Source organism: Vibrio barjaei, assembly GCF_001639065.2.
GTDB lineage: Bacteria > Pseudomonadota > Gammaproteobacteria > Enterobacterales > Vibrionaceae > Vibrio > Vibrio barjaei.
Genome location: NZ_LQXO02000006.1, coordinates 1 through 57,466, shown reverse-complemented (window position 1 = coordinate 57,466; position 57,466 = coordinate 1). Strand labels below are relative to the sequence as shown.

Sequence of the window (57,466 nt, the reverse complement as noted above, 5' to 3'; positions counted from 1 at the left end):
CCCATCAATGGGTACTGATAATCTTGTTAGAGCAATAACGATGCCAATCAAAAAAAATCTATAATTACAACAAGTTATAATAGATCTTTATTATCAAGTGTAGAACGAGCCTTTGAAATGGGTGGAAAGTGACACATTTATTAAACGAAAAAGGGTAGAAACAAGCCCATTTCTACCCATGGCAATCTCCGCTTTTCTAACGGTAAAGCCGTTACTAGATAGCCGCTTTAACCGCTTTCGCTAATTTGTGAGCAGCTTTCTTCGGGTCAGCTTTTGGATCGTTAAAAAAGTTGGAGACTACATCCGTAATCGCACCCAGTACATAACTCGTTGTCGCCATATTTTGCGACATACTAGGTACTAAACCGCCATTTTCGATGCTTTGCTCAAATGTTTTTCTGGAATCCAGAGCGCACTTATCAAAACCGTGCATATCCATATCGGTTCGAACTGGGAAAGAGCCCTTATTCAAGTTAAACACTTCTTGGAACTGCTTATCCATGATGGTTCTGGCGAGCGCTTTCTGGGCGTTCACTTCTGCTTCGTCTTTGATATCAAAGAAGGCGAAACTGTCGACGTTCTGGATGAATTGTCCTTTAGTACCCGGCGCGGGAACACAAAGGTAATCTTTACCCGGAATTTTTCCTGCGGCGGTAAATTCACCCTTGGCCCAATCTCCCATGATCTGCATAGCTGCCTGACCATTAAGTACTCGGTTGGTTGCCACGTTCCACTCTCGACCTTGGACGTCCTCATCCATGTATTCACGCATTCGGCCGAACGTCTCAAACACCTTCGCCATTTTGTTGCTCGACAAAGTATCCATATCTAGATTGACAAACGCTTGTCGAAAATCGTCAGGCCCTAGTACCGCAAGGGCGATGGTTTCAAATAGTGTTGTGTCTTGCCAAGGGCCACTGCCATTGGCAAGCGGTGTGAAACCCGCAGCTTTGATTTTTTCTGCGGCAGCAAAGAACTGTTCTAGAGTCTCTGGAACCGCATCCACTCCCGATTTTTTTAGTACTTGTGGATTGACCCAGAGCCAGTTAACTCGGTGGATATTGACTGGAACAGCAACATATTTGCCATCGTACTTCATGCCTTCTGCTACAACAGGTGGCAATACCTCATCCCAGCCATCAGCTTTGGCTACATCATCAAGATTGGTCAGAAAACCTAAACCTCCCCACTCTTGAATATCCTCACCTTTAATCTGAGCAGCTGATGGAGGATTACCCGATACCGCTCGAGTTTTCAGTACTGTCATAGCGCTCTCACCACCGCCACCAGCAATGGCAAAGTCCTTCCAAGTATAACCTCGCTGCTCCAATTTCTGTTTTAGGATTTGAACCGATTTAGCTTCACCGCCAGATGTCCACCAGTGCAACACCTCGACTTCACTCGCTTGCAGAAAAGTAGGAAAGATTGTGGAAGTAAGCAGTAAAGCTAGTAGTGATTTACGCATATTTGTTGCCGTTATCTGTGCATCGATATCACCATGGTGATATCGAGTTATTGGGTTCAGTGACTTTAACGCTCAGTCTGACGTTAATTCAATAGCTAGCTCGCTTAGGCCTCTAGGTTGGGCGGAATAAACACCTGTACTTCTAACCCACCAAAATCTGCATTGCGAATGATCAAATCGCCGCCAAGACCGTGCAAAATACTGCGACAGATCCCCAAACCTAAACCATGTCCTTCTTTATCCGTCGCAATGCGAACATATGGCTCGAACACTTCTTCGATGCGAGCTTCCGGAATACCTGGACCTTTATCCAAAATGGTAATGATGATCCATTTGGGATTCTCTTCAATGCTGACAAATGCTCGGTTGCCATATTTAACCGCATTATCGATTAGGTTAGTCAGCACTCGTTTAATGGCTAGTGGCTTAACAACCACAGGCTCCATGGGAAACGCGGTGAAACTAACCAAAGTATGAACTTGGTTATGCGTCTCTGAAACACTGCGAATCATCTCATTGAGGTCAATGTAGGCATTGTTCTCATGTAAATCCGTATCACGCACACACTGCAGCGCGCCTTTCACCATCATTTCAAGGTCATCAAGGTCTTGGTTAAACTTGTCTCGCCTGACATCATCATCCAGAAGCTCTGCTCTCAGCCTTAAACGTGTAATAGGCGTTTTCAAATCGTGAGAGATAGAGGAAAACAGGTGTTCACGGTCAGATACATACTGGCGAATTCGTGTCTGCATACGGTTAAATGCACGCGTTGCCGTCACGAGTTCAGAAGCGCCAGCTTCTCTTAAAGGTGGCTGGTCGATATCCATACTCATTTCATTCGCAGCTTTAGCCAACCTTCTCAAAGGTTTAACTTGAGCACGAACCAAAAGGAAAGTCAGAATCAGCAGCAAGGTTGTAGAAGTAAATAAGAACACCATTTGATCTTGAGTCAGCATGGTGTCTTCGAGCTGAATATATGGCGAAGGCAATAAAGCCGCGATATAGATCCACTCATCTTGATTAAGCTTCAATTGGACTACCAGAATCGGCGGGTCTAGTGGACCTAGCGTTAACGTATGGTGCGCCCAAGACTTAGGCAGATCCTTAATAAAAATATCGTTTTTAAGCAGTCGTAAATTCTCTGCTTTCGAGAAATTCACCTTTACAGCTTCTATGGTCGGTAGCTTCTCTTCCAGCACTTTAGTCACCGAATCCATAGACGCCAGTTTAAGCGGTGTGTCTGGAATCGGGTCAACGATAAGCTCTTCTTTATTGAATGAAACGAAGAAACGAGTACCACCCATATTACGTATCTGGTCGAGAACAATATGGCGATATTTAATCGGGAGTTTTTGGAAAAAGGTCACCGTTGAGGCGAACATGGTCGCCATACTAGCAGAGGTATCACGAATACCAGATAGCTCATCTTGCTTGGTTTTTTGGTACCAAATTGCCGTGAGTACACCTTGAGAGCACACGACTGCCAACAGCGTCAGCAGCAGTGTTCTCGCGACTAAAGAGTTAGGGCTAAAACGCTTTAGCCAATGAGTTCGAGACATGTGTTATTGGCCATATTCCACTGGGACAGACAGAATATACCCATTACCACGCATGGTTTTAATGTAGTGAGGAAAGTTTTTACTGGTGCCTAATCGATTTCGAATTCGGCTTAACTGAACGTCAATACCACGTTCGTAAGGCAGCGCTTCACGGCCACGAGTTGCAAACGAAATAGTATCGCGGTCAAGAATTTCATTCGGGCGCGACAAAAACAGCATTAGCAACGCAAAGTCACTACCGGATAGATCATGCGTGCGGCCATTCACCTTATTGGTCATACGATGAGCAATGGTATCCAAATGCCAGTCGCCAAAATCGATCGTTCTTGGTGGCGTTTCTTCTGCCTTATCGCCATTGAGATGAGTCCGACGCAATAGCGCTTTAATTCGAGCCATCAACTGACGCGGACTAAATGGTTTCGCAATGTAATCGTCAGCACCGATTTCTAAACCAATAATTTGATCGGTTTCATCGGATACTGCGGTCAGCATAATAATTGGCACTTGCGAATCTCGTCGAACACGCTGACAAAGAGTAAAGCCATCGTCTCCCGGTAGCATGACGTCAAGCAGGATAAGATCCGGGTAGCCTTTAGCCTTAATGAACAGCTCCATTTCTACCCCATCTTCAGCAGTAGAAACTTGAAAGCCAGATTTCGTCAAATACTCATCGAGTAAGAGACGGATCTCTTCATCGTCATCTACAACCAAAATGTGCGTCTTAGCCTGCATTTTATTTCCTTAAGTCTGCACTTACTCCCTATAGTGTAAGGCTTTAGGGGAAATTTTATTATTGATTCGTTTATAAAATTTGCAGCTCGAATTTGCGCAAGGTCACAAAAATGACATGATGATACTTTTTAGCCATAAAGGGTTAACAAATTCATTCATCTTTATGATGAGCAACTGATTTCCATACGTTTACCCCATTCAGGTGGAAGTTTGGCAAATTCTTCATGTTCTGCTTGCTCCTCGTAAGGGAATTTAAGTAAATCCGCCAACTGATGAACCAGTGAAAAGTCGCCTTTCTCGGCAAGTTCTATGGCCTGTTGGGCTAAATAATTTCTGAGAATATACTTTGGATTCGCTAAACGCATTTTTCGGCAGCGCTCGGCTTCGGAATCATTTTCTAACATACAACGTAGCAGGTAGCTTTCTACCCACGCTTGCGCTTTAGCTCGATCAATAAACAGGTCAACAACAGGGGCAATACCGCTTCTATCGATATTCGATAGAGCTCTGAAGAATCGGGTGTAATCAACTTTTTCACTTTCCATGAGGTCAAAGCTTCGATTAAAGAAATCTCCATCCTCACTCTGCTTGGTCGACAACCCAAACTTGTCGCGCATTTGGCAACTGTACTCTGTCTGCAAGATTGGCGTAAAGGTTTCCAATCCATGATCTAAGTCTTCTCTATCGATAAGTGGAGACAAAGCATGAGCTAACGCGGTGAGATTCCACATCGCTATGGACGGTTGATTGTCGAACGCATAACGGCCTTGGTAGTCGGAGTGATTACAGATATAACCCGGTTCGTAGTCATCCATAAATCCAAACGGGCCATAGTCAAATGTCTGACCCAATATCGACATGTTATCGGTGTTCATCACCCCATGAGCAAACCCTTTGGCTTGCCAGTGAGCAATCATTTCTGCGGTTAATCGAACAACTTCAGCGAAGAACACAACATAGGGCTTGTCAGCGTCTAAACAATCAGGGAAGTACCACTCTATTACTTTATCAGCCAACAGACGAAGCTGCTCATGCTGACCGGTATAAAAGAAATGTTCAAAATGACCAAAGCGAATATGCGTGTCGGCAGCACGCACCAATAACGCCCCCTGCTCCACTTGTTCTCGATACACAGGCGTATCGCTGACCATCATTGCCAATGCTCTAGTGGTGGGAATACCTAACCCTGCCATGGCTTCGCTGCACAAATACTCTCGAATTGTCGAGCGTAGAACCGCCCGACCATCCCCCATACGCGAATACGGTGTTTGACCCGCGCCCTTGAGATGAAGATCGAAAATCTGCCCTGATTTTCCTGCGACTTCCCCCAGCAGCAAACCACGACCGTCACCTAAATCAGGGTTATAAATACCAAACTGATGACCCGCGTATTTCATTGCCAGCGGCTTGATATGCTCATTCGATACACTGCCCGAGAGCACATCAAGTAAGGCAGGTTCATCTTCAACCACCTCTGGAAACCCGAGTTCACCTGCCAGTTCTTGATTCCATGCAACCCAACGAGGATTGTCGAGAGGTGTCGGTTCAACTTGGGTGTAAAAGCTATTCGGCAGAGCTAAAAAGCGATGAGAAACGGATAATGAATCCAGCGAAAACATAGGCGGCTCTATACAAGTCTTAATAACAATTACTTAGAGTATAGCGAGTCACAGTGGATAGAAAACAAACGAAAAGTGTGGGTATTAACGAAAAGTATGGGTATTAGAAAAAAGAAGTTCTATAACAGGAAGAGAAAAGGATGAACGATTTACGTTGCCTAGAGGAACGCCCATCTACTAAACAAAGTGTCTGCGTTTGGGCTGTCCCCTAAGAAGTCTAAGTTATTAGAGCATAGCCAGAATGGCTACCACTGTACCGAGAGAGAACAGGCAAGTGCGACTAATAACGCCGAGGTTGGAAGGTTGAATCATTTCTTGATGCATAGGCAAACACTCCTTTTTATTACACTACCATTACAACTTAGGCCTAAATGGTTATTTTTGCAACGCTGTTGGCAAAAATCTTTGAAATAGTACCAAAAAATCACCAGAAAACGGTCAAAACAACGATGGTGCAACCAAGAAAAGTTGCAAAGCAGATTGGGATAACAAGGTGCTTATCTCTATCCAGTGAAATAAAGCCTGGCGGCTGATTGACGACAACGGTCACCAACAGGATATTGTACAGTGCGATCAAAACCCCAATAAGAAAAACATCAAAATATACTAAACTCGTTGCCAAATAGACGTAAAAACCAATTAATACATAATCTATAACCACTAACCAGGCTAAGCACTTTCGCATGTTCAGCACAGAGTGAATGAGTTCAGTCATAACGATTCATCACTTCAAATGATGTAACTGGCTGATTATATTCTGCTTGTTGCAGCGCCTTACGGTGCGATTCTCGTAAAACTGTGTCGAGTTCTTTTTCTGCCAGTGGCGAAGGTCTGGTCGCTTGTTCTAAGGCAAAGGCTTTGTAAACCTTGTTCAATTGCGCCAAAGTTTCAGCGGTTAAAATATACAACTCGATACGGCGGTTAATACCGGATTTGGCATTATTAAAGTCAATAGGTGCCGTATCACTCATTCCCGTTACTTGAAAAATATGGCGCTCTTGAAGACCACCCTTATCCAAATAGTAACGGGCACTATTAGCACGATTGCTAGAAAGCTCCCAGTTAGTCATTCGACTTCCTTTATAACGACTTGCATCCGTGTGTCCGGTGATAATCATTTTGTTTTCGATTTTTTCTAGTAATCCGGCTAAGTTCAGCAATAAGTCTTGATAGAAAGGCGTTACCTTGGCGCCACCTCGGAAAAACATCGGGCCTTTATCAGAGTCTGCGATGACTAACTTCACGCCTTGAGGTGTTACGAACACACTGACGCTACCGAGGGCATCAATACCGGATAACTCTTGTTTAACTCGCTGCGCCAAAACTTCCAGTTCTTGCTGGCTATTAAACTCACCCTCAAGTACAGAAGTGTCATTAATGCGATGCAGCTCAGCGTCGTAATGAGAGGTTGCTACATGAGGTAATGGCAGTGGGTTAATTGAGTTACCGCCACTTTCGTTAGTTCCTAAGTGCATGATGGGATCATTGCCATAAGCAAAGTAATTCAACAATTTCTTCTGGTCATCCACATCGACGACTTGCAATATCCACAACACGAGGAAAAGACACATTAGCGAGATCATCAAATCTGCCATGGCAACTTTCCATCCGCCGTGTTGCAACTCGCCACGCTTACGGCGCCCTTTTTTATTGATGATGACGTTTGGTTGTTCCATCATTCGCTCCTTAGCCTTATGAAGGCTGTTGTCTGAGCACTTCGACTGCTTTTTCTAGCTCAACAAATGACGGTTTATAACGAGTTTCGATGTTCTTGCGTCCAGCATTAGCACACATGTGTGCCGATTGACCTTGAGCGTAAGCAGACAGGATTGATTTCACACACAGTAGTGGCGCTAACTGATTCTCAGAAACATCTTTGATACTGCTAGACATTGGTCCAAGCACACAATAACAACCAAACACCCCAGTAAATGTTCCCACCAGAGCGCCAGCGATATTCTGACCAATCTCACTGATCTCACCGTCAAGGCCTTGCATCGTCAGAATGATCCCCATTACCGCAGCTAAAATACCGAGTCCCGGCATAGCCTCAGCGGTAGCGTGCAGTTTCTCGGAGGGCTTGGTATATTCATCCTCCAGATGCTCGATTTCTTCTTCTAGAAATGCTTCCAATACGTGTTGCGATTGCTTACCAGTAATTACTTGTCGAAATGAATCAATAATGAATTGAGTCGTGAGAGCGTCACTCGTGATCTTTGGATACTTATTGAAAATTTTACTTGAATCAGGATTCTCAACATGGATATCTAATGCTTTGATATTCTGAACTCGTGCAGTGTTGATTAGCTCAAACATTAACGATAATAGCTGTTGATAATAGTCCTTGTTATAAGGCGCAGAACGAAAAGCAATGCCAACTTGTTGAGCCATCAGTTTCATCGTTGCAGACGTAGTAGACATTAATAGGCTGGCAAATGCCGCCCCAAAAATGATGATGATTTCCGACAGCTTGAAGATAAATTCGAACTTCCCACCAAGAAAAATGAATCCGCCAAAGATAACACTCAGCACGATAACAATACCGATTAGTTTTTGCATACATCACTCTCCTTCATTCTACTCTTGAGAATGTCTAAACCTCGGTGCTTTAATCGATGCACTTTGATTTCGTTGATATCGAGGACCAGTGCCGTCTCTTTGGTGCTTAAACTTTTCACGTAAACCAAGTAAAGAATGCGCTGCTCCATCTCTGGGAGCGTATTCAATACTTGTTTCACCTCATTAAAAAGCACTTCTCTGTCTGTCTCCGGAACGGCTGTCACCACCGTTTCCAACTCAATATCATCAAACACATCCACTAACGTCATCGCTTGTTGATAATCATTACTTTCAATGCCTAAATGACGACAAATTTCATTGGTAGTGGGCTGTCTTCCCAACAGCTGAACTAATTGTCTTTCAGCGTGCTTAATTCGATTCACCAATTGGCGTTTATCTCGCTCCATATAGTCGCGACGCCTGAGTTCATCGACTAATTCGCCTCGAATTCGCACCGCCACCGCCCGTCGAAAATCATCATTAGCAACATGATCAAACTTCCTAAGTTCGATGACCAAAGTCATCATGGCCGTTTGCCGTAAATCCTCAAACGTTCCTTCATCTACCGCGTAACGATATTGATAAAGCAGTCCGTTAATCAGCTTGATGTTTTGTTGCAGCACCAATTTTTCTAACTCCTGCAACGTTGCTTGGTCGTTAGTTTGGGTGTGCTGGTATTTGGGCTGCATCAACATAGTAGCGACCTATTGAAATACCGCTTTGGTGACAAGTACATCGCCAACTTGTAAGCTCGGTAGCTCATCCAAGTCATCTTTGAGATCATCTTGAATCACATAGATAAACTGTTTGTTGTAGAAATAAGAAGCCTCTTTGACGCTGAATTTTTTGATGATGCGGTTCTTAATTCGGCTTAATTGCTCATACACGTATGCGCCATTTTTCTGTGGGGTAAACATAGAAACATCAAGCAAAAGCAAGCTTTGTCGATTGCCCAGGTTAATAGGCACCAGTACATTTTCCAGCTGAATTTCAACCTGTTGCATTTTGGCTGGCTCTGGTTCTTTCGGTGAAAGCCAAGCGGTGAAGGACTCCATATTCAGCGTATTACTTTGGTAAAACCAGAAACCTGTGACCGAGAGCGCGAGAGTAACGATGAACGTAACGATAATTTTAGTCATCCTTAAGCCCTCGCAATGTAAGCACGATATTCCAAAACATCGCTGTTATCTTGAGTGGAAAGATCATTCGCTTGCGGGCTCACCTCTTGTTCTGACTGCTCGTTCTGTTCTTGAGATTGAAACTGCTGTGAAGGCGATTGTTCCAAGGAAATATTCACCTCAGACAGCTCACTATTTTGTGCGACGAGCTCCGCCCTCAAACGTTCTGACGTTGCCAAAATTGCCTCTCGCGTGGTCGCGGATGTAGCGCTCATTTGTATCGTGACCCGCTCGCCATCAACTCTTACGTGCATCTCCACTTTGCCAAGTTCAGGTGGATCAAAGCGTATTCGAGCCGCTTGATTCATGGTGTCCAATTGAAGCTGAATTTTATCTCTCAATACTTGGTGAATTTGTCTTTGACTATCTACGTCAAACGCTTTACTTACCTCAATGGTCGGTGCTACCCGACTTGCTGTAGTTTCATTGGCTAGATACAGCGCTTCTACGGATTGATGGGTGATTGATCCAAGAGGTAATTGCGCACTAAGCTTTAAACTTGCTGGTGTCCAAGGGTTCATAGAGCTAGCCTTAGACGCTATGCTGGGCAACGACGACTCCAAGTTGAGCAAAATGGGATTAGTCTGAGGAACGTCCTTTGGTAGCCATATGTCCTTAACATCCAATATCACAGCACTCAGCACCTGTTGAGAAAAGGAGGTATCGTTTGAAGTCACTAGCACTTCATCATTTTTGTACTCGTCAGCTTCAAAAGAAAAACGGTGGGGTTGCGATGACGATGCTAGCACTTGGATAGAAGCTGCGATTGAGCGTGCAACTTCATTTAGTCGAAGCGGTAACTGTTCTGCTGGCAGAGGCAAGCTAGCACTCGGTGTATTTGCAGGCTCTTCAAGCATCAACAGACTTATTGGTTCTAAAGGTGTCGCATTGAGTTGATTCTTGCCGCTCTCATTAACCCCGTGAACACCGATCTCAGAGACTGCGACGCTTAGTTCAATAGGCAAGGACTGCTGCACCTGATTAAGCACTGAGAATAGTGTTTGAAATGATTGAGCGAGTGGCGTCATTCGGGTTTCCCCAAGCTCAGAAGACAATGAACTGAGAGCCGTAGAGGTCGAATTGCTCTTCACCGTAGCATCCACCGCCGACAGCAAGTCGAAAACCAATCCATTGGTCGCCCAACTATTTGATGCCATATTCCCTTGCAGTTCCATTACTGTTCTCCTGCTCTCACCTGTGTCTGAGCATACGCTTTATCTCGCTCGCGCAGACTTGAATTGTCACTAAGCTGCTGTTTAAGGATGACTTGTTCATGCTCTACTAATGCTCTGCATTGGTTGTGAACACTTTTTAACCGCACTACCAGAGGCAGATAGCTCGGATGTGATTGCTCTATGGTTAGCAGCACCTGTTTGAGCAAACGATTTAGCTTTTCTATCTCAGAAAATTGTTTGTTGATGACCGCCTGTTCTAGCTTGAGAACAAGACGTTCTACTTGTTCAGGACTGGGCTTCATCAAGCCACTCCATTGCGCCTTCCCATCCCTCTTTAAGATCAGTCATCACTTCAATAAGCTTGTCGATGAGCTCGGTATTCATTTCCTTAGATGCTTCAAACACAGTCGCAATACCATGCTCATAGAGTGCATGGATGTTCTGAATCAAAGCTTCACCTGTCGACAAATCGAGAGAAGCGTCTAGCCCAACTAAGATATCAATGGATTTTTGAGAAGCTTTGGATTTGAGCTCAAGATCCTTATGTTCTATCGCGTATTTAACGCTTTCTAACTCCTGAATCAGACGCTCATGTAGCATACATATCAACTCAAAGCTCGATGAGACCGATGCGTTAGCAGCGACTTGAACATTGGCATAGTTAGCTTGTTGCTGTTTTCCTAATAGCATGGCGGTTTCTCCCTAAACCGTGAAAAGTCCGGAAACAGAATCCAATTGGCTACTTAGTGAGTTCAATTGGGTAAACTGGGCAAGGTAACGGTTGTAATAGGTTTCATAACGCGTATCCAAAGCGGATAGGGCGTCGTTGATACGACTCTTTTCATCGTTCAAGGTATCAATTCGGCGATTGAGCGAGCCGTTTGAGAAGTCGATATAGCTCTCTAACTGAGTTTCAAACGCCTCAAACACACCGCCCGTACCTGTAAATAGCGTTTCAAAATCGATGTTAGAAGCCTCACTTTCAAACGTATCCGAGTCCAAATTCAATTTGCCGTCGCGATCAATTTCTAACCCCAACTCAAATAGTCGAGTCCCACCATAGTCAGCCCTAATAACATTGGATAATTGATTTTTGATATTGCGTATTGTGCTGTCGGAAGCGAGCACGCCCCGTGCTTCATCTTCGTTTCCTGATTGAGTCAAGTTGGTGATTTCGCTGACGGCGTTATTGTAGGCATCTACAAACTCTTGCAGCGATGCTACGGTGGCTGATATATCATCGCCTATATTGATACTAGTCGCGGTATCACCGCTGGTGTTGGCTTTGAGAACCTTGAGGTCTACACCATCTATTAAGTCTTCGAAAGTATTGCTAGAACTAGTCAGCTGCGTACCAAATTCATTGCCGAGAGCAATAATGGCATCTTGACCAACTTGTAACGGAGCCGCACTTGCCGCTGCTACCGTAGTTTCCCAACCACTTGCCGCATCAGCAGATAAGGTGAAACTGACATCAGCCCCTTCATTGTCGGAACCAAACAATACTTTCATCGCCCCTTGCGACTTCACCAACGTTGCTTGCATTGAACCGTCAAACTGGTCATTGAAGTAAGTGACAAATTCACTGTAGGTGACATCACCACTAATGTCGGTATCAGCATCCATGATGTTGATATTGGTCGTGACCCCACCTTGAGTCACCGAAAAACTTCCAGCCGTAACCATAACATCGTTCGGATCGGTAGAATTAGCATCAAATACGACTTGATGATTAGAAGCCATCTGCTTAACGAAGACATCAAGATTAACGTCTTCAGCACCTGGACTAGTGGTTAACGAAAAGTAGTCTTCACTAGAGATTGATGTTGAAGTTTGAGTGAGACTAGAGCCGGTTTTTGTAAACTGGTAGATTTTATCTTCGAGAGATTGTAATGCGGTTTTGACTTTGTTGATGGCAGAAGTCTTAGACGAAATTGTTGACAATTTTTGGTTATAGCGCAACTCAAAAGGCTGCACATCTAAGCTGGCAAAATTACTGGCGAGCTGCACCGCATCAACGTTCATGATCCTTCCCTCTTTAGTCCAATAAGGAGGTACAGCTCTCCCCTCCTTGGCATGGCTATTACTAAGATTATCCTAATAAGCTCATCGCTAGTTGAGGCACCATTTTCGATGCACTAAGCATTGATGCCCCTGATTGCATTAGCATTTGTTGTTTGCTCATATTGCCCGATTCTGAAGCGAAATCAGTGTCCATAATTCGACCTTTAGAAGCATCCACATTTTCCGTCATATTACCGAGGTTGGTAATGGTATGTTCTAGTCGATTGATTGTGGCACCAAATGTAGAGCGAATTTCACCTAGGTTACCGACAAATCCATTGTCCGTTGCCGTAGCTGGAACGCCAGTCAATGCATCCATAGCAGTAAGTGCGTTAGCTTGTGTTGTCAAATCACCAATACCCAGTGCTCCAGTAGTACCAACAAAAGTCTGAATGTCGGCCAGAGCAGATGAAGCCCCGCCAACCGTTGTATCGAATGTTAATGTTTCTGCTGAAGTGCTACCTATCTGGAAATCGATAGTGGCATCAAAAGCCCCTGTACCACTCATCAAATTGTTACCACCGTAGTTAGTGTTTGCTAAAATATTCGCTAGCTCTTCACCTAACTGTTGATACTCTGAATCCAATGCCGCTAAATCTGCTGTAGTATTCGTACCGTTAGCCGCTTGAGTCGCTAGGTCGTTCATACGATAAGCGATATTTGTCATCTCATCGAAAGCACCTTCTGCCGTTTGCAGCATCGAAATAGCATCTTGTGAGTTACGCATTGCTACATTCATACCACGAGACTGCGCTTCCAAACGGTTAGCAATTTGCAAGCCCGCCGCATCGTCCGCAGCTGAGTTAATTCGAAAGCCGGTAGACAGTTTTTCCATAGATTTAGTTAACGCACTGTTTGTCGACTGCAACGTGTTCTGCGTGACCAAGCTTGCGTAGTTAGTGTGTACTGATATAGCCATCTGATGATCCCCATCTTTGTTTGCTGTTCAGTTACTGCTAACGACAGTGGAAAAATTCCATTTCATATTTTTTCGAAAAAAATCACTAAACGTTAAAATTGCAAGACTCAAAAATGAGAAGTGCGTGAAAAATATCCTAGTATTTTAATCAACAATAACCACAAAAATGGCTGTTATGGGAAACGTATTTAAGGCAGTGGCATCAAGGCTAACGATTCCAATCGTATTACTCATGATCCTAGCGATGGTGATTCTGCCATTACCTCCGATCCTGCTTGATGCGTTTTTTACCTTTAATATCATGCTGGCTATTGTGGTACTGCTGGTCAGTAGTACCGTCACTCGAGTTCTCGACTTTTCTATTTTTCCTTCCCTACTTCTGGTCGCGACATTGCTTCGTTTGACTCTGAATGTGGCATCAACCCGTATCGTTTTGCTTGAGGGCCATAACGGTGGCGATGCTGCGGGTAAAGTCATTCAGTCGTTTGGTGAAGTTGTTATTGGTGGTAGCTACGTTGTTGGTATTGTGGTGTTTGTGATTCTGATGATCATTAACTTTGTGGTGATCACCAAAGGTGGCGAGCGGATCTCAGAAGTATCTGCGCGATTTACTCTTGATGCGCTACCAGGAAAACAGATGGCAATCGATGCCGACCTCAATGCAGGTGCCATAGACCAAAACGAAGCCAAAGCTCGACGCTTAGAAGTCGGTGAAGAGGCGGAATTTTACGGCGCAATGGACGGGGCGAGTAAATTTGTCCGAGGCGATGCTATTGCCGGACTATTGATCCTGTTCATCAACTTGATCGGTGGGGTGCTGATCGGGATTTTTGAGCATGGACTTTCCGCAGAAGACGCATTTCAAACTTACGCTTTACTTACCATCGGTGATGGCCTCGTCGCTCAGATCCCATCACTATTACTCGCAACTTCCGCTGCCATTATCGTGACGCGTATTAGTGACAACGATAATGACATGGCACAAACCGTAAAAAGGCAGTTACTCGCCTCGCCAAACAACCTTTATATGGCGGCGGGCGTAATGTTCGTCATAGGTAGTGTGCCGAATATGCCTCATCTGGCTTTCTATACTTTCACTGTCCTGCTGGCATTTGTCGGTTGGCGCCAGTCTAAGTTTCAGGCTACCCCAGAACAGGTTGAATCTGATGTAGACTCTTTACCTCGTACCAATCATGAAAGCACAATTGATTGGAGCATCATTCCCAATGTCGATGTGATAGCGCTCTCTCTGGGATTTAAATTGGTGCCTCTTGCCAGTAACAAAAAAGGAGGCAATCTGATCAAGAGTATTCGCGGCAGCCGAAAAACACTGAGCGAACAAATTGGCTTTGTGATTCCAGAAGTGATCATCACCGATAATCTCGCGCTCAAACCCTCAGAATACGCAATTAGCATTGATGGTGATGAAATAGAACGTGGTGAAGTCTATGCCGATAAATCCATGGCTGTGGGCAACCGAATTGATCATCCTGAACTAGATGGCATCGTGGGTGTCGACCCTGCTTATCAGCTTCCAGCTCTGTGGATCAATCAAGCAGATAAAACCAAAGCCATTAACCTCGGATTTCAAGTCATTGAGGTGTATGACGTAATTGCAACTCACGTCAGTAAGGTATGCAGTGAACATCTCGATAATATTTTTAATTATGATGATGTTAAGGCCATCAATCATCGACTCGCTATTCACCACCCTGAACTGGCGGAAAACCTCGCCAACGTTATTTCGCCTAACTTGCAAATGCAAGTGATTCGCCAGTTGCTTGCTCAGCAAGTGCCAATCATTAATGTACGAACCATGGCGAACACCATTATCGAAAGTATCGATACCGTTAAAGACCCAATTCTGCTGTCATCAAATATTCGTGTGGCGTTAAAGCGTACCATAGTGAATTTGGTATCACCCAACAACAAAACCATTAACGCCTTTACTATCGGTTCTGCGTTGGAAAATGAGCTTAAGGGCGCGATTTCTCTTAGCCAACAAAGCGACCCAAACATTCCGTTAGATGCCATCCCTGTCGAGCCTTCTGTCTTGCAGAGGTTTCAAAATCGTATGCCAACCATAGTACAAACCATGCAAAGCCAAAACCTGCCACCCGTTATCGTTGTTCCACCAACCACACGGCCTATGGTGGCTAAATTAGCCAAGGCTTTTGCAAAGGAGCTTATCGTGCTTAGCTACAACGAAATTCCGAATGAGTATGGGTTAAACGTACTTGGCGATGTCGAGTAGTGTCGAAAAAGGCCGAGCTACGCTAATAACTCGGCATCAATCAACTCTTTTTGGGGGCAGAGATGATTATTGGGGAACAACAACTTGTCCTGAGACAATCGGAAAAGCATCCGTCTTTGGCTTGCTATCCATTCGGATAGTCGTTGGTGTACCTGCGACTTCATAAGTGACATCGTAGCCGACCACTTTGGTAGACGTGGTGTATTTTGTTGTACAGCGTCTTTCTGTTGTACTTATGGTGTCATTCTTCTGAGCATTTTCTTGGATTTTTCTTCCTGTCATAGCACCCGCTACAGTGCCGACTGCCGTTGCGACGGTTTTGCCCGAACCTCCACCAACTTGATTACCTAATGCAGCACCTGCGGCCGCTCCACCTAGCGTCCCTAAGAGTTTATTCTCGTCTTTAACTTCAGCCTGTCTCGTCACCACTACATCATTACACTCTTGATGCGGCGTTTTTATTGCCTTGGTCACCGCTTCTACGAAAGTTATTTTGGCTTCCGTTGGAGCTTCTTGCTCTTTTTGACAACCAGACATTGCCAATATCGCGATTACGGCCAGCGCCACTGCTTTCTTGTTCATGTAATTCTCCTAATTATTGTTACTTTGGCTGCATGATAAGGAGAAAAGAACCGTGTATTTCAGCGGTGAATGAATTCTATGTCATTGTCTGGTAAAGAGTCAGAGCACTATTAGCGCAGCGTCAAACTGTGATGGTAAACCTGTATTTTTAATGTTCCTAAGGTATGATGCTCGCGTCCTAATCGTTGTTTGATGACCATGTTTTCTCGTTGTTTTACCGTTACACTAGCTCTGTTCCTATCAGTCGTTATGCTGATGGTGAGTTTTGTCGCGATCAGTAACGAGTCAAACGAAGCCTTTTCCCATACTCTCTCAACACTCGATAGCCACACCAACTCAGTTGTCTCTAACAAAGCACTATCAAACAAAGTAGAAATGGCTAATCCACATCAATGCTGTGCCTCATTTTGTTTGCTTAAAGTTCCTTGTGGACAATCATTGGTAGTACTTAACTCGGGCGCCACGTCGCTCGCCTTAATGTCAATTGATGACATAGGCAAAGTAATTGGCAGAATTCAAACCCTTTTTCGCCCTCCTATCGCATAACTCCGTTTTCCCAGCATTTAACGCGAGATTTCGCACCCTATTTATTTTTTGGAGTTATCCCAATGAAGGCATTGTTTACCCTTTTTTCTGCGCTACTACTCAGCGTATCGGCTTCTGCGGCTAAATTTGAGCAAGGTACCCACTACAAAGTACTGGATGTTGAAAAGTCAGCCACACCCAAAGTAACCGAATTCTTTTCATTTTATTGTCCACACTGCTACAAATTCGAATCCGTAGTAGAAAACCTCAAGCCTGCGCTAGCTGATGGCGTTAAATTTGAGAAAGTGCACGTTGCGTTTATGGGCAATGATATGGCAATACCAATGGCAAAATCGTACGCCACCATGGTTGCCTTAAAAGTAGAAGATAAGATGGTTCCTGCGATGTTTAATCAGATCCACGAAATAGGCAAAAGACCGGATAACGAGCAAGAACTCAAACAAATCTTTGTCAGTAATGGTATTGATGGCAAAGCCTTTGACTCGGCGTACAACAGCTTTGTCGTTAACTCAATGCAGAAGAAATTTGATAAGCAGTTTAATGCGAGTACATTAACTGGCGTACCTGGCGTATTGGTTAACAACAAATACATCGTTCAGCCGACAGGTATTAAAAGTTATAAGGAGTACAACGAGTTAGTGAACTACCTGCTCACGCTGTAATGGCTTTAGTTCTGCTCAGAAAAGCATAACAAAAACCTAGAGCGTCACCTTCGCTCTAGGTTTTTTCGTTAATACACTCTCACTTGATTTTTCTTGATCACAACGCCTCGCAACAGTTTCCCTGACTGCTGATTTTGAACCGATACCGTGTCGCCGACTAAACCACTTTCAAGAGCCGTTCCCAACGTCTCTAGCCGTATCGTCTCAGACTGGTAAAGCACATCAACGGCCTGACCTTTCTCCACATCATAATCAAGATACAAACGAGATGTGGTCAACAATTCCCCCTTATTCACTGAGCGCTTCAGTTTACTTCCCACGACTTCACTGGGTTTAAAAAATACCTTTTTATCGGTGTAAAGTGTAATCGGCTTTATTGCGATGTCGGAGGGAGATAAGCGCTGGCCTTTTCGCAACGCTTTATCGGCTGTCACTGCCCAGATAGTAAGACTGGCTGACGAAGTTGCAGATAAACTCCACCTCTGAGCTTCACATCGTAATGTCCACTTCTGCTTTCCCAGTTTAATCTCACTACGATGATGAATTGCGACTGGTTTTGAGCATGGCTGGATCTGATGAATAGCTTTTGAAAAACGAATGCTGACATCAAGTTGATACTGTTGTGGGTAGCGGTAGCGAACGGTCTGTTCTATCAGCGAATGAATACGAGTGGAAAGGTGTTGCTCTAACTCAGAACTCGAAGCAACAGCGGCTTGCATATTGATGATGCAGCCGTATGCGATAAGCAATATGAGCAATAATCCAGTCTTAGACATTAATCCTTAACTTATGTTTTCCAAGCGCTTCCTCCATCGCTTGGTGCTGCATCAGCATAATATTACCTTGGCGCTCAAGTTTGGTCTTACATTGTCCAATCGATTGTTCGATCTGCTTATCCAAAGCTTGAACTCGTTGTAGCAGCCCACCTTGTAGTTTTGCCTGTATCACTTTGGTGTATTGCCTGTCCTGACAACCCAACCGCTTTGCCATTGCGTAGCGCTTTAGATCGGCTTCAGCCAATCGATGAGTCAGTGAAGTGATGGCTTGGTTAAGCGACTCTAATTTTTGATATTCCCGATCGAGTATCGCCGCGCGAATATCGTCTAGTCCAGAAGATAGCTGGCGAGAGAACTCCAAAATATGCTGACCATAGGTAATGTAGCCTATCAACGTGCTTTTATTTCCCATGGTCTAGTCTCGCTATAACTTTCGCTAGCTCATCCATATCAAACACCAATTCCCCCGAGGCTATTTGCGCTTTGATTTGTTCAACCCTGGCACTATCAATATCTTCAACTCCGTCAAAAAAGCTCTTCGCATTTTCCAACAAGTCCACTTCATGTTGTGACAGGTTGATTTGCTTCACCTTGACCTTTTGGTCTGGCTCAACCTTTTTGTTTTGAACCACATCAACTTGGGTATGCGGAACTATATGCTTCACATTGTCGATCTTGATTTGACTCATATCCCGTTACTCACTCTGCTCACTTCTAATTAACTATAACGGCAATATTTCACGTCTGTTTCACCTTTTTCTCAGTAGCTTGATAACGTTGTCGCGGCTAGGGCCGCTAAAACCACGATGAATGGACTTCAACGATAATTCTGGGTTGTTCGCTAAATGCTGTTTAAAGCTGCCAAACTGCTCCAATTCAGGGTGGGTACAAAATGCAATGAGTTGATTTGCTCGTACTTTTTTGTTTTTTAGTACTTTCGATAGCGCTAAATACAGCTTATTGACGCGCTCAAGCAGTGCTTCGATGTGCTGTATCGCACCTGATTCATTCACCAGTAAACGACCAATAGTATCTAGCACTGGATAGCAGGCTTGAGCTTGAACGGCTATCGGAGCACCTTCAGCATAACGACCACCCTGTCCGGAAACGAAAACTTGGCCGTCCCACGCACGCCAATGCTCATCTCGCATTCCAATCACAAATTCTTGTTGTTGGTTAAGTCGTAACTGCAAATGGGCATACGCAAACATCATCTTAAATTGCTCTAGCAAGACTTCACGGTCTTCTGTACGTTCAAAGGCTAACGCCACCAGCCGATTGTTGATGTAAAGCGACACCACCTCATCTCGTAAACGCTCTCGTTGGAAATCGAGCCCTGGTATCGTAAATTCAATGAGAGGGTTATCGGTTTGAATGGGAGCAAAGCTAGAATCCACGACATAGTGACCAAACAAACGCTTTTGACTCCAAAACAGTAACTTCTTCTTAATGGTATCGATTTGGTTGGCTTGATCTGGACTGTAATGTACCAACTCAGCAATCTGTCTAAGTTTGATAAGTTCACTTGCGACAGTTCTTAGAACTTCTCCGGCCATCATTAAGCGGCTATACATCTTGTGCGAGTCGGACACTTCTGCGATAAGCTTGGGGCGTTCTTGCAAGTTCATCTGCATCATTTTCTGGTGCAACAATACTGATGAGGGTTGGCGCGTCGAAAGCTTCTCCGGACGTTTTATCTTGCCCGCACTCGCTGGATTGACCTGATTTTTCCTCTGTGTAATCCCGGTTAACTTCATCCTACCTCTCCCACTAGGTCAAACGTGGCTCGTTGGCAAAGTTGAGCTTAATTATCTCTTCAGACTGCATCTGCTTAACAATGTCGATCACTTCTTTTCGAGCCTGTTCTACCTGACTTACGGGCACAGCACCGATACGTACCAAATTTTCTTTTAGCTCAGTAGAAACCCGCTGTGGCATAGAGTTGATGATGTACAGGCGGCAATCTTTGTTTGTCCCTTTAAGGGCGTATGCCCATAACTCAAGACTGACTCTTTCATTAATGAGGTTGATAGTTTCAAGGTCTTGATTAAACAGAGTGAAGAAGTCAAACATCGCTTCTTCTACCAACTCAGCAGCTTCTTCATCATGGTCGTGAAGGAATTGGAATAAGTTGCTCTTATCGCCGGAATAGCGATTAATAAGATTTGCCACCACCTTTGAGCCTTGTAAGCTTGCTGATCCGCCACTGTGATAATTGATTTTGCAGCGATCGATAAGATCCTTTAGCGTCTCCATTAACCCAGAGGTCAAAACCTGTGTTTTGGATATTTGCAGAATCAACTCGTGGCACTCTTGTTCATCGTATTCGTCCATGACTCTAGCGCTGTACTCGAGTGGCAAATGAGCAATCAGTAGCGCCTGCAAATTAATGTGTTCTTTTTTGAGGTCGTTAACCAACAAATCGGGCGGAATCCAAGCCAGTTTTTCTGCGTGCGAACGAATCTCATCACCGTAGATTTCGGATACCAAATCCCGTGCTAAGTTACCGTTGAGCGTCTTCTCCAAGACATTGGTTATATATTGTCGTGTTCCACCTAGAATGCCCGAGTGCTTTCTAAAATCATCAAAAAAACCGGACAACGAAACCAGCGCATCTTTAGCCTTAATGTCTTTCATTTTACTCATCGCATGAGTAATCTGTTTGATCTCTTCATGAGTAAATCCTTTGAGAACCTCAGACGCAATATCTTCGCCCATGCTCAATACCAACATGGCGACACCATCCACAGACTGATAAGTTTGCTTGTCATCCATACACGTCCCCTCTGATAATCCTTTTATCTATGCCTGAATCCAGGTTCGTAAAATCTCAGCTACTCGATTTGGGTCTTCTTTAGCGATGAGTTTCAGGTGCTTTATCTGCACCTCTAATGGGCTATCGGCCGATGGTAAATTGTCATCCAACGCTTTGATACCCGTAGCATCAATGCCTAATGATTCCAGTTTCGACTGTAAGGCCGCTTCTGCTGCTCGCTCTTCTTTAGTAATCACATCATCGTATTCCATGCTCTCGGCTTCTTGTTCCTCCTGCTCAGCGGACTTCGTTAAATATTGAGCCAGCGGGCGCAAGACCACCATGATCATTAAACCACTCAACATCACACCCAATAGATACTTGAGTGGCTGCATAATATTGGTGTTTTCAAACCATGCTACGGGGGCTTGATCTGGAATACTGGCAACCACAAACGGAAAATGCGTGATGTGTATGGTGTCACCGCGCGTTTCACTGAACCCTATCGCAGAGCGAACCACATTTTCGACATTGGTAAGCTCTTCCGGAGTCCAGGTTTGATTGACGTTGACCAAGTCATTGACGACGATAGAAACAGACAGGTTTTGTAACACGCCCTGTTGATGTTGGATATGACGTACTTTGCCACTCACCGCATAATCTCGTGACGTTTCGCTGCGATTCACCTTAGCGTTTGGCTCCGGCTGAGGCTCGCCATCGGTCACTGGGGGCGTGTTGCTCAACGCGCCCGGAATACCCAATGCCATTGAGGACTCATTAATGTCGTTAAGTAGAGTTTCCTTTCGCACCACCGGATCGGCATAAATCTCTTCTGTCTCTTCAATGCGTGAGAAATCAATATCACTAGCGATTTGAACTCGGAAATTACTGGCACCTAGAATTGGGGTCAGCATGTCGGTGGCTTGCGCAACCAAAGTTCTCTCTAGGTTACGTTTATAGTCAGATTGCTTACCTGTGGTGACAGTGATATCTCCAACGGTGGCATCGTTAGATAATAGGCGGCCGTGCTGGTCAACGACTCTCACATGCTCCGACTTAAGACCAATGACGGCCCCAGATACCAAATTGATCACCGATTCAACTTGAGTCGGTTTGAGATCCATTCCATTAATGATGTGGACGATAACAGACGCTCTTGGTTGCTCCCCGTCTTCACGCATAAACAAGCTTTCTTTCGGAATAGCGAGATGCACACGGGCTAAGCTGACCGCACTCATAGTGGTTATACTGCGCGCTAACTCCCCTTCTAACGCATGACGGTAACGGGCATTTTCCATAAACTGGCTTTCACCAAGGCTTTTTGAGCTATCGAGCGAATCAAAGCCACTTGGCAGTTGTTCTTTTAACCCTTTTGACGCCAGAATCATGCGAATTTTGGCCACATCACCTTCCGGAACCAATATCTGACCATCATCTTGGCTGAGCTGGTAGCGTATCGATTCTTCGTCGAGGAGCTGCAAAACTTGGCTAGAATCAAAGTTGGCTGACTTGCTATACAGCGGTCGAAACCGCTCTGCTGATGTCCACAGCATAATGACAATGATCGCCGCCGTAATCGTGGCGAATATGGTGATAATAATGACGTTGCGTTGCGAGCTTTGCCAAAATGTATTGAGCCAGCCAGAAGCTTTGTTGAGCTTCTCTTTCGCCGCTCCCATATTGTTGGCTAACGCTGGTTTTGTTTCTAATTCTGCAGCCATCGCCGTTCCCTAGCCTAAATAGGCATCTTTATGATGTCTTGAAAGTTCGACACCATTTTGTTTCGCACTTGCATCAATGCGTTAAAGGACAGTTGTGCTTTTTGCGACGCCACAGTTGCGCCTAAAAGGTCATCACTTTTTCCCAATTCTACGGCGGTTATCTTGTCAGACGCGTGAGCTTGGTATTTGTCCACCGTATCAAGCACCCCTTTTAACGCATGGCTGAACTGCAATGCACTCTGTGAAGCTGGGTTGACCTGGGTATTGTCATGAATAACGCCCTTCACCGCTGTCGAGACCATCGTTTGATTGGAAAAAGGATTGGTCGCGATTTGTTGCTGATTGTGCATTTTGCCAATGAGCTCTTGTTGTATTTGCATTGCGCTGATTTTATCCATTACTCGCTCTCCATCGCAGCATCACTTACGTACCAATCGAATTTCTACGCGACGATTTTTGTCACGGCCTTCTTCAGTAGTGTTGTCATATTTAGGGTAGCGGTCACCATGTCCGCGTATCTCTATCATCTTTTTCGACACCCCATTTTCAACGAACCACTGCGCAACATCTGACCCACGCTGTTTTGAAATTTGCAGATTCGCCACCGAATCCCCTGAATTATCGGTATAACCATCTATCAAAATCTTAACGATTTTTGGGTCGCGCTTTACCAGAGAACTGATGTCATCAATGGTACGTTTTTGCAGTTCTGTTAAGGCCACAGCGCCGCTCTGAAAATGCAATTCAACGCGACGTGCATGTTGAAAGTTCACGGGAGGCAAACCAAAACGGCAGTGGTTAAATTCATCTAATGCGGGTCTGAAATTAGTGGTCGGGAAATAGATATCAAAATCCATAGCGTTAATGTTAAACCAAGCACCACTTGCCATGTCTTCTAGTAGCAGCGTCGCACCATCTACCGTGACTAAAGCGGAACCTTGTTGTTGGATCTTTTCAATGGTGGTTGTGGTATAGGATTTAGAAATACCCCAGACCGGCTCTGTGGTGTTAAACGAAGTAGAAGAAGGGAGCGAGCGTACACCACGTTTCTCTACTTTGATTTGTAAAGGGTTGGCAGCCAGTAGAACAAACTGCACTGAAAAACCAGTATGAGGGTCGAAAGACTGCAAGACACACTGGTCAACAGATTGATTAAATTGCCATTGCACACTATCAAACGGGACAATATAGCGCTGAGCAAGAGCCTTAGTAGGTATCATCACGTTAGCTATTATCAGGCTAACTATCATCAAACGAATTAAGCACAAGGCCCCGGACATAGACAGTAGTCGAGCCCCGAACCAATTCGGTAGCCTTGTATGACGAGGTTTAGCCAAATCGCTTCTCATATCAAGTCAAACAAAGAAATACCGGCGACGCGCGCGAAGGTTTTTTGCGTGGCTTCTAGGGCAATCATACCTTGGTTAAGTTCAACTGAAGCTTCTGCATAGTCTAACTCTTCCAGTTCTGAGCGTACCGTTTCGGCAAAAAACACCATATCAATGCTGGTTTCTTTGAGTCTATCTAACGCGTTGTATTGGCTACCAATATCTGTCAAAGACACTAACAAACTCTGGTGCAAATCCTGGTTGGTATCGAGCGCACTATCTAACGCTGCCGTAAACCCAGCAGTCGAAGCTTCCAACTCTGCTATTGCATTGTCCAAGTCAGTAAAGATAGCGTTGGTGCCGATAATATCTGTTATGGTTAAATTGCTTGGGACATATTGATCATCGCCAACTTTGGTTTCACGATAATCTGAATTGCTGTTTAAGGTATAAGGCGGTGTTGTCGATATGGCTTGGTTTGTTATATCTGTGCCTGAAAACAAATAGCTTCCATCATTCGCTTGATTTAACGTCGTGAGCATCTCTGTTTTCAGCGACTTAAGCTCTAGTACTATCCCAGCACGACTTTGTGCATCCAAAGTACCATTCTTGCCTTGTAGTAGTAGCTCATTGACCTGTTGGGACAGCTCTTCTAACGTATTCACATTGGTTTCATAGCGAGTAAGCTGAGACTGCACATTCTCAATATTGCGCTGATACTGCTGATTATCAGAGACCGTCTTTTTTAGTCCTTCAAGGCGCACCGCCGCAATCGGGTCATCGGAGAGATGGTTGAGCTTCAACCCAGTCGACATCTGCTCAAACACTTTATTGAGACGAATGTTGTTATCCATTAGCGAACGCTGCATAACAGCATTAAATTGTGAGTCCGTTACTCGCATCACTGCTCTCCTAAAACGCTTTTAACAAGGTCTGAAACATTTGATTGGCCGTACTTATCACTTTCATATTTGCCTCATAGGCATTGAGATAAAGCAACATGTTCGCGGCTTCTTCATCCGAGTTCACTGCGCTGACACTATCTCTGGCGACCTGCGCATCTTCCACGCTAATTTGTGCTGCTGTCGCTTCACTTTCAGCTTGTCGAGTAAAAATACCGATGTCTCCCAACAACCCCGCATAAGCGCTATAAGGTGTCTCACCAACAACAGATCCATTGGTTAATGGTGTCTGAGATAACATGGAAAGATCTTTGAGAACATCACCGTTTCCGGAGAGCACCGCACTGGAAGAGAACGCAAGCTCTTGTGCACTAATTGCAGGGTCGATAGCAAGCGAGTGCGCCTCACTTCCCGCCGTGTAAGTAAATAAGCTTTGCCCAGCGCCTCCGTTAAGGTCAAAGCCCATATTTAAGGCATTATTCACCCCATCGGCGAGCCCTTTTGCTAGATCGGCCAATGTCGATTTAATCGGCTCGTATTGGCTCAGTTTTAAGGCTTCTAGCGCACCAAGTTCTCCACCTAGCGAGTCATCGACCGCAGTCGTCATTGATTGGAAAGTAATTGAAAGGTCGGTGCTATAAGGGTCACCACTCGAAAAGTCGCGAGTTAGTGAAGCCGAAAAACCGCCAATAACCAGCGGCTGTCCATTAGGCGTGGATAACTCAACACCTCCTGCGGTGTATATCACTTGCACATCCAGCGACTTTGAGAGTTCGTTAAGCTGTTTGTCCATCTCATCTTGTAGTCCTGCCACACCCTTACCGAGCAGCGCCTCTTCTTGAAGTTTTTGATTCAGAGCCGCGATACTTTCAAGCTGGCTGTTTACATGAGAAACGATGGCTCCGTATCGTTCGCTTTGAGCCGCCTCTTGTTGACTAAGTTGAGCTGAAACTGAGTTGAATTGCTGTGCCAACGCATCGGCGTTAGTGAGCACTTGTTGTCTAAATGCAATACTCTCTGGGGTCACACTGGCTTCATCAATCGCGGCAAAAAGGCCATTCAAACCCTGCGTTAAACTCAAACCGTCAGCACCCAACAGATTTTCAATATTGGATAAACCGTCAAAATAGCTTTGTGAATATTGCGCCGATTCGGTAGCTTCGCGTAAACGATTAATGGAAGACTGCTCGGCAATCCGAATAATATCGCCCACTTCAACACCCGCCCCCAAATTGATCCCGTTGACGAAATTTCCAGATGATGTTGCTTCTAAGCTGACTATCTGGCGACTATAACCCGGTGTATTCACGTTGGCGGTATTTTGCGCCGTCGTGTTTAACGCCACACGATTAGCGAGTACACCACTGAGTCCAATATTGACCATTCCCATTATTTACTCTCCTTATTTAGAGGACGGTTGGGAACTTGCGATGACAATTGCTTGAATATCATCTCGGCGAGCCCGAATGAGGATTGGCGACTAATACGCTGCGCCAATTGGGCATCGAGCATTCCTTGAAACATGCCATCCGACTTCATGGACAGCGGGTTGTTGTCATCACTCATTGCCTCACTAGCAGAGCGCATACGAGTGAGCATTTGTTGCAGAAATAACGCCTCAAATTGCTGCGAAGCAGCCAGCAATCCTGCTCCAGAATTGTCGTGTTTCATTTGAGCTAAGGCATGATTGTCTAAATAGAAATTCGCGACATGTTGGCTCGCCTGCGTATGAGCAGGAACCGACCGTTGTTCGGAGAAAGTTGCCAGCCCAGCTCGTTGCGAACTTTCAACCATCAAGGTTTCAAAACTCGCTGTTTGCGCTTGTGCAGGGCTCGGCGAATGTAATGACGACGCCACTACGGATATGCCAGCTTTGGTGAATGCAACGTTCTCTATCCCAGGCTTAATTTCACACTGCTGCTTTACTGTGAAAGGAACTTGGCTCGGTAATTGGGTTATTAAAACCAGTGCGTTTGAATCAAGCATTAGATCACCACCAAATCGCCGTTGATAGCACCTACTTCATCCAGCGCTTGTAAGATTTGCATCAACGCTTCTGGAGTAGCGCCAATATTATTAATCGCATCGACGATTTCTTGCAGATTGGTACCACGAGGCCACACCATTGTCGTGCCGTCATCTTCATCGACGCTGATTTGAGTATTTTGGACAATGGCCGTTTCACCCGCAGTATTGAACGCGCCTCCCGGCTGTGACACCGACTCGGATTCTAAAATTGTCACGGTAATTCCACCTTGACTTACCGCCGCCTCGGAAACCGTCACATTCTGGCTGATCACTACAGTACCTGTTCGCGAGTTGAACACCACCTTAGGCAAACGACGGCCCTCTTCGACTTGCAACTCTTGAATCATCGCAACAAACATCACTCTGTCTTCGCTATCAATAGGTGCGGACACTTCAACTTGGCCTTTATTGAGCGCCTTCGCAACTTGCCCGCCAAATGTCTGATTGATGGCTTTGGAAATGTTCAGTGCCGTTTCGTAGTTGGGCTGCTTGAGCTGCAAACGAATCGTTGGATCCCGGTCAATACCGGTTGAGATTTCTCGTTCTAAGGTCGCGCCATTGGGTATGCGGCCAACGGTCGGAGTATTTCGAGTCACGCTGGTGCCGTTTTCACCCGTAGCGTTAAACCCGCCAACTACCAAGCTACCTTGAGCCACCGCATAAACTTCACCATCAATACCTCGAAGTGGAGTAAGTAACAAAGTCCCACCGCGCAGGCTTTTGGCATCCCCTAACGAAGACACCGTTACGGTCAGGGTTTGACCCGCTCCTTGATGTGGCTCAACCGCGGCAGTCACACTCACCGCAGCAACGTTTTTCAGTTTAGGGTTGGTGCTGTCGTCAAGTTGCACACCAAACTGTTTGATCATATTCACCACAGACTGCTGGGTGAATTTCACTTGCGATTTATCACCGGAGCCATCTAGCCCAACCACCAAGCCGTATCCAATCAGTTGGTTTTGTCTGTCGCCGTAGACCTCCGCTACTTCAGCAATCGCTCTTGCGGCCAAAGTTGATGATGCCCAGCTAAGTACCCACAAAGGTAACAACAAATGGATGAGGTAACGCCATTTCAACTTCATCATTAAAATGGCATCCAAGGTGAATTAAAGAACTGAGTCAACCAGCCAGCGGTATTGGTATCGGCAAAAGTTCCTCTGCCTGCGTATGTAATACGCGCGTCCGCAATGCGTTGAGAAGAAAGTGTATTGTCGGCTTGAATGTCATCCACTCGCACATTCCCCGTGAGTCGAATGTATTCATCGCCTTGATTAAGTTTCAGCCATTTCTCCCCTCGAACTCTAAGCACACCGTTGGGCAGAACATCGTAAACCGTTACCGTGATAGAGCCTGACAAGCTATTACCCTGCGTGGATGCCGCTGCGCCATCGAAATCACGTGTTGCATCAAGAGCCGCACTGCCTTCGGTGTAAGTAGTCGTACCTAGTGTCGGTGCAGCAATCGTCGCGCTGGAGTCTTTGCCATATTGGGTCGAAGCGCTTTTATCAGATTCTGTTTTCTCATCGAGCATGACAGTGAGAATATCTCCCACTCGATAAGCTCGGCGGTCTTGAAACAAGGTCATGGCCGTCGTTCCTGTATACAAACTGCCCTTACTGACTCGTGTAACCTGATAGTCTAACTCCGGCGGAGCATACGCTTCATCATTGGGAGACGGTGGGATAAATTCATCCTGCCGACCCGCGCAACCAATCATATTCACGACCAGAAGTGCGACAACTGCGATGTAATAAAGCACACCAATCGCGTGAGACTTTGCAAGCCGCGCTTTATTCGCTTTTTGCTTTTCCATATCAGTCTCCCTCATGCCTGCTTCCCACTGTCGCTATGACTGCTGAGCAATGTATTGCAACATTTCATCAGCTGCACTGACCATCTTGGCGCTCATTTCATAGGCTCGCTGAGTAGCAATCATGTCGACCATTTCCTCCACCACCTGCACATTAGAGCCCTCAAGCGCGCCTTGCTTTAATTGTCCTGACCCCTCGGTTCCTGCCACTAGTTCTACCGCTTCCCCAGAGCCTTCCGTTTCAGCAAATAAGTTACCACCTTGCGCAGCGAGTCCCGCTGGGTTCATGAATTTCACTATGGTAATTTGGCCTAACGCCTCTGGGTTTACTTGCCCCGGAATCGTGGCGGTTGCTACGCCATCAGCAGTAATACTCACTAACGTGGCTTCTGGCGGAATGACAATTTCAGGGATGAGTGGATAGCCTTGTGTATTGACCAACTGCCCATCTGAATTGGTTTGAAATTGCCCATTTCGCGTGTAAAGAAGCTCGCCGTCCGAATTCTCTATTTGGAAAAAACCGTCGCCGAGTACGGCTAAATCAAATTGCTGGTTGGTGTTTTGAACATTGCCTTGAGTAAAGACTTTCTCTGTCCCCACCACACGAACACCATTACCTAACTGAATCCCTGTGGGATGTTCATTCAACTCGGTGGTTTCTGTACCCGCCTGCTTATCGACGCTGTAAAATAGGTCTTCGAATACCACACGATCTCGCTTAAAACCGACGGTATTGATATTGGCTAAGTTATTAGAAATGGCGGTCATTTTCGCATCTTGTGCGGCCATCCCTGTTTTGGATATCCATAAAGCACTGTGCATAATTTTCTTCCTTAGGCTTTAAGCAGCTTATTCCCTATCTGAGCAATTTCATCGGCTGACGCCATGACTTCAATTTGCATTTCATATTGTCGAGTGAGTGACATGATGCTAACTAACTCTTCGAGGCTTGATACGTTACTCGCCTCTAGATACCCAGAACGAACTTGAACCGTAAAGTCTTCAGCTAACACGCCTCCTCCTTTAGGAACAAAATGGCCGCTGGCGTGCATGGTCATCTCATCGTATTCAGGCTTGACTAACTTGAGCGCCCCTACCTCGACCGAGGCTTCTCCACCAATCGGAGTCACTGAAATCAGGCCGTTTGCACTAACGGTAATAAACTCAAAATCGGGCAGAACCATAGGGCCTTCGACTGACATAACACGGCGCTCACCAAGATAAAGCTGACCGTTGCCATCCAATCGAAAATTTCCCGCTCGGGTATACAGTTCGTTCGGTTCGCCATCCAAACCTTCTAAGGTAATAAACCCATCGCCATTAATAGAGACATCCAAAGGGCGCTCGGTGCGAATATCTTCACCTTGCGCAAAGTTATTAATCGACGAGTTGGTTCTAGAAGTCACGGAAGTTAAAAATCCTGAACCTTCCAAACGCATTGGTGACGAATGTTCCATCAGGGCCTTAAACCCGACCGTGTCGGCATGAGAGAGGTTGTTGGCGCGAACGTGCTGAGCGAGCATGGTTCGCTCAGCACCTTTCGCTGCACTAAACAGTATTGGATTCATAGTCCTACACCACGTTGAATAGCGCTTGTGTTAACTGATCTGAGGTTGAGATCGATTTAGTGTTGGCTTGATAGTTACGCTGTGCGGTCATTAAAGCCACCAACTCAGAAGTCAGATCCACATTTGAGCCTTCCAAAGCCCCTGACGTTAAATCACCGAACACGCCACTACCTGCTGTACCTAAAACTGGAGTTCCGGAACTAAAGCTTTGTAGCCATGCGGTATCGCTGGTTTTGATCAGGTTTTGAGGAGCCGCAAAGTCAGCGAGTACTACTTGTCCTTGTAGTTGAGATTGCCCATTGGTGTAGGTAGCAAAAATACGTCCATCATTCTCCATTCGAACACTGGCATAATCACCGGAGGTATAGCCGTTGGGACTATTTTTGGACACCACAAAGTCACTACCAAACTGAGTAACCGACGATAAATCTATATTGACTGTCACGCCGTTTGCGCCATTAGCAGGGTCAAAACTCACACTATAGTTCCCCCCTGATGCAATGGTTCCATCTGCGTTAAAGGTAAAGTTAGCACTATCGGTCGTAGTTGGAGAGCCAGCAGGAACCAGAGCATCGGTCCCATCTATTGCTTGGCCATCCACTAAAACGTGGACATCCCAGTCATTGGAAGCACCTTTCACAAAGTACTGACTTACTGTGTGTGGATTGCCCAACGAATCATAAACTGGGGTAGTGTAAGAATGGTTGTAGGTGGAAGAGTCGCTGTAATCAAATGCCGACGCGGGTACTTGCTCTCGCGCATCTAAATTCGCTACAAACTCGATACTGTCGGTCTCTCTTGCTTGCAGTGAAGCTGTGCTGATTTGTACTGTGCCGACTGAACCCAAAAGCAGATTATTATTGCCATCCACCGAGTAACCTTGCAGCGCTGCACCACTATTGGCGGTGATAACACCGTCGGCATTCATATTGAAAATACCCGAGCGGGTATAAAGAGTTTGCCCTTTGCTGTCTTCTAAAACAAAGAACCCATTGCCACTCAAGGCCATGTCCAGTGAACGCCCAGTGCCTGTTACCGTGCCACTTTTCTCAAAGTTTTGCGACACACCGACTACTTCAACGCCACCAGCTTCACTCCCACTGTAAACCGACGCAAATTCGGTTCTCGACTCCTTAAAGCCTGTTGTTGAAACATTAGCAATATTATTGGAAATAGTGTTGAGCTCTGAGTTAGAGGCATTTAGCCCACTCAGTGCAATACTAAAGCTCATAATGTCATCCTCTTCATTCAAAAGAGGCTATCTCCGCTAACTCTCTGGTTAGCGGAGAACGACAGCCGTCATCTTACTTACAAAAACTTAAAAAAGGTCAAAGACCAAAAATACTTGCGAAAATACAACTTAATTAGAGAAGGCCGCCACGTCGTAAAACGCCACCAAACCCACTCCTTGCACTTGCAGATGACTTGTTCCACCTACAAGCGGTGTTGTCACCTGCTCAACCTTGCCATGCTGATAAATCGCTGGCTGGTAATTTTGTCCACTGTCCAATATCACTTTCATTTGGTACGAGCCATTCAGCCCCATCGCTTTGGCATCAAAAGCAAAATCAACACGCCCTGCACTATTGGGGCCTAACGCAACAGTTCTCACTTGCCCAAGGTGATTCACTAACTCGACAGTCACAGTATTGGAGGCTGCCTGCAGTTGAATATAACCTGTATGTGTACCCTCCCCCGATGCTGCTAGTTGGTCACTTTTCACGGTGACTGTTTTGTCCACCAAGGCTGCGGTACTCAAAACTTGCAAGTTATCGAGCATCGTAGTGTTATTTTGCATCAGCTGAACTAGGTTCTCTGTGCTCTCTACTTGAGAAAACTGCGCCAACTGCGCAACGTATTCAGTCCCATCGGTCGGGTTCAACGGATCTTGGTTTTCAATCTGCGCCACCATCAAGGTGATAAATTCATTCTTTAGCGCCCCAGCACTATTTGGGTTTTCTTGAGGTGGCAATGTTGACGCAGACTCAATATTATTGACCTGCGCCGCTCCGGATATAGTCGTCATAGGTACGTTCCTTAGAAATCACTGATTCGCAATAGCAGGGCACTGCTAGCTGCGCCACAGTCCCATTAGTGATTGCTGCATAGACTTGACGTTACCAAGCACTTCGACACTGGCTTCAAAGCTACGAGTCGCCGAGATCATATCTGCCATCTCGTTGACGACATTGATTCCTGAGTAGTACACATAACCTTCGTCATTTGATAGAGGATTGTTTGGTTCATAGCGTCCCTCCATCATCGAGGACACTTCAACAACGTCGGCAATGCGAATTGGTACCACACCCTGATGTTGGGTTTCTTGTGCATTGAAATGGTTGTAAACCGCTGAAAATATCGGTTTGAGTGGTTTATAAACTTTTGAAGGGTCACCAGAAACAGAATCGGCGTTCGCCAAGTTACTGGAGATAGTGTTAAGCCTGACGGTCTGAGCGCTCATTGCCGAGCCCGCCGTCTCATAGATACCTAAGAATGACATGGTGTCCCTACCTAATCAATTCACTTACTGGCCCTTGATGGCCGTTTTGATACCGTTAATTTTCGACTGCAGAAATGCCAAGCTTTGGTGATAGTCCATCACATTTTTGGCGAATCTTGCCTGTTCATTTTCGAGCTCAACGGTATTGCCATCTCGCGTTCTTTGCACTGGAATCCGGTATTGTGCCGAGGTATCGATATACCAGTCTTTGCTGTTACCAATACCACTCAATACTGCATCAAACTTTAGATCCATTGCCTTGTAATTTGGGGTGTCCACATTGGCAATATTCGAGCTTAATACCGCTGCTCTGTCCAAACGAAACTGCACTATCTTGGGGTGAACTCCAAGTGCATCGTCTAAGTGAATCATGCCCTAGCCTCATCCATCATCGACCCGAATTACAAGCAAAATAGGTCGTTATAGTTTTGTGTATTTCTCACTCAACCCAAGTTGAAATGAGAATGCTATAACCTATAGTTAGGAATAATTAGCGTGTCAAATTTGAGAACGCTCACAAATAGTAATTATTAGGACTTGACATGAAAGAATGTTCGTTAACAGAGTTCGGCAACCCGAGTATTAAGATGCGTAAGTTCTTGCTCAAACACGCCGGGCATTTCTCTAATGAAGTTGTTGATATTTTTAAATTTAACTTCTCTTGTCGACACGTTAAGGCCAGTTTTTCAGAGGCACACAAACCGCCTAAAAACAGCATCAAAACAGTGCTAAACATCGAAGACTTCGGTCAGGTTTTTTTCTTTATCGAGCCACATGCTGCCGATATTCTGCTATACAAACACTTGAACACTCCTTCACCTACCCGAAAATCGAAGAGAAACAGTGGTGACACAGCACTCACTCAAACTCACTTGAGACTGTTTCAAAAGCTCACTATGGCGATCACTAACACCCTTACCGCTGATGCCAGCCATTACGCTGTTGATCATACAGATCATCAGCCTTCAGACATTGGTACTACCATCACTTTCAGCTTCGATGAGCAACAAATCGACATCACTTTTATGTTGGATGATAGATACGTTAAGAAGCTGCGTGACGTGATGGAAAGTAACGAAACTTTCGATAGAGAGGAAATCTTAAACAATTTGCGATATCAGCCGGTTGAATTGGGGTGTGTAATGCTCCACGGACAGTGCACGCTGCACGAGCTGTCCAAACTGCAACCCGGTGATTTTATGCCCATGACCTTATGTAAAAACTTAACGGTCAAAGTGAATGGGCACCCAACTTTTTTTGGCAAACTTCAATCTATTAACTCTGAGTTAGGAGTAGAAATCGATGGCTAGCGATAAACAAACTCCGCCCATTGACAATTCAATGAGCGACCTCAACTTACACGAAGAATTGCCAGATCTGGATGATTTGGATTTGGACGACCTTACAGACGATATTGAATTCGAAGCTGAGCAAAGTGATGTCAGCAATGTCTCTCTACTGAAAAGCATTCCTGTCGACATCACGGTAGAAGTTGCTCGTAAAACGTTAATCCTAGATGAGCTGCTCAATTTGAAAGCCGGCAGCGTAGTCATGCTAGAGAAACACGAAGGTGACCCGGTCGATATCAAAATCAATGGTACTGCGTTTGGTACTGGCGAAATCGTCTCAAAGAATGGTCAATATGGCGTTAGGTTGCTGAGCATTATAAAAAAACCTAGCAAGTAGCTGTTTGGGCGAGCTCAAGGACGACAATGCCAATACGAATATTACTGATGGTGCTTACTTTTTGGTTCTCTCCTACGCAAGCAGAGGGGCTGACTATATTGAGTGAAACCAACACATCAGAAGGGACTGAATACAGCGTTAAGCTGCAAATTCTGATTTTGATGACGATGCTGAGTTTTGTGCCAGCGTTTGTCATCATGTGCACCAGTTTCACGAGGATCGTTATCGTGTTAGCGATCTTACGCCAAGCCTTAGGATTACAGCAAACGCCTCCTAATCAGGTCTTGATTGGTATCGCCCTAATCTTTACTTTGCTGATTATGCGCCCTGTCTGGACCAAGATATACGACACGGCTTATGTTCCTTATTCCACCGACGACATTACCCTAATTGAGGCCTTGGCCTCGGCAGAAAAACCGCTACGCCGTTATATGCTGGACCAAACCCAACGTAAAGCGCTCGAGCAAGTGACGAAAATAGCCGGAGAGAAAACCCTCGCCTCTGATGAAGACATCCCCTTCTTAATATTACTGCCCGCTTATTTATTGAGTGAGTTAAAGGTGGCGTTTCAAATTGGTTTCATGCTGTTTCTGCCGTTCTTAGTGATCGATCTCGTTGTCGCGTCTGTACTGATGTCCATGGGTATGATGATGCTTTCGCCACTCATTGTTTCCTTGCCCTTTAAGCTCTTAGTCTTTGTCATCGTTGACGGGTGGGGCTTGCTGATGGGTAGCCTTGCCAATAGTTTTTGGATTAGCGGATGAGCCCAGAAGAAGCCGTCACGCTCGTCAGCCAAGCCATATGGGTCATCATCCTGATGGTCTCTGTGCTGATTGTACCCAGCCTTATCGTCGGCTTAGTGGTTGCCATCTTCCAAGCTGTTACCCAAGTCAATGAACAGACGCTGAGTTTTCTTCCAAGGCTTCTGGTGACCTTACTTTCCATCATTTTGGCGGGGCATTGGCTGCTACAGGAAATCAGCGACCTGTTTCTGTTTATCTTTGATGCGATTCCAACCAAAGTTGGGTAATCGCGATGCAGCTGACATTTACTGAAATCACTCAATGGCTTGGTATTTTATGGTGGCCATTTGTCCGTTTAACGGGACTGTTTCTGATTGCACCTTTCTTTGGTGACAACGCTATTCCCGTAAGAGTTAAGCTGCTGTTTGCTTTTATCTTTTCTTTACTGCTGGCTCCTCTAGTCCACGAAGTGCCACCCTTTAATCCCTTTAGTATCGATACCCTCTTGTTTTCTCTATATCAGTTAATTTTTGGCTTCCTCGTTGGCTTCGCCGTTATGATCTTCTTCACTATTTTTTCCATTGCAGGACAAGCTATTTCGATGCAGATGGGACTAGCAATGGCGGTAATGAATGATCCCGCTAATGGCATCAGTATTGCTATTATTGGACGGATTATGTTTATCACCTCAATGCTACTGTTCCTATCCCTTGATGCACATTTAGTGGTGCTTTTGGTGTTCAAAGAGAGCTTTACCTATTGGCCGCTTGACTCCGCTTTTCCCTTTAGCAGTATCGATTATGTTCTCAAAATGGTGTCGTGGATGTTTGCGACAGGTTTGCTAGTAGCAGTGCCAGCGATAGTAGTGATGCTGCTTAGTAACATCACTTTTGGTCTGATGAATAAAGCAGCCCCTTCCCTAAACGTGTTCGCACTTGGCTTTCCAATGACCATGTTACTAGGCTTATTTGCGTTAATGGCCTCCTTGACGGGTATTGGTGATCACTACTTTGATTTGGTTTTGGAGCTTAACCAACACCTGCATTACATGTTGAGGCTGCCTAATGTCTGAGCATCAAGATTCTGGCGATAAAAGTGAACAACCCAGCCAACATAAACTCTCTAAAGCTCGTAGAGAGGGACAAGTTCCGCGTGCAAAAGAGTTTGTCTCTTCCATCACCCTTATCAGCGTGGTGGCCTATTACGTCCTGAATATCGATATGATTAAGCAAACATTCATTGAGCTGTTCTTAGTCAGCTTTCAATTCGATACTCAGACCATCAGCCATTGGATGACTTCGGTCGAACTGTTAGGGACTGCCCTTTTTTCTATGGTGATGCTGTTTTTCCCTCTATTGATTTACCAAATTATCGCCGCCATATTTGGCTCTACTTTGTTGGGTGGTTGGATTTTCAGCCCTTCACTACTAACACCCAAGCTTGAAAAAATCAGTCCAATAAAAGGGATAAAGCGCATTTTCTCAACTCAGTCAGTGATTGAGCTGTTTAAAAATGTTTTTAAGGTAATGCTGTTTTTCAGTTTGTTGTACTGGGTGATTTCCAGCTATATCTCCGTCATCACCAATCTGGTAAGTGCCCACTTTGATACTGTGGTGTTAACTGTCGCGACGATTACCATGGAGTACCTTGGTTACTTGCTGCTTATCGTTCTGATATTTGGCCTGTTTGACTTCCCCTACCAACGTCATGAATTTACTAAGCAAATGAAGATGACTAAGCAAGAGGTGAAAGACGAACACAAGGAGCAAGAGGGACGCCCTGAAGTGAAAGCGCGGATTCGACAAATACAAACTCAAAATGCCAAACGGGGCGCTAATGAAAGAGTGCCGAAAGCCAATGTAGTGCTCACGAACCCCACACAATATGCCATCGCCTTGATTTACGATTTAACTCAGGCCGAAGCGCCGTTTGTTGTTGCGAAAGGCAAAGACGAAGTGGCAGTATACATTCGTGAATTGGCAGCGAAGCACAGTATCGAAGTGGTGGAAAGTGCTGAGCTTACTCGAGCGATTTACAATACGACCCAAGTTGACCAAATGGTGCCTAATCAATTGTTTGTAGCTCTCGCTCACATTCTTACCTACGTTAACCAACTGAAAGCATGGCGCCAAGGACAAAGAAGCAAGCCAAATGGCTTGCCTCGTTTCGATATCCCTAAGGTTTGGTCTGATCCTAATGAACCGGCCGAGTAACCGTCTCTAGTCTGACTGCCGACACTTTAAACTCAGGTATTTTAGCGTAAGGGTCCGTAGCAGTATTGGTTAGCTTGTTCGCTGCAGACTCAACAAAGTGGAATGGCACAAATACCACACCTTGCTGCATGCGCTTAGTAACAAAAGCAGGGGCACTAATTTCGCCACGGCGCGACACCAGTTTCACGGTCTCACCGTTAGCAATACCTAATCGCTCTGCTTCTTCTACACTCACCATAATGCGCGGCCCAGCAAGATTGTCTAACCCTTTAGTTTTGCGCGTCATAGTACCAGTGTGGAACTGTTCTAGAAGACGCCCCGTCGTCAATATTAGCGGATATTCGTCATCAGGGAGTTCTGCAGCATATTCGAATGGAATAGCTTTCATCGCTCCTTTGCCGCGAACGAACTGGTCTTTGTGCATGATGCGCGTACCAAATGGCTTCACCTCATTACACGGCCACTGTAGACCATTACCACCAATCGACTGCCAACGAATACCGTGATATTGCGGTGTCACATCGGCGATTTCCTCAGTAATATCCTGCACCGTTTGGTAAGCCCAGTCGCTGCCCATAGCATTGGCGATTTCTTGAATTATGCGCCAGTCTTCTTTCGCTTCACCCGGTGCTTGAACCGCAGGCACTAAGCGCTGAACTCGTCGCTCTGTATTGGTAAAGTGTCCAGCCTTCTCTGCAAACGAGTAAGACGGGAGAACCACATCCGCCAGTTGCGCAGTTTCCGTTAGGAAGATGTCTTGAACCACTAAGAAATCGAGAGACTTCAATCCATGAACGGCGTGCGCTTGATCTGGGTCACTAAGCACAGGGTTCTCGCCCATGACATACAACGCCTTAATGTCACCATCACAGGCACCATCAATGATTTCCGTCAGCGTTTTACCTTTCTCTGTCGGTAAGGTCTCGCTATTCCAAGCCTTAGCGAATTTGGCCTGAACTTCGGGATTAGTGACCTTCTGATAGCCCGGGTAATCCGTTGGCAGAGCCCCCATATCACATGAGCCTTGAACGTTTGATTGACCACGTAGAGGGTTAATACCGCCACCTTCCACTCCGACGTTACCACAAAGCATTTGTAGATTGGCTATCGAGCGCACGTTGTCATGACCTGTCGTGTGCTGCGTGATTCCCATCGAGTAGAATACTGAAGTGACTTTTGCCGTTCCAATGAGCTCTGCTACTCGCTCGATATCGAACGCGGCCACACCTGTCACTAACGCGGCCTTAGTCGGCGAGTAAGACTCTTTACGAATCTCTTCGACCAAATCGCTGTAGCCTTCGGTGCGCTCTTCGATATAGGCATCATCTTGCCAGCCATTTTTATCAATCACATGCATGATTGAGTTAAGCAACATAACGTCAGTGCCTGGACGGTGACGAACATACAATTTGGCATGATCGACCATATCGATACGTTTTGGATCGGCCACAATCAAGACTGCCCCGTCCGCGACCGCTTGTTTGATATGAGAAGCAATGATTGGGTGAGCAGCACTGGTGTCTGAACCAATAATAAAGATAACGTCCGAGTGTTTGATACTTGGAATGTCGTTGGTCATCGCGCCACTACCAAACGCTGCTTCCAAGCCTGTTACTGTCGAGGAGTGGCACAACCGCGCACAGTGGTCGATATTGTTGGTGCCAATTTCACGACGGAACAGTTTTTGGAATGCGTAGTTATCTTCGTTGGTGGTCTTTGCCGATGAGAAACCAGCCAAGCTGTCACTGCCATACATAGACTTAATTTTAGTCAGCTTATCAGCGACGTACTGCACAGTCTCATCCCAAGAAGCAGGCACCAATTCACCCGCTTTTCTAATCAGTGGCGTAGAAAGTCGCTCTTCACTTTGGATGAAATCAAAGCCAAAGCGGCCTTTCACACACAACATGCCTTGGTTTACTGGAGACGTTTTATCCCCTTTGACGTAACGAATTTTATTGTTCGCCGCATCCACGTACAGCTCAACACGACAACCCACTCCACAATAAGTACAGATGGTTTTCACTGGTGTCAGCATCTCGATTCGACCGTGAGATTTATCTCGCTTATCAGACAGCGCTCCCGTTGGACACACCTGAACACACGCACCACATTGAACGCAGTTGCTGTCGCCCATAGTGGCACCGTTAGGGAAAGAAGGACGGTGTGACGTTTCAGAGAAGTTTAAAATGCCGTGAACCGATTCGGTCTGACACGCATGAACACAGGAGCCACAACTAATACAACGGTTTGCATCGAAAACAATAAACTCGCTGGTTTTGTCCACTGGGAACATTTTGCGCTGGTTAATGTTTATCTCTCGATAATCTACTTTGTACTCAGTGGCGTAATCGCGAAGGTCACATTGGGTGTTTGCTTGGCAGCCGCATTCTAAACAGCGCGCAGCCTCAGCAATGGCCTTTTCATCCGACATACCCAGTTCAACTTCTTGATAGGTTGTTTGGCAGGCTTCTACCGATAACTGCTCTGCTTTAGCTCGCGCTTTGGCTTTTTCTTGCAGATATTCTGTTTGGCGAACTTCGCTCAAACGCTCTGCTTTGTGACTATTAAATGCTCTAGGTTCAGGTTTAAAGTGACCTTGAAGAATGTAACGCTCAATAGCATCGGCAGCCTTCTTGCCATCAGCGATAGCTTCAATGGCAGTCGCTGGTCCACGTCTGAAATCACCAATACTGTATACATTGTAACCATGGTGCATCGAATCACCGTCAGAAGACGCAGTACCCCAATCGGTCAAAGGCAAAGGATGTTTGGCGGATTTTAGAAACTCGACGTCCGGTTTTTGCGATAACGCTGAGATAACAGTATCAAAAGCGACAGTCTCAGTTTTACCGGTAGAGACAGGGCGGCGGCGACCAGAACTGTCAGGCTCACCCAACTCCATTATCTCTAACTCGATATGCTCAACACGCCCCTGTGAATCGGCAAGGTTGCATTTGGGATTGGTCAAAAACTTAAACTTAACCCCTTCTAGCTCTGCCGCTTCAATTTCATGCAGCTCGGCCGGCATCTCATTTCGAGTGCGGCGATAAATGATGGTCGTCTCCGCACCTTCGCGAATGGCAGTTCGCGCACAATCAATCGCGGTATTACCACCACCGATTACGGCGACCTTCTTGCCAATGGTGAAGGTTTTGTCGGTCATATGGTCTTTTAGGAAATCAACACCAAGTACACAGCCCTCTAAGTCAGAGCCCGGATACGGCATATTGACCGCTTTGGTTGCACCAACAGCAAGACAGACCGCTTCATAGTTGTCTGTCAGCTCATCAAGAGCAATATCATTACCAAGAAGTGTGTTGGTATGGATTCTCATCCCACCACGACACATCAGCTCAATTTCTTTATCCAGGATATCTTTAGGTAAACGGTACTCTGGAATACCATAGCGAAGCCAACCTCCGGCCTCCGGCATGGATTCAAAAATGTCGACTGCAAAACCTTGGTAGCTAAGGTAATAACCACATGCCAATCCACCCGGCCCTGCACCGACAATGGCGACTCGGTGGCCGTTGTAAGGAAGTTTCGGTGGCTCAAATTGCTCGGCTAGCGATAAATCAATATCTGCGGCATGACGTTTAAGCTGGCGAATTGCGAGCGGTTCGTCAACCAAGGTACGACGACATTCATGTTCACAAAAAGCAGGACACACACGACCAATGGAAATCGGCATAGGTAGCGTGTCTTTGATGATTTTTACGGCTTCGTGATGATCGCCTTGTGCGATATGGTGTAGGTAGGTTTGAATATCGACATGTGCAGGACATGCGACTTTGCAGGGTGCTTCACAGTCGGCATTGTGATCCGCAAATATTTTATTGAGTGCCTGTCTTCTAAGGTTGTTAATTTGAGCGGACTGAGTAACGATGGTCATGCCATCTTGGATTTTTGTCTCACACGCCTTAACAATACCTTTCCCCACCACTTCAACGACACAAAGGTCGCATGACTGCTTGTCGTCGTGCTTACTGATGGAGCAAAGAGAAGGGACATCAACTTGAATATCTTTTGCGACATCTAGGATGCTCTTGTTTTCGCGCAGAAGATACGTTTGACCGTTGATAATTACATTCATATAGAGCTATCTCTTTCAGATCGATGAAAAAACTCCACTGAACTCGCACTCGAAAGCACACGACGTTATTGCCGTGTAAGAAAGGTAACACGCAGTTTATTGACGCTATCTAGCGACTGAAAAACCTCGTAGACACAAAACCTTGTAATAAGTACGACAAACCATCAGTCAATCTCTGCTCTAATGATCCGTGTCACAGTGGTAGAACAAATCTAAAATGAGAAATCTTGGTGCTCTCAGGGAGTCCCCCTTCAAGGGGATTTAAATTAGGAGCGAAACTATCTTAATTATACCCACAGTGTAATTAAGGTCAAACATCCCTACTTTAAGTGAGTGTAATTCTCATTGGCGTAAAATGGTAAATAGTGAATCGCAGTGATTGATACCTTAATCAGGTCAGCAGAAATCACAACGAGGATTCAAAATGAAAGTACTTAAAGATATCGCCATCAGCTCTGTTATCACCACTGTCGTAATGCTAGTGCTCAATGCATCTTGGGACTGGGTATTCATCGCGAGCCTTGAAGTGGCAGTCTACGCATCGGTAGTGTTAACCGGCATGCTTAAAGGTGCTATCTCGCTTGAAAAAGTTATGGCGTCGTACTTTCTTAACCACAAAACTCTGCCAAAGCTAAAACGTGGTATTTCGTCTTACATCATCTTAGTGGGCTCGAAGTTTCTCGCCATGGGCATTATCGCTATGCTGTTCGGTCAGCACGTGGCCTTTACAGGTGCATTTGGTGGCGTTGTCGCGTTCTTCGCTATTATCTTTGCCGTGCTGGGCTTGGAAGGTGTCGTAGCAAAACTCGGCAGCAAAGCTAGATTAGCTTAAAGAAATTTTTGATACTCAGAAATGCAAAAGAACCTCGCTAAAAAGCGAGGTTCTTTTGAAAGTAAAAAGCCCCGCTATGAAAGCGAGGCTTTTTGAAAAGTGGTCGGTGAAGAGGGATTCGAACCCCCGACCCTCTGGTCCCAAACCAGATGCGCTACCAAGCTGCGCTATTCACCGAGATTGTTGTCTTGAGTTTTGCTCAACAACGGATGCGTATATTAATGATAAATTCTTTTGAAGCAAGGCTTTTATAACAACTTTCTTTGCTTTTGAGTTTGATTGCTCATCATATCGCCAGAAGCACGAAAAATGTGACCAAATACACACAGTGGCATACAGGTTATTAACACTCAAAGTACAATTGATCCAGATCAGTGTTCATTTTGACACCAAAAGTTAACTTATCCCTGTCGTCAATACTTTGGAGGAAACATGGACTTTTGGCTTGATCTCCTATTTGGTAATGCAGTGGGCTTATCTTCAATGCTAGTTATCTTTGCAGCGCTGGGCTTGATGCTGTTTTACGGTGGTTTCTTCATCTACAAAGTAATGAATGACAAATCTCCTCACTAGAATCGCTTAGCTTCTATTTCGAATAGAAAACCGCTATGCACCGGAGTGGATCGCCTGTTCACTCCGGTTTTTTATTGCTCTCACCTCTTGCTCATATTCGTATATACTCCAGTTAAAATGGCTTATCCGAGATGAAGTTATGTCTCAAGACGATGATCTAGATCTATTCCAACAGATGATGGGCGATGTGAAGCCGATTCACAGCGACACCGTTGAACTTAAAAAGACCCACCAAGTGTCTGACGCACATTTGGCCAAGCGAGAAGCAGCGCTTTGGCTCTCTGAGCAAGACCCTGAGTACCTTTCAATTGATTACGCTCCGATGATCAAACCAGACGACTTAATTGAGTTTAAGCGTGATGGCATGCAGGAAGGTGTCTATCGTAAACTGAGACTGGGCAAATATCCTCTGCAAGCAAAACTCGACTTACACCGGAGAACGCTTAAAGAAGCACGCGATGAAGTGGTGAAGTTTCTGCAACAGTGTATGCGTATGGACATCCGAACTGTGCTTATTGTACATGGGCGCGGCGAACGCTCTAACCCACCAGCATTAATGAAGAGTTATCTTGCACATTGGCTAACTCAGATAAAAGATGTTCAGTGCGTTCATAGTGCGCAGCGATTCCATGGAGGAAGCGGTGCGGTCTACGTTATGCTAAGAAAGAGCCAAGAAAAGAAGCTTGAGAATCGAGAGCGTCATCAAAAACGTACGAGTTAAGTGACTTACCGCTCAGTTGAGTATAAAATACGCGACCTTAATTTTGTGTCTGACCAATATAGAGTGAATACTGCGCATGCCTAACGCTGCTGAAGGAAAACGCCTTAACAAATACATTAGTGAAACTGGCTTTTGTTCTCGTCGTGAAGCTGACAAGCTGATCGAACAACAACGTGTCACTATTAACGGCAAAATTCCTGAGATGGGAACCAAAGTGTTGTCGGGAGACAATGTTGAAATCGACGGTAAACCCGTTCGCAGCAAAGAGAAGCCAGTCTATATTGCGTTGAACAAACCAACGGGTATCACATGCACAACCGAACGTGATGTTCCGGGCAACATCGTTGATTTCGTTGGCCATCACAAACGTATATTCCCAATTGGTCGACTAGATAAACCGTCTGATGGTCTCATCTTTTTGACTAATGATGGCGACATCGTTAACAAGATTCTACGTGCGGGTAACAATCACGAGAAAGAGTACGTAGTGCGTGTCGACAAACCTGTGACTCGTGATTTCTTGAAAAAGATGGGCTCAGGTGTTGCGATTCTGGACACAGTAACTCTGCCTTGTCTTGTTGAACAAGAAACCAAGTTTTCTTTCCGTATTACCCTAACTCAAGGGTTAAACCGTCAAATTCGCCGTATGTGTGAAGCACTGGGTTTCGAAGTATTAAAGCTTCGCCGTGTCCGTATTATGAACATCTCTATTGACGGGATTCCCAACGGTAAATGGCGCTACTTAACTGACCAGGAAGTGGCTGAGATTCACCGCCTTTGTGAAGGTTCAGTGAGTACCGAAGAAGCATCACGCAAAGATGCGAAAGGTCGTCATATCGCTAAAGCTACCGATGCTAAGCTACATGACGCTCGAGCAGAAGCAAAACGTGAAAAAATGAAAACCTTCTCTGGGCACGGTGCGGATGAGTTTCGTCGTAGCCCGAATAAAAACAAACGTCACAAGCAAGAGCAAGGGCGTTCAGATAAGGCTCGTAATCATCAAGGTAAGACACAAAACCGTAAACCGGTCGCTGCTAAACCAGATTCATCTAAGCCAAGTAAGCCAAGAACACGCGTTGGCGGTACCCTATCCTTAAAGAAATAATTACCGCAAATGAGGCCTAATTAGGCCTCACATAAATTGACAAACTTCGCTCGCGTTAGCATCGCCAAATCACTCGGTGCTAACTCAATCTCCAAACCTCTTTTTCCAGCACTGACGCACATTTGCGCTCTCGCTTCCGCTGAGATATGAATGAAGGTAGGTAACAACTTCTTTTGACCAAGAGGGCTGATGCCACCCAACACATAACCCGTGGTTTTTTGTGCGATATCTTTATCTGCCATCTCTGCTTTTTTCCCACCAGCCGCCTTTGCTGCGAGTTTTAGGTTCAGCTTTTCTTCAACAGGTATTACCGCTACAGCGAGATTTTTTGGTTCTCCATTAATGGCGAATAGTAGAGTTTTAAACACGGATTCAGGATCTTGTCCTAACGCTTCTACCGCCTCTAAACCATAGCTTTCATGCCTTGGGTCATGGTCATATTGATGAACGGTATGAGTGATTTTTTTCTTTTTGGCAAGGTTAATAGCCGGTGTCATAACGTATCCTTGGTAGTTGCTACCGTTAACGTCGACTCTTGAGGTTAGAGTCGTCAAAATAGAAAAGCGGCGCCGAATGGCGCCGCTCTATTATATCTACTAAACCGGAATAAAAGTCTAGTTCTTATAGATGATTTCGCCTTTAGGCTGATACTTATTCACATCGATTGGGCTGTTTGCTTCTAGGTACTCTTTAAGTACTTCTGCATCCACAAAACCAGTGTTTACGTGACCAGGATGACCTGTAAGCTTCGGATAACCGTCACCACCAGCTGCGTTAAAGCTTGGTACAGTGAAGCGGTATGTTGCTTTAGGGTCTAGAGGCTTGCCATTGATAACAACATTCGATACTGCATCTTTACCCACTGTCATTGAAATGCCAGCGAATTGAGCGTAAGCACCAGAATCTACAGGTTTAGTTGCTACTACGTTCAAGTAATCGACAACTTCAGCACCTGTCATATCGGTGTAAGTAATGATGTTGCCAAATGGCTGTACGATAAGTACATCTTTGTATGTCACATCGCCTTCAGCGATAGAGTCACGTACACCACCAGAGTTCATGACAGCAAAGTCAGCTTTAGCACGTTCCATGTGAGCCGTACCAATTAGACGACCTAGGTTTGTTTGCTGGAAGCGAACAACGTTACGGTCACCCTCTAGCTTGCCATTCGTTTCGGCAATTTTCGCACCTAGTTGCTCTTGGCCTTTCTCTTGGAATGGCGTTAAGAAAGCCACCATTTCTGCATCTTTCTTGATTTCATCTTCAACAAGAACGCGTTGCTTCTTGCCATCGATCTTAACTTTCTTCTTAAGGTTTACAGGGATAAGGTCATAGCTGACCATATCTAGCTCACCATTTTTGAATTCATAGTCGGCACGGCCAACGTATTTACCCCACTCATACGCTTGCACAATCCAAGTACCGTTTTGGATGTCAGGCTTGCATTCATCACTTGGCTTGAAGTTCTTCTTAACGACATTAGGGCCTTCCATACAAACCGGCTCTTGTGAGTGACCACCCACAATCATGTCTAGGTCGCCTTCATCAAGGTAACGAGCCAGTGCAACATCACCTGGAGCGTTTACACCACGCTGGCCATTCTCGTAGTGACCCATGTGAGTAACGGCAAAGATTAGGTCTGGCTTTTCTGTTTCTTTCAGCTCAGCGATCAGTTTTTTCGCTTCCACTTTCGGGTCACGGAACTCAATGCCACCGATATATTCAGGGTTACCGATCTTTGCGGTGTCTTCTGTTGTTAAACCAATAACTGCAATCTTGATGCCCTGTTTATCAAACATATGGTACGCATCAAACAAGCGCTTACCTGTTTTCTTATCGTAGATGTTTGCAGAAAGCATTGGGAAGTTAGCCCACTCTTTTTGCTTAAATAGCACTTCTAGCGGGTTGTCGAATTCATGGTTACCGAGTGCCATCGCATCGTAACCAATCATGCTCATACCTTTAAAGTCAGGCTCAGCATCTTGCAAGTCAGACTCTGGAACCCCAGTGTTGATATCACCACCAGATAGAAGCAGTACGCTACCACCATCCGCTTCAACGTCAGCACGAATTTGGTCAATCAGCGTTTTACGCGCTGCCATACCGTACTCACCATATTTGTTTTCCCAGAAACGACCATGATGATCGTTAGTATGAAGAATAGTGAGCTTATAAGTCTCATCAGCATTCCATTCTTGCTCTGGTTGAGTTGCGCATCCTGCTAGTGACGCGATGATAGCCGCACTTAGTACGGACTTAAACATAAGGCTTTTTTTCATTGTCATACCTTTGAACTTTGGGGATCCACTGCCTATAGCGTTGTATAAACGCCACACATTTGCCGATTTGTAACGAATAGACATATAGAGAAACATCGACAAAATATGCGATAGTTTAAATTAACCCTACGAACATAACATTCTCATTTCACTTTTATGTAATCTATGTCACAAGTTGCTGAGTATCAGGTTATAAACTCATCAGAATAAATTTGTGATTCTACATAAGGTTAATTAAAGCCTTGGGGTATGGCGAGGGATTCAGCTGTTACAAGGTTGTAATTCTGAGAAGAAACGATTGCTCAACATATTTAGTGAACATAAAAAAGAAGCCAGTCTAAATGACTGGCTTCTATATCAGAATTAAGCGCGCTTATTTAATATCGATGTGCTCAAAACCTTTGATAAGATCATCCAACGCTTTCATTTGCGCTAAGAATGGCTCTAGCTTATCTAAAGGAAGTGCTGACGGACCGTCACATCTTGCTTTATCTGGATTTGGGTGCGCTTCAATAAATAGACCTGCAATTCCTGTAGCAAGCCCCGCTTTAGCAAGCTCGACAGTTTGTTCGCGACGGCCACCAGATGCCGCACCCGATGGATCACGCATTTGTAGTGAGTGCGTCACATCGAAAATGATTGGACTACCGTTAGAAGCTTTCTTCATAACGCCAAAACCAAGCATATCAACCACAAGGTTATCGTAACCATGGCATGAGCCACGCTCGCAAAGAATGATTTTATCGTTGCCACATTCTGCAAATTTATCAACAATGTTGCCAACTTGTCCTGGGCTCATAAACTGAGGCTTCTTAACGTTGATAACCGCATTCGTTTTTGCCATCGCTTCAACAAGGTCAGTCTGACGAGCTAGGAAGGCAGGCAGCTGAATAACGTCTACCACGTCGGCAACAGGCTGTGCTTGCTCTTCTGTATGAACATCCGTAATGATTTTCACACCAAAAGTGTCTTTTAGCTCTTGGAAAATCTTCATGCCTTCTTCAAGGCCAGGACCACGATAAGAATGCACTGAGCTACGGTTCGCTTTATCAAACGATGCTTTAAATACGTATGGAATGCCTAGCTTTTCTGTCACCTTCACATAGTGCTCACAGATTTGCATCGCTAAGTCACGTGATTCCAGCACATTCATTCCAGCAAAAAGCGTGAACGGCTTATCATTTGCTACAGGGATATCACCTACGTGTACCGTTTTCATTTCCATGTTTGTTATCTCAATATTTAGTGAAGAGTGACAGGTGAGCGACTGATCGCCGAAACCTGCGTTTTCAGTAATTCTATTGCCGGATCATCTGGGCACTGTTCGATGAAATACTGAAAATCAGTTGCCGCTATTTGATGACAATCCAGTTGTTGATAAATATAGCCTCTATCGCGAATCTCATAAGGGTCATCGGGAACAAAAGTCAAAGCCAGATCAGTGCATTGCAATGCAAGCGTGTACTTTTCTTCTCGCAATAGCGCACTTTTAAGTAAAGCCAGCCAGCGACCGATTACCGTTGGGTTATCAACCGTTGCTAAATGCTTTGCCTCTAGCTTCACCAGCGGACCATCGTTACCAATTAGCCAGGCGTGTAAACGCTTCTTGCTAACATATTCCCCATCGTAAGGGTTGATATAACTTGGCGCTTCATTTGGCCAACAGACTTTAATCAGAAATTGCGTTGGGAATGTTACAGCTTCCAAAGGAAGACCGAGCTTTCGCCCTAAGTAGAGCAATATAGCTCCTAGACTAACCGGTATGCCTTTGCGTCGCTCAAGGACTTTATCGATAAACGCATTTTCAGAGGAAAAATACGCATCATGGTCCCCACTAAACTGCCACTCGGTGTAAAACAGTCTTAACAGCGAGTCTAGGCGCTGCTTGTCATCGCGTAAATGGAATAACTGCTGCTCAGCTTGTTCTAACAAACGAGCTAACTCTAATTCCGCCCAATGATCTTGAGTTTTTGGATCCACCGCTTTGTTTAAGATCAGTGCTCCTTCAACCAACTCAATAGCATCAAAATCTTCGTCAAACAGTTCAATCATTACTTACCCCATAAGGAATGGTGTTTTCAGCATGGCAATCTTAGCTGCCATCATTAACCATCCCAATGCGCCTAAAAACGCACATGTTCTTAATAAGTTGTTCTTTGCTAATTTAATCGTGAAAAATGCCAACGCAAAATAAGCCATAATGCAGGTGACTTTTTCTGTCATCCACGGCGCTGCAGCCGTAAATGGGACAAAACCTGTGATTGCAATCAAACCAAAGCCTGATAACAACAATAGTGAATCATTAATGTGAGGGAAGCGCTTCAAAAACGGATGATTCACCTTCGGGGAGTTAGCGACCAGTAAGCCAAATCGTACTGATAGTAACACCACAGATATGGCGATGGTCATCAAGTGAAAATGCTTTAATCCTTCATACATGCTGCTTCTCTCTTTCTCTTTATTGTATTTCTGTTATGGGTTCCATTGCCCAAGTGTCACACGATCATTGCCCGCGTAATCTTGTTTTGTGGCCACATGACAAAAGCCATTGTCTGCCAAAATTTCTCGTACAGCTTGCCCTTGCTCAAAGCCATGCTCAAACAACAGCCAGCCGCCCTCAAGCAAATGAGGGGGCGCTTGAGCCGTAATGGTCTCAATATCCGCCAGACCATTATTCTCAGCGACTAATGCCGTTGACGGTTCAAATCGAACATCACCTTGAGATAGATGGGGATCATTTTCGTCAATGTAAGGGGGATTGGAAACAATTACGCTAAATTTGTGCACAAGATCGACAGGTTCGAACCAACTTCCCTGCGCAAACTGACAATTGGTAATGTTGAGTTTTGTCGCGTTGCTTCGAGCGAGCTCTACCGCTTCCATTTGAAAATCGACTCCCATTACTGAGCGCGTTTTCAGTTCCGAAGCCAGTGCCAATGCGATTGCTCCGGTGCCCGTACCTAAGTCTAAAATATCACCATCATTCACGAGGGCCTTATCAAGTGCGAGCTCAACTAAGCGTTCTGTATCAGGTCTTGGGATAAGCGTGCTTGGTGCGACGTTTAACGGCAGCGACCAAAACTCTCGTTCACCAAGAATATACGCCACGGGTTCGCCTGCGATACGACGATTTAACAGCGCCTCGAACTGCTCTGCTTCATTGGACGTTAATGCTTTTTCAGGCCAAGTAAGTAGATAGCTGCGTGGTTTTTCAAGAACATGACACAGCAGGACCGCCGCATCTAATGAAGGTGATTCGCTACCAGACTCAGAAAGAACAAGCGATGCTCGTTTGAGCACCGCTTCAATAGACATATCCAATGACATGGATTAGTTGTGCTCCGCTAGAGCCGCAAGTTGGTCAGCTTGGTGTTCTTGCAGTACCGGATCAACAAGAGACTGCAAGTCACCTTCCATGACCTCAGACAGACGATATAACGTCAAGTTGATGCGATGGTCTGATACACGACCTTGTGGGTAGTTATAAGTACGAATACGGTCACTACGATCACCTGAGCCCAAGAGGTTACGACGGGTATCTGACACTTCAGCGGCACGCTTTGCTTCTTCTGCGGCAATAATACGCGCGGCAAGAACAGACATCGCTTTCGCTTTGTTCTTATGTTGAGAACGCTCGTCTTGACACTCAACCACAGTCCCTGTTGGTAAGTGAGTAATACGAATAGCAGAGTCAGTGGTGTTAACGTGCTGACCACCCGCGCCTGATGCACGGAATGTATCGATTTTAAGGTCAGCGGCTTTGATTTCTGGGATCTCTGCTTCAGGAATTTCAGCCATCACCGCAACGGTACATGCTGAAGTATGAACACGACCTTGAGATTCTGTTGCAGGAACTCGTTGAACACGGTGGCCGCCAGATTCAAACTTAAGCACGCCATAAGCACCATCACCAGACACTTTAGCGATCATTTCTTTATAGCCGCCTTGCTCCGATTCATTTGAGCTCATCACTTCGATACGCCAGCCTTTCTTCTCCGCATATTTGCTGTACATACGGAATAGGTCACCTGCGAAAATACCTGCTTCATCACCACCTGCACCAGCGCGGATTTCTAAGAAGCAGTTACGTTCGTCGTTTGGATCTTTAGGTAGGAGAAGTACTTGCAACTCATCCGCTAGGCGCTCAATAGTCGCTTTTGCTTCTTTGATTTCTTCTTGTGCCATTTCACGCATTTCTGCGTCATCTTCGTTTGCCATATCTTCAGCGGCTTCAAGATCTTCTTGTGCTTGCTGGTAGGCTTGGAAACACTTGGTCACTTCTTCAAGTTGTGAGTACTCTTTTGAGAGAGCACGGAATTTGTCTTGGTCACCGATAATACCTGGGTCGCCAAGTAGGTGTTGAACTTCTTCATAACGTTCAACAAGAGTTTCCAATTTAACTAAAATGGAGGCTTTCATAATTGCAGTCTTTTCTCAGGGTAAGGCTTATTTAGTTTGGTCTAAACCCAAACTTTGTCGGATAACCGTCAGTTTAGCAGGATCTCCCTGCTCAGCGGCATCTTGTAGCGCTTTTGTCGGCGCATGAATAAGCTTGTTTGTTAATTTATTACTGAGCTCAAGCAACACTTTCTCAGGGTCTCCCCCTGCTGCTAACGCTTGTAAACTTTTTGACAGTATATCTTGTCGGGTGTCGTTTGCGTGTTTTCGGTATTGTCTGATGCTATCAACCGCTTGCAGTGAACGCATCCATGTCATGAATTGCGCACTTTCTTCACTCACAATCGCTTCTGCTTGAATCGCTTCGACTTTACGCTGCTCGATATTGCTATCGACGATAGATTGCAAATCATCAACCGTATATAGATATGCGTCACTCAACTCGCCCACTTGCGATTCAATATCTCGTGGGACGGCGATGTCGATAAGCAGCATGGGTTGATAGCGACGTTGTTTTATTGCTGATTCAACCATCCCTTTACCTATAATAGGCAGCGGGCTCGCAGTTGAGCTAATGACAATATCCGCTTTAGGCAGTACATCGGGTATTTCATTAAGTGCAATAACTTGCGCGCCAAACTGATTCGCTAATATTTCCGCCCGCTCTTTGGTTCGGTTAGCCACAATCATGTTCTTGCAACCGTGACCTTCCAAGTGCTTGGCCACCAGTTCAATGGTTTCGCCTGCACCAACTAAAAGCACAGTAGAGTCAGCAATCGATTCGAAGATTTGTCGAGCTAGGGTACAAGCCGCGTAAGCGACAGAAACGGCACTACCACCAATTTCGGTTTCAGTACGCACTCGCTTAGCAACAGAGAACGTCTTTTGAAAGAGTTTCTCAATGCCACCTTCTACAGATTGATGCTCACGGGCATCACTGTAGGCTTGCTTTACTTGCCCAAGTATTTGTGGTTCGCCCAGGACGAGTGAATCTAAGCCGCATGAAACGCGCATCAGATGTTTTATTGCCGCTTGTTCTTCATAAACATACAGAGAAGGCTTCAACTCTTCTGCTGCTACATCATGGAAACGAACAAGCCAGTCTATTAATTGTGATTTGTTGGAATCACCAGTATCACAGTAAATTTCGGTGCGGTTACACGTTGACAGAATCACAGAGCCATTAACTTTGGTATTTTCTCTTAGCTCATTCAGTGCTCTGTTGAGTTTTTCAGGTGGAAACGCCACCTTCTCCCTCAGATCCACTGACGCCGTATTGTGGTTTATACCAATAGCAAGCAATGACATGTAACGCGAATTCTCTGATACAGATTTGACAAATAGGCCAGAATTTTACTTGATGGCACCATTTATTGAAAGTCTCTTACCAATATGTTTTCCTGAGTTTGTGGGATTGATGCTATAGTCTCTCAATATTGTATTGAATTTGCACAATAAACCATCACGTAAGTTGTTTCCTATGTACAAACTCCATCGACGTCTTTTTTATTTTTATGCGGCATTATTTCTGTTTGGGTGCAGTAGTTTGCCTCCAGAGCCAGAAAGTGTTGAATGGCAAGCGCATAAAACCGAGCTTGAGTCTCTTACTCAATATACGGCCAATGGCAAACTCGGTTATATTTCCCCAGACCAGCGCCAAACTCTCAACTTTCATTGGAGTCATTCCGATAATTTCACCCAAGTCCGTCTGACTACCTTTCTTGGTCAAACCGTGTTTAATCTTACTTCAACACCAAACGGTTCTTTTATCGAAACGTATGATGGACAAAAATTGTCTGGGAAAGATGTGAATGTGCTCATTGAGCAATTAACTGGGCTGGATATCCCAATCGAACAATTGAGCGATTGGCTGGTTGGCCTACCGGCGACTGCCGATACCTATCAGCTAAACCAATTTAATACCGTCGGCAGTTTACAAAAACGTATTGCCAATAAAGCGTGGAACCTAGATTACAACGAGTACCGCAGTTTTACACTTGAAGGCACAGAGAACTCATTGCCCATGCCAACTAGGATGCAATTAGTACAAGGCGATACCAAACTCAATCTTGTCGTTTCAAAATGGACAGTAAAACAGTGACCCAGTATAAAATGATCACCGACACGACTTCATGGCCTAGCCCTGCCAAACTCAACCTGTTTTTATACATCACAGGTCGCCAACCTAATGGCTACCATGATTTACAAACCTTGTTTCAATTCATTGATTTATGTGACGAACTGACCATTACCGCCAATACCAGTGGTCAAATTACCCTATACCCAGATATTGAAGGTGTCGCCACCGAAGATAACCTAATCTGGAAAGCTGCATCTGCGCTTCAAAAAAGGGCTAACTGTTCTTATGGTGCTCATATAGAGCTTAACAAGATTCTTCCCATGGGGGGCGGGATTGGTGGTGGTTCATCCAACGCGGCTACAGCATTAGTGGCGTTGAACTTTCTGTGGCAAACCCGACTGACAACGGATGAGCTAGCCGAGATAGGTTTAGCATTAGGTGCTGACGTACCTGTATTCGTTCGTGGCTTCGCGGCTTTCGCTGAAGGTGTCGGCGAAAAACTGTCTGCAGCTACCCCTAAAGAACAGTATTACCTAGTTATTAAACCTGAAGTTAGCATTGCCACTGTCGATATATTCACACATCCTGATTTAACCAGAAACACGCCAAAGCGAGCATTATCAATGCTTTTGGACTCACCTTACGTAAACGATTGCGAAAAAATTGTCCGAATGCTGTATCCAGAGGTTGATAACCAACTTTCATGGCTGCTACAATACGCGCCGTCAAGATTGACGGGGACTGGATCTTGCGTTTTTTCTGAGTTTAACAACGAGGAAGAGGCAGAAAAAGTCCTTGAAATGCTTCCTGACAATGTCTCCGCTTTTGTAGCAAAAGGATGCAATCGCTCTCCTTTACTAGAGACTTTGGCTAAGTATGAATTAGCCCTATTACAATCTGTTTAAACTGGACGCAACCCTGAGGTTTCCACCGTGCCTGATATGAAGCTATTTGCTGGTAACGCTACACCTGAACTAGCCCAACGTATTGCTGATCGTCTATACATCTCTCTCGGAGATGCTACTGTTGACCGTTTCTCTGATGGCGAAGTCGCTGTTCAAATCAATGAAAACGTTCGTGGTAGCGATGTATTCATCATTCAGTCAACATGTGCGCCAACTAACGACAACCTGATGGAGTTAGTGGTAATGATTGATGCAATGCGCCGCGCTTCAGCAGGCCGTATTACTGCTGTTATTCCTTACTTTGGTTATGCTCGTCAAGACCGTCGTGTACGTTCTGCTCGTGTGCCAATCACTGCAAAAGTTGTTGCAGACTTCCTGTCTAACGTTGGTGTTGACCGCGTTCTTACTATCGACCTACACGCAGAGCAAATTCAAGGCTTCTTCGATGTACCTGTAGATAACATCTTCGGTACTCCAGTGCTTCTTGAAGATATGGCTGACCGTGGTCTAGAAGATCCTGTTGTTGTTTCTCCAGACCTTGGTGGTGTTGTACGAGCTCGTGCAACAGCGAAAGCACTAGGTGATATCGACATCGCTATCGTAGATAAGCGTCGTCCACGTGCTAACGTTTCTGAAGTAATGAACCTAATCGGCGACGTTGAAGGTCGTGACTGTGTTATCGTTGATGATATGATCGACACTGGCGGTACGTTATGTAAAGCAGCAGAAGCGCTTAAAGAGCGTGGTGCTAAGCGTGTATTCGCATACGCAACTCACGCAGTATTCTCTGGTAACGCAGCGAAGAACATCAAAAACTCGGTTCTAGACCAAGTTATCGTGACTGACTCAATTACGCTTTCTAAAGAAATGGCTGCAACAGGTAAAGTAACGCAACTTACTCTATCTAGCATGCTTGCAGAAGCAATTCGTCGCATCAGCAACGAAGAGTCAATTTCAGCAATGTTTACTAGCAAGTAACATTCGCGCCTAATTTGAAAAAACCACTTCCCTATGAAGTGGTTTTTTTGTCTTCGCGTTTTTTGTACAGATTTAGTGTGCTATTATACCGCGCTTTTGAGATTCAAGAGAGATCTTAACGTTGACTCAGCAGATAAAATTGCTTGTAGGCCTTGCTAACCCAGGTCCTGAATATGTGAGAACTCGTCACAATGCAGGTGCATGGGTGGTAGAGGAGCTCGCTCGTATCCACAATGTTACGCTAAAAAACGAAGCTAAGTTCTTCGGTCTCACTGGAAGAATTTTAGTGAACGGCAGTGATTTGAGACTGTTAATTCCAACCACATTCATGAACTTATCTGGCAAGGCCATCGCAACCTTAGCAAAGTTCTACCAGATAAAACCTGAAGAGATCATGGTCGCTCACGATGAGCTAGACTTACCTCCAGGCGTTGCAAAGTTCAAGAAAGGCGGCGGTCACGGTGGTCATAATGGTTTGAAAGATACCATTAGCAAGCTGGGCAACAACAAAGAATTCTATCGTCTTCGGATTGGCATTGGTCATCCGGGACACAAAGACAAAGTGGCGGGTTATGTCCTTGGAAAAGCGCCAGCAAAAGAGCAGGAATGCCTTGATGCTGTCGTTGACGAATCTGTCCGTAGTTTAGACATCTTACTAAAAGATGGACTAACAAAAGCACAAAATCGCTTACACACCTTCAAAGCTGAATAAGGTTACAATCATGGGTTTTAAATGTGGCATCGTTGGTCTACCAAACGTTGGTAAATCAACTCTGTTTAACGCACTGACTAAAGCAGGCATCGAAGCGGCTAACTTCCCGTTTTGTACTATCGAGCCAAACACAGGCGTAGTACCTGTGCCAGATCTACGTCTAGATGCACTAGCGAAAATTGTTAATCCACAGAAAATTTTACCAACAACGATGGAATTCGTTGACATCGCAGGCCTAGTTGCAGGTGCGTCAAAAGGTGAAGGTCTTGGTAACAAATTCCTAGCTAACATCCGTGAAACTGACGCGATCGGTCACGTTGTTCGTTGTTTTGAGAACGAGAACATTGTTCACGTAGCAGGTAAAGTATCACCAATCGAAGACATCGAAGTGATCAACCTTGAACTAGCTCTAGCCGACCTTGATTCTTGTGAGCGCGCAATTCAGCGTAACGCTAAGAAAGCAAAAGGTGGCGATAAAGATGCGAAGTTTGAGCTAACCGTACTTGAAAAACTACTTCCAGTTCTAACGGAAGGTGGGATGGCACGTACTGTTGATCTAGCGAAAGAAGAACTAGCAGCTATTGGCTACTTAAACTTCCTAACGCTAAAACCAACCATGTACATCGCGAACGTTAATGAAGATGGTTTTGAAGACAACCCATACTTAGACGCTGTTCGTGAGTACGCAGAGAAAGAAAATAACGTTGTCGTAGCGGTATGTGCAGCTATCGAATCAGAGCTTTCTGAGCTTGATGACGAAGATCGTGAAGAGTTCCTTGCTGATATGGGCATTGAAGAACCGGGCCTAAACCGCGTAATTCGTTCAGGTTATGAGCTACTTACTCTACACACCTACTTCACCGCTGGTGTGAAAGAAGTACGCGCATGGACTATCCCTGTTGGCGCAACAGCACCTCAATCTGCTGGCAAAATCCACACAGACTTTGAAAAAGGCTTCATCCGTGCAGAAGTTGTTGGTTATGACGACTTCATCCAGTACAACGGTGAATCTGGTGCAAAAGATGCGGGTAAATGGCGTCTAGAAGGTAAAGAATACATTGTTAAAGATGGTGATGTTATTCACTTCCGCTTTAACGTATAAGCTATCGAGCACCTAAAGTGATTAAAAAGCCAGCAACTGCTGGCTTTTGTTGTTTTATAAGGTCTGCCATTGTTCAGTCACTTTGAAAAAACACATTAACTTAATGGTAAAGCGATGATAATTGAACAGCAGATTTAGATCAGAAACAGAGCGGTTTGATTAAAAAAAGTTCGAACGGCACTTTTTCGCAAATTTCTTCGCAAAAAAAGTTGACGCATCAAATTCAACTCCGCATAATGCGCCCCGTTCTCAGCGATAAGGCAACTTTCGAAGAGAATCAACAATATGGAAATGGCTACGTAGCTCAGCTGGTTAGAGCACATCACTCATAATGATGGGGT

At 45.2% G+C, this 57,466-nt stretch carries 61 protein-coding genes and 1 tRNA gene; 18 read left to right on the top strand and 44 right to left on the bottom strand.

The window, feature by feature from the left end:
• Nucleotides 1-214 precede the first annotated feature (214 nt).
• The 14 genes from AWH66_RS02975 to lafA form a co-directional block, all read right to left on the bottom strand.
• Nucleotides 215-1,465, bottom strand: coding sequence for an ABC transporter substrate-binding protein (locus AWH66_RS02975; protein WP_063604489.1), 1,251 nt, complete (start codon nt 1,463-1,465; stop codon nt 215-217).
• Between the two features lie 104 nt (nt 1,466-1,569).
• Nucleotides 1,570-3,024, bottom strand: coding sequence for an ATP-binding protein (locus AWH66_RS02970; protein ID WP_063604490.1), 1,455 nt, complete (start codon nt 3,022-3,024; stop codon nt 1,570-1,572).
• Between the two features lie 3 nt (nt 3,025-3,027).
• Nucleotides 3,028-3,756, bottom strand: a complete 729-nt coding sequence (locus AWH66_RS02965; protein ID WP_006074338.1) for a response regulator — start codon at nt 3,754-3,756, stop codon at nt 3,028-3,030.
• A gap of 161 nt (nt 3,757-3,917) precedes the next feature.
• A complete protein-coding gene (locus AWH66_RS02960) occupies nt 3,918-5,375 on the bottom strand; it encodes a protein adenylyltransferase SelO (protein WP_063604491.1) in 1,458 nt (485 codons plus the stop codon).
• Nucleotides 5,376-5,799: 424 nt separating this feature from the next.
• Nucleotides 5,800-6,090, bottom strand: coding sequence for a hypothetical protein (locus tag AWH66_RS02955; protein WP_038229787.1), 291 nt, complete (start codon nt 6,088-6,090; stop codon nt 5,800-5,802).
• Complete coding sequence (locus AWH66_RS02950; protein WP_240495594.1) at nt 6,083-7,054, bottom strand: OmpA family protein; 972 nt, start codon at nt 7,052-7,054, stop codon at nt 6,083-6,085. The genes AWH66_RS02955 and AWH66_RS02950 overlap by 8 nt, the downstream gene beginning before the upstream one ends.
• Before the next feature lie 13 nt (nt 7,055-7,067).
• Nucleotides 7,068-7,934: a flagellar motor stator protein MotA gene (motA, locus tag AWH66_RS02945; RefSeq protein ID WP_063604493.1), complete on the bottom strand. Its 867-nt coding sequence runs from the start codon at nt 7,932-7,934 to the stop codon at nt 7,068-7,070.
• Nucleotides 7,922-8,629, bottom strand: coding sequence for a sigma-70 family RNA polymerase sigma factor (locus tag AWH66_RS02940; protein WP_063604494.1), 708 nt, complete (start codon nt 8,627-8,629; stop codon nt 7,922-7,924). The genes motA and AWH66_RS02940 overlap by 13 nt, the downstream gene beginning before the upstream one ends.
• A gap of 9 nt (nt 8,630-8,638) precedes the next feature.
• Nucleotides 8,639-9,073: a hypothetical protein gene (locus tag AWH66_RS02935; protein WP_063604495.1), complete on the bottom strand. Its 435-nt coding sequence runs from the start codon at nt 9,071-9,073 to the stop codon at nt 8,639-8,641.
• Nucleotides 9,074-9,075: 2 nt separating this feature from the next.
• Nucleotides 9,076-10,287 carry a flagellar hook-length control protein FliK gene (locus tag AWH66_RS02930; RefSeq protein WP_063604496.1) on the bottom strand — a complete coding sequence of 404 codons (1,212 nt, stop codon included), beginning with the start codon at nt 10,285-10,287 and terminating at the stop codon, nt 9,076-9,078.
• Nucleotides 10,287-10,589 carry a hypothetical protein gene (locus tag AWH66_RS02925; RefSeq protein ID WP_063604497.1) on the bottom strand — a complete coding sequence of 101 codons (303 nt, stop codon included), beginning with the start codon at nt 10,587-10,589 and terminating at the stop codon, nt 10,287-10,289. The genes AWH66_RS02930 and AWH66_RS02925 overlap by 1 nt, the downstream gene beginning before the upstream one ends.
• Nucleotides 10,573-10,977, bottom strand: a complete 405-nt coding sequence (fliS, locus tag AWH66_RS02920; RefSeq protein ID WP_006074328.1) for a flagellar export chaperone FliS — start codon at nt 10,975-10,977, stop codon at nt 10,573-10,575. Before fliS ends, AWH66_RS02925 begins: the two co-directional genes overlap by 17 nt.
• Before the next feature lie 12 nt (nt 10,978-10,989).
• Entirely contained in the window at nt 10,990-12,312 is a 1,323-nt protein-coding gene (gene fliD / locus AWH66_RS02915; RefSeq protein ID WP_063604498.1) for a flagellar filament capping protein FliD, read from the bottom strand.
• 67 nt (nt 12,313-12,379) lie between these two features.
• On the bottom strand, nt 12,380-13,270 hold the full coding sequence (lafA, locus tag AWH66_RS02910; protein WP_063604499.1) for a lateral flagellin LafA: 891 nt from the start codon (nt 13,268-13,270) through the stop codon (nt 12,380-12,382).
• A gap of 166 nt (nt 13,271-13,436) precedes the next feature.
• Here lafA and AWH66_RS02905 point away from each other — a divergent pair, with 166 nt between their 5' ends.
• Nucleotides 13,437-15,524, top strand: coding sequence for a flagellar biosynthesis protein FlhA (locus tag AWH66_RS02905; protein ID WP_063604500.1), 2,088 nt, complete (start codon nt 13,437-13,439; stop codon nt 15,522-15,524).
• A gap of 66 nt (nt 15,525-15,590) precedes the next feature.
• Here AWH66_RS02905 and AWH66_RS02900 read toward each other — a convergent pair whose 3' ends face one another.
• A complete protein-coding gene (locus tag AWH66_RS02900; RefSeq protein WP_063604501.1) occupies nt 15,591-16,106 on the bottom strand; it encodes a glycine zipper 2TM domain-containing protein in 516 nt (171 codons plus the stop codon).
• A gap of 192 nt (nt 16,107-16,298) precedes the next feature.
• On the opposite strand from AWH66_RS02900, the gene AWH66_RS02895 reads away from it, so the two are divergent.
• Nucleotides 16,299-16,652: a hypothetical protein gene (locus tag AWH66_RS02895; RefSeq protein ID WP_063604502.1), complete on the top strand. Its 354-nt coding sequence runs from the start codon at nt 16,299-16,301 to the stop codon at nt 16,650-16,652.
• 62 nt (nt 16,653-16,714) lie between these two features.
• The gene (locus AWH66_RS02890; protein ID WP_063604503.1) at nt 16,715-17,314 is read left to right on the top strand and encodes a thiol:disulfide interchange protein DsbA/DsbL; all 600 of its coding nucleotides are present in this window, start codon (nt 16,715-16,717) and stop codon (nt 17,312-17,314) included.
• Nucleotides 17,315-17,382: 68 nt separating this feature from the next.
• Here the strand turns inward: AWH66_RS02890 and flgA are convergent, their stop codons facing one another.
• The 19 genes from flgA to AWH66_RS02795 all read right to left on the bottom strand — a co-directional run bounded on the left by flgA (nt 17,383) and on the right by AWH66_RS02795 (nt 33,074).
• The gene (flgA, locus tag AWH66_RS02885) at nt 17,383-18,090 is read right to left on the bottom strand and encodes a flagellar basal body P-ring formation chaperone FlgA (RefSeq protein WP_063604504.1); all 708 of its coding nucleotides are present in this window, start codon (nt 18,088-18,090) and stop codon (nt 17,383-17,385) included.
• Nucleotides 18,083-18,502 carry a hypothetical protein gene (locus AWH66_RS02880; RefSeq protein ID WP_063604505.1) on the bottom strand — a complete coding sequence of 140 codons (420 nt, stop codon included), beginning with the start codon at nt 18,500-18,502 and terminating at the stop codon, nt 18,083-18,085. Before AWH66_RS02880 ends, flgA begins: the two co-directional genes overlap by 8 nt.
• Nucleotides 18,492-18,779, bottom strand: a complete 288-nt coding sequence (locus tag AWH66_RS02875) for a flagellar biosynthesis anti-sigma factor FlgM (protein WP_083399937.1) — start codon at nt 18,777-18,779, stop codon at nt 18,492-18,494. Before AWH66_RS02875 ends, AWH66_RS02880 begins: the two co-directional genes overlap by 11 nt.
• Nucleotides 18,780-18,839: 60 nt before the next feature.
• Nucleotides 18,840-19,847 (bottom strand): hypothetical protein, encoded by a 1,008-nt coding sequence (locus AWH66_RS02870; RefSeq protein ID WP_063604506.1) that lies wholly within the window; start codon nt 19,845-19,847, stop codon nt 18,840-18,842.
• 13 nt (nt 19,848-19,860) lie between these two features.
• Entirely contained in the window at nt 19,861-20,865 is a 1,005-nt protein-coding gene (locus AWH66_RS02865; RefSeq protein WP_063604507.1) for a FliG C-terminal domain-containing protein, read from the bottom strand.
• A gap of 27 nt (nt 20,866-20,892) precedes the next feature.
• Nucleotides 20,893-22,566, bottom strand: coding sequence for a flagellar basal-body MS-ring/collar protein FliF (fliF, locus tag AWH66_RS02860; protein ID WP_063604508.1), 1,674 nt, complete (start codon nt 22,564-22,566; stop codon nt 20,893-20,895).
• A 14-nt stretch (nt 22,567-22,580) separates the two neighbouring features.
• Nucleotides 22,581-22,964 (bottom strand): flagellar hook-basal body complex protein FliE, encoded by a 384-nt coding sequence (gene fliE / locus AWH66_RS02855; protein ID WP_063604509.1) that lies wholly within the window; start codon nt 22,962-22,964, stop codon nt 22,581-22,583.
• 21 nt (nt 22,965-22,985) lie between these two features.
• Nucleotides 22,986-23,786: an OmpA family protein gene (locus AWH66_RS02850; protein ID WP_240495593.1), complete on the bottom strand. Its 801-nt coding sequence runs from the start codon at nt 23,784-23,786 to the stop codon at nt 22,986-22,988.
• A gap of 125 nt (nt 23,787-23,911) precedes the next feature.
• A complete protein-coding gene (flgL, locus tag AWH66_RS02845) occupies nt 23,912-24,796 on the bottom strand; it encodes a flagellar hook-associated protein FlgL (protein ID WP_063604510.1) in 885 nt (294 codons plus the stop codon).
• A gap of 10 nt (nt 24,797-24,806) precedes the next feature.
• On the bottom strand, nt 24,807-26,186 hold the full coding sequence (gene flgK / locus AWH66_RS02840; protein ID WP_063604511.1) for a flagellar hook-associated protein FlgK: 1,380 nt from the start codon (nt 26,184-26,186) through the stop codon (nt 24,807-24,809).
• Nucleotides 26,186-26,782, bottom strand: a complete 597-nt coding sequence (locus tag AWH66_RS02835; protein WP_063604512.1) for a rod-binding protein — start codon at nt 26,780-26,782, stop codon at nt 26,186-26,188. The genes flgK and AWH66_RS02835 overlap by 1 nt, the downstream gene beginning before the upstream one ends.
• On the bottom strand, nt 26,782-27,906 hold the full coding sequence (locus AWH66_RS02830) for a flagellar basal body P-ring protein FlgI (RefSeq protein ID WP_083399949.1): 1,125 nt from the start codon (nt 27,904-27,906) through the stop codon (nt 26,782-26,784). The genes AWH66_RS02835 and AWH66_RS02830 overlap by 1 nt, the downstream gene beginning before the upstream one ends.
• 2 nt (nt 27,907-27,908) lie before the next feature.
• Nucleotides 27,909-28,541, bottom strand: coding sequence for a flagellar basal body L-ring protein FlgH (gene flgH, locus AWH66_RS02825; RefSeq protein ID WP_063604539.1), 633 nt, complete (start codon nt 28,539-28,541; stop codon nt 27,909-27,911).
• Nucleotides 28,542-28,670: 129 nt separating this feature from the next.
• On the bottom strand, nt 28,671-29,456 hold the full coding sequence (gene flgG / locus AWH66_RS02820; RefSeq protein ID WP_063604514.1) for a flagellar basal-body rod protein FlgG: 786 nt from the start codon (nt 29,454-29,456) through the stop codon (nt 28,671-28,673).
• Nucleotides 29,457-29,467: 11 nt separating this feature from the next.
• A complete protein-coding gene (locus tag AWH66_RS02815; protein ID WP_038229749.1) occupies nt 29,468-30,202 on the bottom strand; it encodes a flagellar basal body rod protein FlgF in 735 nt (244 codons plus the stop codon).
• A 4-nt stretch (nt 30,203-30,206) separates the two neighbouring features.
• On the bottom strand, nt 30,207-31,433 hold the full coding sequence (flgE, locus tag AWH66_RS02810; RefSeq protein ID WP_063604515.1) for a flagellar hook protein FlgE: 1,227 nt from the start codon (nt 31,431-31,433) through the stop codon (nt 30,207-30,209).
• A gap of 129 nt (nt 31,434-31,562) precedes the next feature.
• Nucleotides 31,563-32,228, bottom strand: a complete 666-nt coding sequence (locus AWH66_RS02805) for a flagellar hook capping FlgD N-terminal domain-containing protein (RefSeq protein ID WP_063604516.1) — start codon at nt 32,226-32,228, stop codon at nt 31,563-31,565.
• A gap of 45 nt (nt 32,229-32,273) precedes the next feature.
• Nucleotides 32,274-32,702, bottom strand: coding sequence for a flagellar basal body rod protein FlgC (flgC, locus tag AWH66_RS02800; protein ID WP_006074304.1), 429 nt, complete (start codon nt 32,700-32,702; stop codon nt 32,274-32,276).
• A gap of 24 nt (nt 32,703-32,726) precedes the next feature.
• Nucleotides 32,727-33,074, bottom strand: a complete 348-nt coding sequence (locus tag AWH66_RS02795) for a flagellar basal body protein (protein ID WP_006074303.1) — start codon at nt 33,072-33,074, stop codon at nt 32,727-32,729.
• 170 nt (nt 33,075-33,244) lie between these two features.
• Here AWH66_RS02795 and AWH66_RS02790 point away from each other — a divergent pair, with 170 nt between their 5' ends.
• From AWH66_RS02790 to flhB, 6 genes are read left to right on the top strand one after another with little or no spacing between them, the layout of a single operon-like run.
• Nucleotides 33,245-34,012 carry a flagellar motor switch protein FliM gene (locus AWH66_RS02790; protein WP_063604517.1) on the top strand — a complete coding sequence of 256 codons (768 nt, stop codon included), beginning with the start codon at nt 33,245-33,247 and terminating at the stop codon, nt 34,010-34,012.
• The gene (locus tag AWH66_RS02785) at nt 34,005-34,388 is read left to right on the top strand and encodes a FliM/FliN family flagellar motor switch protein (RefSeq protein WP_063604518.1); all 384 of its coding nucleotides are present in this window, start codon (nt 34,005-34,007) and stop codon (nt 34,386-34,388) included. Before AWH66_RS02790 ends, AWH66_RS02785 begins: the two co-directional genes overlap by 8 nt.
• A 26-nt stretch (nt 34,389-34,414) precedes the next feature.
• Nucleotides 34,415-35,152: a flagellar type III secretion system pore protein FliP gene (gene fliP, locus AWH66_RS02780; protein ID WP_063604519.1), complete on the top strand. Its 738-nt coding sequence runs from the start codon at nt 34,415-34,417 to the stop codon at nt 35,150-35,152.
• Nucleotides 35,149-35,418, top strand: coding sequence for a flagellar biosynthesis protein FliQ (gene fliQ, locus AWH66_RS02775; protein WP_006074299.1), 270 nt, complete (start codon nt 35,149-35,151; stop codon nt 35,416-35,418). Before fliP ends, fliQ begins: the two co-directional genes overlap by 4 nt.
• A gap of 5 nt (nt 35,419-35,423) precedes the next feature.
• A complete protein-coding gene (gene fliR, locus AWH66_RS02770; protein WP_063604520.1) occupies nt 35,424-36,203 on the top strand; it encodes a flagellar biosynthetic protein FliR in 780 nt (259 codons plus the stop codon).
• Nucleotides 36,196-37,344, top strand: a complete 1,149-nt coding sequence (flhB, locus tag AWH66_RS02765; RefSeq protein WP_063604521.1) for a flagellar biosynthesis protein FlhB — start codon at nt 36,196-36,198, stop codon at nt 37,342-37,344. Before fliR ends, flhB begins: the two co-directional genes overlap by 8 nt.
• On the opposite strand, the gene fdhF is transcribed toward flhB, so the two are convergent.
• A complete protein-coding gene (gene fdhF, locus AWH66_RS02760; protein WP_063604522.1) occupies nt 37,325-41,440 on the bottom strand; it encodes a formate dehydrogenase subunit alpha in 4,116 nt (1,371 codons plus the stop codon). The two genes, flhB and fdhF, sit on opposite strands and share 20 nt — an antisense overlap.
• Nucleotides 41,441-41,864: 424 nt before the next feature.
• On the opposite strand from fdhF, the gene AWH66_RS02755 reads away from it, so the two are divergent.
• Nucleotides 41,865-42,272: a hypothetical protein gene (locus AWH66_RS02755; RefSeq protein ID WP_063604523.1), complete on the top strand. Its 408-nt coding sequence runs from the start codon at nt 41,865-41,867 to the stop codon at nt 42,270-42,272.
• A 100-nt stretch (nt 42,273-42,372) separates the two neighbouring features.
• Here AWH66_RS02755 and AWH66_RS02750 read toward each other — a convergent pair.
• Nucleotides 42,373-42,449 (bottom strand) — tRNA-Pro (locus tag AWH66_RS02750).
• Between the two features lie 255 nt (nt 42,450-42,704).
• Here AWH66_RS02750 and AWH66_RS02745 point away from each other — a divergent pair.
• The 3 genes from AWH66_RS02745 to rluF all read left to right on the top strand — a co-directional run bounded on the left by AWH66_RS02745 (nt 42,705) and on the right by rluF (nt 44,671).
• On the top strand, nt 42,705-42,845 hold the full coding sequence (locus AWH66_RS02745; protein ID WP_038229728.1) for a DUF3149 domain-containing protein: 141 nt from the start codon (nt 42,705-42,707) through the stop codon (nt 42,843-42,845).
• Between the two features lie 139 nt (nt 42,846-42,984).
• The gene (gene smrA / locus AWH66_RS02740) at nt 42,985-43,566 is read left to right on the top strand and encodes a DNA endonuclease SmrA (RefSeq protein ID WP_006075558.1); all 582 of its coding nucleotides are present in this window, start codon (nt 42,985-42,987) and stop codon (nt 43,564-43,566) included.
• Nucleotides 43,567-43,642: 76 nt separating this feature from the next.
• Nucleotides 43,643-44,671 (top strand): 23S rRNA pseudouridine(2604) synthase RluF, encoded by a 1,029-nt coding sequence (rluF, locus tag AWH66_RS02735; protein WP_063604524.1) that lies wholly within the window; start codon nt 43,643-43,645, stop codon nt 44,669-44,671.
• A gap of 20 nt (nt 44,672-44,691) precedes the next feature.
• On the opposite strand, the gene ybaK is transcribed toward rluF, so the two are convergent.
• The 8 genes from ybaK to hemA form a co-directional block, all read right to left on the bottom strand.
• The gene (ybaK, locus tag AWH66_RS02730; RefSeq protein ID WP_038229724.1) at nt 44,692-45,168 is read right to left on the bottom strand and encodes a Cys-tRNA(Pro) deacylase; all 477 of its coding nucleotides are present in this window, start codon (nt 45,166-45,168) and stop codon (nt 44,692-44,694) included.
• A 117-nt stretch (nt 45,169-45,285) separates the two neighbouring features.
• Nucleotides 45,286-46,950, bottom strand: a complete 1,665-nt coding sequence (gene ushA, locus AWH66_RS02725) for a bifunctional UDP-sugar hydrolase/5'-nucleotidase UshA (RefSeq protein ID WP_063604525.1) — start codon at nt 46,948-46,950, stop codon at nt 45,286-45,288.
• 373 nt (nt 46,951-47,323) lie between these two features.
• A complete protein-coding gene (gene kdsA, locus AWH66_RS02720; RefSeq protein WP_063604526.1) occupies nt 47,324-48,175 on the bottom strand; it encodes a 3-deoxy-8-phosphooctulonate synthase in 852 nt (283 codons plus the stop codon).
• Nucleotides 48,176-48,192: 17 nt separating this feature from the next.
• A complete protein-coding gene (locus tag AWH66_RS02715; protein WP_063604527.1) occupies nt 48,193-49,002 on the bottom strand; it encodes a SirB1 family protein in 810 nt (269 codons plus the stop codon).
• Between the two features lie 3 nt (nt 49,003-49,005).
• Nucleotides 49,006-49,389: a SirB2 family protein gene (locus tag AWH66_RS02710; RefSeq protein ID WP_006075551.1), complete on the bottom strand. Its 384-nt coding sequence runs from the start codon at nt 49,387-49,389 to the stop codon at nt 49,006-49,008.
• Nucleotides 49,390-49,422: 33 nt separating this feature from the next.
• Entirely contained in the window at nt 49,423-50,271 is an 849-nt protein-coding gene (gene prmC, locus AWH66_RS02705) for a peptide chain release factor N(5)-glutamine methyltransferase (protein ID WP_206360036.1), read from the bottom strand.
• A 9-nt stretch (nt 50,272-50,280) separates the two neighbouring features.
• On the bottom strand, nt 50,281-51,369 hold the full coding sequence (prfA, locus tag AWH66_RS02700) for a peptide chain release factor 1 (RefSeq protein ID WP_063604529.1): 1,089 nt from the start codon (nt 51,367-51,369) through the stop codon (nt 50,281-50,283).
• Between the two features lie 27 nt (nt 51,370-51,396).
• Entirely contained in the window at nt 51,397-52,656 is a 1,260-nt protein-coding gene (gene hemA, locus AWH66_RS02695; RefSeq protein ID WP_063604530.1) for a glutamyl-tRNA reductase, read from the bottom strand.
• 172 nt (nt 52,657-52,828) lie between these two features.
• On the opposite strand from hemA, the gene lolB reads away from it, so the two are divergent.
• From lolB to ychF, 5 genes are all read left to right on the top strand, one after another.
• Nucleotides 52,829-53,449, top strand: a complete 621-nt coding sequence (gene lolB / locus AWH66_RS02690; RefSeq protein ID WP_063604531.1) for a lipoprotein insertase outer membrane protein LolB — start codon at nt 52,829-52,831, stop codon at nt 53,447-53,449.
• 11 nt (nt 53,450-53,460) lie between these two features.
• Complete coding sequence (gene ispE / locus AWH66_RS02685; protein ID WP_063604540.1) at nt 53,461-54,333, top strand: 4-(cytidine 5'-diphospho)-2-C-methyl-D-erythritol kinase; 873 nt, start codon at nt 53,461-53,463, stop codon at nt 54,331-54,333.
• A gap of 27 nt (nt 54,334-54,360) precedes the next feature.
• Nucleotides 54,361-55,311 (top strand): ribose-phosphate pyrophosphokinase, encoded by a 951-nt coding sequence (locus AWH66_RS02680; protein WP_031495558.1) that lies wholly within the window; start codon nt 54,361-54,363, stop codon nt 55,309-55,311.
• Between the two features lie 121 nt (nt 55,312-55,432).
• Nucleotides 55,433-56,023 carry an aminoacyl-tRNA hydrolase gene (gene pth / locus AWH66_RS02675; protein WP_063604532.1) on the top strand — a complete coding sequence of 197 codons (591 nt, stop codon included), beginning with the start codon at nt 55,433-55,435 and terminating at the stop codon, nt 56,021-56,023.
• Between the two features lie 10 nt (nt 56,024-56,033).
• Entirely contained in the window at nt 56,034-57,125 is a 1,092-nt protein-coding gene (gene ychF, locus AWH66_RS02670) for a redox-regulated ATPase YchF (protein WP_063604533.1), read from the top strand.
• Nucleotides 57,126-57,466 lie beyond the last annotated feature (341 nt).

Coding starts and splice junctions, on each gene's coding strand:
- fdhF (WP_063604522.1), bottom strand. CDS start 41,440: ATGAATGTAATTATCAACGGTCAAACGTATCTTCTGCGCGAAAACAAG.
- fliE (WP_063604509.1), bottom strand. CDS start 22,964: ATGGATAAAATCAGCGCAATGCAAATACAACAAGAGCTCATTGGCAAA.
- ispE (WP_063604540.1), top strand. CDS start 53,461: ATGATCACCGACACGACTTCATGGCCTAGCCCTGCCAAACTCAACCTG.
- fliF (WP_063604508.1), bottom strand. CDS start 22,566: ATGGCTGCAGAATTAGAAACAAAACCAGCGTTAGCCAACAATATGGGA.
- flgK (WP_063604511.1), bottom strand. CDS start 26,186: ATGGGAATGGTCAATATTGGACTCAGTGGTGTACTCGCTAATCGTGTG.
- AWH66_RS02865 (WP_063604507.1), bottom strand. CDS start 20,865: ATGGATGACAAGCAAACTTATCAGTCTGTGGATGGTGTCGCCATGTTG.
- ybaK (WP_038229724.1), bottom strand. CDS start 45,168: ATGACACCGGCTATTAACCTTGCCAAAAAGAAAAAAATCACTCATACC.
- AWH66_RS02975 (WP_063604489.1), bottom strand. CDS start 1,465: ATGCGTAAATCACTACTAGCTTTACTGCTTACTTCCACAATCTTTCCT.
- flgH (WP_063604539.1), bottom strand. CDS start 28,541: ATGATTGGTTGCGCGGGTCGGCAGGATGAATTTATCCCACCGTCTCCC.
- flgG (WP_063604514.1), bottom strand. CDS start 29,456: ATGCACAGTGCTTTATGGATATCCAAAACAGGGATGGCCGCACAAGAT.
- smrA (WP_006075558.1), top strand. CDS start 42,985: ATGTCTCAAGACGATGATCTAGATCTATTCCAACAGATGATGGGCGAT.
- AWH66_RS02805 (WP_063604516.1), bottom strand. CDS start 32,228: ATGACGACTATATCCGGAGCGGCGCAGGTCAATAATATTGAGTCTGCG.
- flgC (WP_006074304.1), bottom strand. CDS start 32,702: ATGTCATTCTTAGGTATCTATGAGACGGCGGGCTCGGCAATGAGCGCT.
- AWH66_RS02745 (WP_038229728.1), top strand. CDS start 42,705: ATGGACTTTTGGCTTGATCTCCTATTTGGTAATGCAGTGGGCTTATCT.
- fliQ (WP_006074299.1), top strand. CDS start 35,149: ATGAGCCCAGAAGAAGCCGTCACGCTCGTCAGCCAAGCCATATGGGTC.
- AWH66_RS02710 (WP_006075551.1), bottom strand. CDS start 49,389: ATGTATGAAGGATTAAAGCATTTTCACTTGATGACCATCGCCATATCT.
- AWH66_RS02925 (WP_063604497.1), bottom strand. CDS start 10,589: ATGAAGCCCAGTCCTGAACAAGTAGAACGTCTTGTTCTCAAGCTAGAA.
- fliR (WP_063604520.1), top strand. CDS start 35,424: ATGCAGCTGACATTTACTGAAATCACTCAATGGCTTGGTATTTTATGG.
- flgE (WP_063604515.1), bottom strand. CDS start 31,433: ATGAGCTTTAGTATTGCACTGAGTGGGCTAAATGCCTCTAACTCAGAG.
- AWH66_RS02895 (WP_063604502.1), top strand. CDS start 16,299: ATGACCATGTTTTCTCGTTGTTTTACCGTTACACTAGCTCTGTTCCTA.
- flhB (WP_063604521.1), top strand. CDS start 36,196: ATGTCTGAGCATCAAGATTCTGGCGATAAAAGTGAACAACCCAGCCAA.
- AWH66_RS02900 (WP_063604501.1), bottom strand. CDS start 16,106: ATGAACAAGAAAGCAGTGGCGCTGGCCGTAATCGCGATATTGGCAATG.
- AWH66_RS02905 (WP_063604500.1), top strand. CDS start 13,437: ATGGCTGTTATGGGAAACGTATTTAAGGCAGTGGCATCAAGGCTAACG.
- kdsA (WP_063604526.1), bottom strand. CDS start 48,175: ATGGAAATGAAAACGGTACACGTAGGTGATATCCCTGTAGCAAATGAT.
- AWH66_RS02930 (WP_063604496.1), bottom strand. CDS start 10,287: ATGGAACTGCAAGGGAATATGGCATCAAATAGTTGGGCGACCAATGGA.
- AWH66_RS02950 (WP_240495594.1), bottom strand. CDS start 7,054: ATGATGGAACAACCAAACGTCATCATCAATAAAAAAGGGCGCCGTAAG.
- flgA (WP_063604504.1), bottom strand. CDS start 18,090: ATGTCTAAGACTGGATTATTGCTCATATTGCTTATCGCATACGGCTGC.
- prfA (WP_063604529.1), bottom strand. CDS start 51,369: ATGAAAGCCTCCATTTTAGTTAAATTGGAAACTCTTGTTGAACGTTAT.
- lolB (WP_063604531.1), top strand. CDS start 52,829: ATGTACAAACTCCATCGACGTCTTTTTTATTTTTATGCGGCATTATTT.
- motA (WP_063604493.1), bottom strand. CDS start 7,934: ATGCAAAAACTAATCGGTATTGTTATCGTGCTGAGTGTTATCTTTGGC.
- AWH66_RS02880 (WP_063604505.1), bottom strand. CDS start 18,502: ATGGGAAATAAAAGCACGTTGATAGGCTACATTACCTATGGTCAGCAT.
- AWH66_RS02890 (WP_063604503.1), top strand. CDS start 16,715: ATGAAGGCATTGTTTACCCTTTTTTCTGCGCTACTACTCAGCGTATCG.
- ushA (WP_063604525.1), bottom strand. CDS start 46,950: ATGAAAAAAAGCCTTATGTTTAAGTCCGTACTAAGTGCGGCTATCATC.
- AWH66_RS02875 (WP_083399937.1), bottom strand. CDS start 18,779: ATGAGTCAAATCAAGATCGACAATGTGAAGCATATAGTTCCGCATACC.
- AWH66_RS02715 (WP_063604527.1), bottom strand. CDS start 49,002: ATGATTGAACTGTTTGACGAAGATTTTGATGCTATTGAGTTGGTTGAA.
- AWH66_RS02960 (WP_063604491.1), bottom strand. CDS start 5,375: ATGTTTTCGCTGGATTCATTATCCGTTTCTCATCGCTTTTTAGCTCTG.
- ychF (WP_063604533.1), top strand. CDS start 56,034: ATGGGTTTTAAATGTGGCATCGTTGGTCTACCAAACGTTGGTAAATCA.
- fliP (WP_063604519.1), top strand. CDS start 34,415: ATGCCAATACGAATATTACTGATGGTGCTTACTTTTTGGTTCTCTCCT.
- AWH66_RS02955 (WP_038229787.1), bottom strand. CDS start 6,090: ATGACTGAACTCATTCACTCTGTGCTGAACATGCGAAAGTGCTTAGCC.
- AWH66_RS02965 (WP_006074338.1), bottom strand. CDS start 3,756: ATGCAGGCTAAGACGCACATTTTGGTTGTAGATGACGATGAAGAGATC.
- AWH66_RS02790 (WP_063604517.1), top strand. CDS start 33,245: ATGAAAGAATGTTCGTTAACAGAGTTCGGCAACCCGAGTATTAAGATG.
- AWH66_RS02755 (WP_063604523.1), top strand. CDS start 41,865: ATGAAAGTACTTAAAGATATCGCCATCAGCTCTGTTATCACCACTGTC.
- AWH66_RS02815 (WP_038229749.1), bottom strand. CDS start 30,202: ATGAATCCAATACTGTTTAGTGCAGCGAAAGGTGCTGAGCGAACCATG.
- AWH66_RS02830 (WP_083399949.1), bottom strand. CDS start 27,906: ATGAAGTTGAAATGGCGTTACCTCATCCATTTGTTGTTACCTTTGTGG.
- AWH66_RS02970 (WP_063604490.1), bottom strand. CDS start 3,024: ATGTCTCGAACTCATTGGCTAAAGCGTTTTAGCCCTAACTCTTTAGTC.
- fliD (WP_063604498.1), bottom strand. CDS start 12,312: ATGAACGTTGATGCGGTGCAGCTCGCCAGTAATTTTGCCAGCTTAGAT.
- AWH66_RS02795 (WP_006074303.1), bottom strand. CDS start 33,074: ATGATTCACTTAGACGATGCACTTGGAGTTCACCCCAAGATAGTGCAG.
- lafA (WP_063604499.1), bottom strand. CDS start 13,270: ATGGCTATATCAGTACACACTAACTACGCAAGCTTGGTCACGCAGAAC.
- AWH66_RS02850 (WP_240495593.1), bottom strand. CDS start 23,786: ATGATACCTACTAAGGCTCTTGCTCAGCGCTATATTGTCCCGTTTGAT.
- AWH66_RS02940 (WP_063604494.1), bottom strand. CDS start 8,629: ATGTTGATGCAGCCCAAATACCAGCACACCCAAACTAACGACCAAGCA.
- AWH66_RS02935 (WP_063604495.1), bottom strand. CDS start 9,073: ATGACTAAAATTATCGTTACGTTCATCGTTACTCTCGCGCTCTCGGTC.
- AWH66_RS02785 (WP_063604518.1), top strand. CDS start 34,005: ATGGCTAGCGATAAACAAACTCCGCCCATTGACAATTCAATGAGCGAC.
- AWH66_RS02870 (WP_063604506.1), bottom strand. CDS start 19,847: ATGAAGTTAACCGGGATTACACAGAGGAAAAATCAGGTCAATCCAGCG.
- rluF (WP_063604524.1), top strand. CDS start 43,643: ATGCCTAACGCTGCTGAAGGAAAACGCCTTAACAAATACATTAGTGAA.
- fliS (WP_006074328.1), bottom strand. CDS start 10,977: ATGCTATTAGGAAAACAGCAACAAGCTAACTATGCCAATGTTCAAGTC.
- flgL (WP_063604510.1), bottom strand. CDS start 24,796: ATGCGAGTAACGGACTCACAATTTAATGCTGTTATGCAGCGTTCGCTA.
- hemA (WP_063604530.1), bottom strand. CDS start 52,656: ATGTCATTGCTTGCTATTGGTATAAACCACAATACGGCGTCAGTGGAT.
- AWH66_RS02835 (WP_063604512.1), bottom strand. CDS start 26,782: ATGCTTGATTCAAACGCACTGGTTTTAATAACCCAATTACCGAGCCAA.